Source organism: Bacteroides caecigallinarum (genome assembly GCF_016901995.1).
Lineage (GTDB): Bacteria > Bacteroidota > Bacteroidia > Bacteroidales > Bacteroidaceae > Phocaeicola > Phocaeicola cellulolyticus.
This window is the reverse complement of record NZ_JACJLE010000037.1, coordinates 1-42,563: the sequence shown is the minus strand read 5'-3', so window position 1 is coordinate 42,563 and position 42,563 is coordinate 1. Positions and strand designations below refer to the sequence as shown.

The 42,563-nt window shown below is 42.8% G+C and carries 34 protein-coding genes; 27 read left to right on the top strand and 7 right to left on the bottom strand.

Translation table 11 applies throughout. From position 1 onward, the window contains the following. Window positions 1-183 precede the first annotated feature (183 nt). The 3 genes from H6A61_RS10430 to H6A61_RS10420 all read right to left on the bottom strand — a co-directional run bounded on the left by H6A61_RS10430 (window position 184) and on the right by H6A61_RS10420 (window position 2,639). On the bottom strand, window positions 184-1,365 hold the full coding sequence (locus tag H6A61_RS10430; protein WP_154042661.1) for a class I SAM-dependent rRNA methyltransferase: 1,182 nt from the start codon (window positions 1,363-1,365) through the stop codon (window positions 184-186). 149 nt (window positions 1,366-1,514) lie between these two features. Continuing rightward, entirely contained in the window at window positions 1,515-2,096 is a 582-nt protein-coding gene (locus H6A61_RS10425) for a 3'-5' exonuclease (protein ID WP_154042660.1), read from the bottom strand. A gap of 12 nt (window positions 2,097-2,108) precedes the next feature. Continuing rightward, the gene (locus tag H6A61_RS10420) at window positions 2,109-2,639 is read right to left on the bottom strand and encodes a DUF5063 domain-containing protein (protein ID WP_154042659.1); all 531 of its coding nucleotides are present in this window, start codon (window positions 2,637-2,639) and stop codon (window positions 2,109-2,111) included. A gap of 148 nt (window positions 2,640-2,787) precedes the next feature. On the opposite strand from H6A61_RS10420, the gene H6A61_RS10415 reads away from it, so the two are divergent. The 6 genes from H6A61_RS10415 to H6A61_RS10390 all read left to right on the top strand — a co-directional run bounded on the left by H6A61_RS10415 (window position 2,788) and on the right by H6A61_RS10390 (window position 11,899). Next, entirely contained in the window at window positions 2,788-5,499 is a 2,712-nt protein-coding gene (locus H6A61_RS10415; RefSeq protein WP_204393425.1) for an FtsK/SpoIIIE family DNA translocase, read from the top strand. A gap of 44 nt (window positions 5,500-5,543) precedes the next feature. Beyond that, window positions 5,544-6,149, top strand: a complete 606-nt coding sequence (locus H6A61_RS10410) for a LolA-like putative outer membrane lipoprotein chaperone (RefSeq protein ID WP_204393423.1) — start codon at window positions 5,544-5,546, stop codon at window positions 6,147-6,149. A gap of 36 nt (window positions 6,150-6,185) precedes the next feature. Next, window positions 6,186-7,121 carry a thioredoxin-disulfide reductase gene (gene trxB / locus H6A61_RS10405; RefSeq protein ID WP_204393421.1) on the top strand — a complete coding sequence of 312 codons (936 nt, stop codon included), beginning with the start codon at window positions 6,186-6,188 and terminating at the stop codon, window positions 7,119-7,121. A gap of 130 nt (window positions 7,122-7,251) precedes the next feature. Further along, a complete protein-coding gene (locus H6A61_RS10400; protein ID WP_204393419.1) occupies window positions 7,252-10,062 on the top strand; it encodes a M16 family metallopeptidase in 2,811 nt (936 codons plus the stop codon). Between the two features lie 208 nt (window positions 10,063-10,270). Beyond that, window positions 10,271-10,801 carry a C40 family peptidase gene (locus H6A61_RS10395; protein ID WP_430746805.1) on the top strand — a complete coding sequence of 177 codons (531 nt, stop codon included), beginning with the start codon at window positions 10,271-10,273 and terminating at the stop codon, window positions 10,799-10,801. Between the two features lie 12 nt (window positions 10,802-10,813). Continuing rightward, window positions 10,814-11,899, top strand: coding sequence for a DUF4858 domain-containing protein (locus tag H6A61_RS10390; protein WP_239469185.1), 1,086 nt, complete (start codon window positions 10,814-10,816; stop codon window positions 11,897-11,899). 77 nt (window positions 11,900-11,976) lie between these two features. Here the strand turns inward: H6A61_RS10390 and H6A61_RS10385 are convergent, their stop codons facing one another. Then, a complete protein-coding gene (locus H6A61_RS10385; RefSeq protein ID WP_154042654.1) occupies window positions 11,977-12,348 on the bottom strand; it encodes a DMT family protein in 372 nt (123 codons plus the stop codon). 25 nt (window positions 12,349-12,373) lie between these two features. Then, a complete protein-coding gene (locus H6A61_RS10380) occupies window positions 12,374-13,123 on the bottom strand; it encodes an ATP-binding protein (RefSeq protein WP_204393417.1) in 750 nt (249 codons plus the stop codon). A 363-nt stretch (window positions 13,124-13,486) separates the two neighbouring features. Here H6A61_RS10380 and H6A61_RS10375 point away from each other — a divergent pair, with 363 nt between their 5' ends. The 4 genes from H6A61_RS10375 to mnmE are packed head-to-tail and all read left to right on the top strand — an operon-like array spanning window position 13,487 to window position 17,710. Further along, window positions 13,487-14,917: a CDC27 family protein gene (locus H6A61_RS10375; protein ID WP_430746804.1), complete on the top strand. Its 1,431-nt coding sequence runs from the start codon at window positions 13,487-13,489 to the stop codon at window positions 14,915-14,917. A gap of 6 nt (window positions 14,918-14,923) precedes the next feature. Then, on the top strand, window positions 14,924-15,802 hold the full coding sequence (locus tag H6A61_RS10370; RefSeq protein ID WP_204393413.1) for a nucleoside phosphorylase: 879 nt from the start codon (window positions 14,924-14,926) through the stop codon (window positions 15,800-15,802). Beyond that, complete coding sequence (locus H6A61_RS10365; protein ID WP_204393411.1) at window positions 15,802-16,287, top strand: GAF domain-containing protein; 486 nt, start codon at window positions 15,802-15,804, stop codon at window positions 16,285-16,287. The genes H6A61_RS10370 and H6A61_RS10365 overlap by 1 nt, the downstream gene beginning before the upstream one ends. A gap of 10 nt (window positions 16,288-16,297) precedes the next feature. After that, complete coding sequence (gene mnmE / locus H6A61_RS10360; protein ID WP_204393409.1) at window positions 16,298-17,710, top strand: tRNA uridine-5-carboxymethylaminomethyl(34) synthesis GTPase MnmE; 1,413 nt, start codon at window positions 16,298-16,300, stop codon at window positions 17,708-17,710. A 277-nt stretch (window positions 17,711-17,987) separates the two neighbouring features. Here the strand turns inward: mnmE and H6A61_RS10355 are convergent, their stop codons facing one another. Further along, window positions 17,988-18,896, bottom strand: a complete 909-nt coding sequence (locus tag H6A61_RS10355) for an AEC family transporter (protein ID WP_204393407.1) — start codon at window positions 18,894-18,896, stop codon at window positions 17,988-17,990. A 170-nt stretch (window positions 18,897-19,066) separates the two neighbouring features. Here H6A61_RS10355 and H6A61_RS10350 point away from each other — a divergent pair, with 170 nt between their 5' ends. The 6 genes from H6A61_RS10350 to H6A61_RS10325 all read left to right on the top strand — a co-directional run bounded on the left by H6A61_RS10350 (window position 19,067) and on the right by H6A61_RS10325 (window position 24,169). Beyond that, window positions 19,067-19,801 carry a YczE/YyaS/YitT family protein gene (locus tag H6A61_RS10350; protein WP_204393405.1) on the top strand — a complete coding sequence of 245 codons (735 nt, stop codon included), beginning with the start codon at window positions 19,067-19,069 and terminating at the stop codon, window positions 19,799-19,801. A gap of 63 nt (window positions 19,802-19,864) precedes the next feature. Beyond that, window positions 19,865-20,755, top strand: a complete 891-nt coding sequence (locus H6A61_RS10345) for an EamA family transporter (RefSeq protein ID WP_204393403.1) — start codon at window positions 19,865-19,867, stop codon at window positions 20,753-20,755. Between the two features lie 49 nt (window positions 20,756-20,804). Further along, on the top strand, window positions 20,805-21,317 hold the full coding sequence (locus H6A61_RS10340) for an HD domain-containing protein (protein ID WP_235340244.1): 513 nt from the start codon (window positions 20,805-20,807) through the stop codon (window positions 21,315-21,317). A 47-nt stretch (window positions 21,318-21,364) separates the two neighbouring features. Next, complete coding sequence (locus tag H6A61_RS10335) at window positions 21,365-21,520, top strand: hypothetical protein (RefSeq protein WP_239469183.1); 156 nt, start codon at window positions 21,365-21,367, stop codon at window positions 21,518-21,520. Between the two features lie 247 nt (window positions 21,521-21,767). Continuing rightward, the gene (locus H6A61_RS10330; protein WP_204393399.1) at window positions 21,768-22,430 is read left to right on the top strand and encodes an AlkZ-related protein; all 663 of its coding nucleotides are present in this window, start codon (window positions 21,768-21,770) and stop codon (window positions 22,428-22,430) included. Between the two features lie 656 nt (window positions 22,431-23,086). Next, window positions 23,087-24,169 (top strand): glycerate kinase family protein, encoded by a 1,083-nt coding sequence (locus H6A61_RS10325; RefSeq protein WP_204393397.1) that lies wholly within the window; start codon window positions 23,087-23,089, stop codon window positions 24,167-24,169. Here the strand turns inward: H6A61_RS10325 and H6A61_RS10320 are convergent, their stop codons facing one another. After that, window positions 24,170-25,609 (bottom strand): Na+/H+ antiporter NhaC family protein, encoded by a 1,440-nt coding sequence (locus H6A61_RS10320; RefSeq protein ID WP_204393395.1) that lies wholly within the window; start codon window positions 25,607-25,609, stop codon window positions 24,170-24,172. Between the two features lie 184 nt (window positions 25,610-25,793). Here H6A61_RS10320 and H6A61_RS10315 point away from each other — a divergent pair, with 184 nt between their 5' ends. From H6A61_RS10315 to H6A61_RS10265, 11 genes are all read left to right on the top strand, one after another. Beyond that, window positions 25,794-30,275 carry a translocation/assembly module TamB domain-containing protein gene (locus H6A61_RS10315; protein ID WP_204393393.1) on the top strand — a complete coding sequence of 1,494 codons (4,482 nt, stop codon included), beginning with the start codon at window positions 25,794-25,796 and terminating at the stop codon, window positions 30,273-30,275. Between the two features lie 26 nt (window positions 30,276-30,301). Continuing rightward, on the top strand, window positions 30,302-31,330 hold the full coding sequence (locus H6A61_RS10310; protein ID WP_204393391.1) for an agmatine deiminase family protein: 1,029 nt from the start codon (window positions 30,302-30,304) through the stop codon (window positions 31,328-31,330). 27 nt (window positions 31,331-31,357) lie between these two features. Continuing rightward, complete coding sequence (locus H6A61_RS10305; protein ID WP_154042620.1) at window positions 31,358-32,245, top strand: carbon-nitrogen hydrolase; 888 nt, start codon at window positions 31,358-31,360, stop codon at window positions 32,243-32,245. 15 nt (window positions 32,246-32,260) lie between these two features. Then, entirely contained in the window at window positions 32,261-34,339 is a 2,079-nt protein-coding gene (locus H6A61_RS10300) for a hypothetical protein (protein WP_204393389.1), read from the top strand. Between the two features lie 173 nt (window positions 34,340-34,512). Continuing rightward, window positions 34,513-35,667, top strand: coding sequence for an SPOR domain-containing protein (locus H6A61_RS10295; RefSeq protein ID WP_204393387.1), 1,155 nt, complete (start codon window positions 34,513-34,515; stop codon window positions 35,665-35,667). A 14-nt stretch (window positions 35,668-35,681) separates the two neighbouring features. Beyond that, entirely contained in the window at window positions 35,682-36,218 is a 537-nt protein-coding gene (locus tag H6A61_RS10290) for an FHA domain-containing protein (RefSeq protein WP_204393385.1), read from the top strand. Between the two features lie 41 nt (window positions 36,219-36,259). Then, window positions 36,260-37,738 carry a 4Fe-4S dicluster domain-containing protein gene (locus H6A61_RS10285; protein ID WP_154042616.1) on the top strand — a complete coding sequence of 493 codons (1,479 nt, stop codon included), beginning with the start codon at window positions 36,260-36,262 and terminating at the stop codon, window positions 37,736-37,738. 26 nt (window positions 37,739-37,764) lie between these two features. Next, the gene (hydE, locus tag H6A61_RS10280; RefSeq protein ID WP_204393383.1) at window positions 37,765-38,802 is read left to right on the top strand and encodes a [FeFe] hydrogenase H-cluster radical SAM maturase HydE; all 1,038 of its coding nucleotides are present in this window, start codon (window positions 37,765-37,767) and stop codon (window positions 38,800-38,802) included. Between the two features lie 63 nt (window positions 38,803-38,865). Next, window positions 38,866-40,284 carry a [FeFe] hydrogenase H-cluster radical SAM maturase HydG gene (gene hydG, locus H6A61_RS10275; protein WP_204393381.1) on the top strand — a complete coding sequence of 473 codons (1,419 nt, stop codon included), beginning with the start codon at window positions 38,866-38,868 and terminating at the stop codon, window positions 40,282-40,284. A 33-nt stretch (window positions 40,285-40,317) separates the two neighbouring features. Continuing rightward, window positions 40,318-41,508, top strand: a complete 1,191-nt coding sequence (gene hydF / locus H6A61_RS10270) for a [FeFe] hydrogenase H-cluster maturation GTPase HydF (RefSeq protein ID WP_204393379.1) — start codon at window positions 40,318-40,320, stop codon at window positions 41,506-41,508. Between the two features lie 85 nt (window positions 41,509-41,593). Then, window positions 41,594-42,563 (top strand): AAA family ATPase (locus tag H6A61_RS10265; RefSeq protein ID WP_204393377.1); only part of this gene is annotated, 970 nt, incomplete at its 3' end.

The following is a 42,563-nucleotide window of genomic DNA, read 5'->3' as shown; positions in this document are numbered from 1 at the left end:
TATCAAACTCTGTATTGAGTAATGATGCGGCCCTTTTTTACTCTTTTAGGGTGCTCAAATTTCAAATTATAAGTTCATTTTTTCAAAAAATGAATTTTGACACACCCTCATTTATTTACATACTGTTATTCAAAGTCAATTATTTGACGGATAATTTACCTTACTTGAAATACTTAACTACAATTATTCTACATACAGTACCAGTCCCTTGAGGTATTCGCCTTCAGGATGGTATATATTGACCGGATGATCGGCCGGCTGTGTGAGCTGGTGCATGATGCGTACGCTTCTGCCACTCTGGGCTGCAGCAGTGAAGACTGCATTGCGGAAATCCTGCTTGCTTACTACCTGAGAGCAGGAGAAAGTGAAGAGGATGCCTCCCGGACGGATTTTCTCGAATGCCTTGGCATTGAGCTTGGTGTAGCCGCGAAGGGCATTGCGAAGGGCTCCGCGATGTTTGGCGAATGCCGGCGGGTCGAGGATTATAAGGTCGTACTCCCCTCCCATCCTGTCGAGATACTTGAAGGCATCTTCGGCAAAGGCTTCATGACGCTTGTCGCCAGGGAAGTTAAGCTCTACGTTGGCACGTGTGAGGTCGATGGCCTTGGATGAGCTGTCAACGGAATGGACAAGACGGGCTCCGCCTCGCATGGCGTAGAATGAAAATCCTCCGGTGTAGCAGAACATATTGAGGACGTTGCGGCCGAGCGAATAGTGCTCGAGAAGGGCACGGTTGTCACGCTGATCGACAAAGAAGCCTGTTTTCTGACCTTTGAGCCAATCGACGTGGAAGAGAAGGCCGTTCTCCATTGCCACATTCTCTGTGCTGCCTCCGAGGAGGAATCCGTTCTCTGTAGATTCAAGATCGGCCTTGAAAGGGAGCGTGGTCTCACTCTTATAATATATGTTGCTGACGGTGTCGCCCATCACTTCCTTGAGTGCCTTGGCTATCTCGTGACGATAGACGTGCATTCCGGCAGAGTGTGCCTGCATGACGGCTGTATGGTCGTAGAGGTCGATGATAAGGCCTGGAAGATTGTCGCCTTCGCCGTGTACAAGGCGGCAGGCATTGTTGGTCTCTGTTCCGATAAGACGGAGGGCCTGACGGAGGTTACGCGCAACGGTAAGACGGCGTACCCAGAAATCGTGATTGATCTCTTCTTTCCTGAATGTGAGCACACGTACGGCGATGCTGCCTATCTGATAGTGTCCGGAAGCTATGTACTGCTTGTCGGATGTATATACTTCAACTACCTCTCCTTCTTCCGGATTGCCCTCTACACGGGCTATGGCGCCGGAAAACACCCACGGGTGAAAGCGGAGAAGCGATTCTTCCTTCTTGGGTTTTAAATATACTTTGTTCATGTTATTCAATTAAAAATTAAGAATTAAGAATTAAGAATTAAAAATCAGCGATGCTAACCAATGGTCAACGAAGTTAATTAAGAATTAAAAATTAAAAATTAAGAACTAAAACTGATGACATCCGCCAATTATTAATTATTAATTTTTCATTATTCATTATTCAGCCTCTGATAAATCCTCAGCGTAGCCCATGCATCCGTAGCGGCATACTGTTGCTGTGCTTCGGTCAGGACGTCGGCTTCCCAGTTGGAAAGGCGCTGGCTCTTGGATATTTTCTCGCCGAAGAGTATGGCATATATCTTCTGGAGACTTTTTTCCTGAATGCCGAAACGGGATACATAGTCCTGGAGTTCAATCCAGTTGCCTACCCTCGGGTCCTTGTTGTTCGCACGGCGCAGCATGTTGAAATCGTCGCGGAGAGAGAGTCCTATCTTCAGGACATCGTTCTGCAGAAACTCTTCAAGGAAGTCCGGTATGCCGATACGGTTCAGCCTGAAAAGGAAACATGTGTCGGATGTGGCAACCTGCAGAAGGGCTACACTGTTCACCTTTCCTTTCTTGAACGAGGGACGGGTTTCGGTGTCAACTCCCACTACGCTGCAACGGTTGAGATAGGCTACAGCCTTGCGGGCATCGTCCTCGGTGTAGATGATAATGATACGGCCGGGGAAAACCACTTTAGGCATTTCGGATATGAGTTTCTTGTCTATTGTGGGTTGGTAGTCTGTCATGTCTGTCCGTGTTTAGCATTCTGATTCTTCACCGTGATACTTTACATTGTGAAGGGCACGCATGACATTGACCAATGTACGTCCCCAGTAGGATGCGAACTGCTCGCGGCAACGCCAGAGGGCATCGTTCATAGTTCTGTCGAGACCCAGGCTATATACGCATACGAAATCTTTCAGCGGCTGGTAGATGTCTGCCAGGCCTTCTGAGATGTTCTGCTTGATAGGTGTGTCGCTGAATGCCATGTCATCAAGGAAAACCTCAAGATAGTCATCGTCAGGACCCAACTGTTCCGCTATCAGGCTGCGCAGATGTTCATAGTCGGTTTCTGTAACGAATGTCTCAGGCTCGATGTCGTCGAGAGGTTCGCAATCGGGAAGCAAGGATGCTTTCAGATAAAGCAGCGGAAGGAGCTTGAGACTGCGATCGACAAACTCGGAGGGCTGCATTTCGGGAGTACGTTCCAGAAAACCGCAAAACTCGGCGGCTACGGTAACGAACTCGACTGTGTTTGCATCGAAAATAGGTTGATTTGATGATTTCATTTGATTTAATTTGTCTGCTATTCTTTAAAATATATGTGCAAAGGTAGGAATTTTTTCTGTTTTTATTGTTTTTTGTTTACTGTTTTCATATCGTTTGTATTATCTTTGCATGAGTATTTTGTAAAACGGTAATTAACTGATATATGTTATGAGTACAAAAAAAGACAATAAAAAATCGAATATAAACTCTAAGGACAATAGTAAAAAGAAGATAAAATCGGCACTGAACGGAGAGACAGGACACTTTATAGGAGGACTGATATGTCTGATGTTCGGAGTGTATATGTTCCTGGCATTTACTTCGTTCCTGTCGGCAGGAGGAGCGGATCAGAGTGTGACTGCAGTGAACTCCGTAGGCGAAACGGAGGTGGTGCAGAACCATACGGGACCGGCGGGTGCCAGACTGGCGGAATTTCTGATAAACGACTGTTTCGGTATTCCGGCGTATCTGATAGTGGTGGTGCTGCTTATTGCGGGTACGAAACTTATGAGGGCGTATAACTTTACGGTATGGAAATGGTTCCTGGCGTGTATGAGCATCATGTACTGGCTGTCGGTTACACTGGGATTTGCTTTCGGAAACGTATTCGAGAATTCGTTCATCTATCCGGGAGGTATGCACGGGTATAATGTGTCGCTATGGATAGAATCGTATATCGGAGTGCCGGGACTGATATTGCTGCTGCTGTTCTGCGGTATCATAATAGGTATTGCCATCAGAAGACAGACAATGGAGGTGGTGAGAAAGGTTATACATCCGGATTTCAAGAAGAAAAATGACGACGCAACAGACGGCAACAGCGAGCCTAAGGCTGACGAGGAGACAAGGAATGAGGCGGTAGCAGTGGAAGAGGTGAAGGCTCCTGCCGAGGAAGAGAATGCGGCTGAAGACGAGAACGCTGAGGAAGCCGAAGAAAAAACGGCGGAAGAAAAGCCGAAATGGAGTGCAAGACTGATGCCGGGTGGAATATTGGGAAAACTGTTCGGAAAGAAGCATAAGGCGGATGAAGAAGACGAAAGTGAGGATGATGCTGAAGAAGAGACTGCGGCTGAAGAGGAAAAGGCAGTGGAAGAGGATATCATAAATGTGGACTACGAGAAGAAGTATGCCGAATTCAAGCATGAGAATGAGCCTGAACCTTATGCCGAGGAGGTTTACAGCGACGACGTAAACTATACGGACAACAGCATAGAGCTTCCGCTGGACGATGTTCCGGTGAATGCGAAAAAGATTATTGAGGCAGAGAACATGTCGAAACCGGCAAATGCTGATGACGGGGGACCTGCTTTTGAGATAGAAGAGACTAAGGAAGAGGAAAAGGTAAGAGGCGACCTGAATGTTCCGTATAACCCGAGACTGGATCTGGAGCTGTATAAGTTCCCTACCCTGGATCTGCTGAAGACTTATCCTGACGACGGTCCGAGCATCGACATGGAGGAACAGAATGCCAACAAGAACAGGATTATCCAGGTGTTGAGAAGTTTCGGAATAGAGATTTCGTCGATAAAGGCTAATGTGGGGCCTACGGTGACGCTGTATGAGATTACTCCGGCTGAGGGCGTGAGAATATCGAAAATCAGAAATCTGGAGGATGATATAGCGCTGAGCCTTTCGGCACTGGGAATACGTATAATTGCCCCTATACCGGGAAAAGGTACGATAGGTATAGAAGTGCCTAACGCGAGTCCGAAAATCGTTCCTATGAGCTCTGTGCTGGCAAGCAAGAAGTTTCAGGAGAGTACTTACGAGCTGCCTATAGCGCTGGGTAAGACTATCACCAACGAGGTGTTCATGGTGGATCTGGCAAAGGCTCCGCATATGCTGGTGGCAGGTGCTACAGGACAGGGTAAGTCTGTGGGACTGAACGCCATCGTGACATCACTGCTGTATAAGAAGCATCCGAGCGAACTGAAATTCGTGATTATCGACCCTAAGAAGGTGGAATTCGCCATCTATGCACCGATAGAGAAGCATTTCCTTGCAAAGCTGCCTGATGCGGAGGACGCAATCATCACTGACGTGACAAAGGTGGTGCAGACACTGAACTCGCTGTGTGTGGAGATGGATACGAGATATGACCTGCTGAAGAAGGCGGGATGCAGAAACATAAAGGAATATAACGCGAAATTCATCAACCGACAGCTTAATCCGGCAAACGGACACAAGTTCATGCCTTACATAGTGATAATTATAGATGAGTTCGGCGACCTGATAATGACTGCGGGAAAAGAAGTGGAACTTCCTATATGCCGTATAGCTCAGCTGGCACGTGCGGTGGGAATACATGCGATAATCGCGACTCAGAGACCGACAACGAACATTATCACAGGTACCATCAAGGCAAACTTCCCTGCACGTGTGGCTTTCAGAGTGGCATCTATGATGGACTCAAGAACTATTCTGGACAGACCGGGGGCACAGCAGCTTATCGGTAAGGGTGATATGCTTTATCTGCAGGGAAATGATCCGGTGCGTGTGCAGTGTGCATTTGTGGATACTCCGGAGGTGGAGAAGATTTCGGAATACATAAGCAAACAGCAGGGCTACCCTACCGCTTTCGAGCTGCCTGAATATGTGGATGAGAATGCGGAACCAGGCGGAGCTGCGGATGTGGATATGAACAGACTGGACCCTATGTTTGAGGAAGCTGCAAGACTGATTATTTATCATCAGCAGGGTTCTACTTCGCTTATACAGAGAAAACTGTCGCTGGGATATAACAGGGCGGGACGTATCATGGACCAGCTGGAGAGAGCGGGTATCGTGGGTCCGGCAAACGGCAGCAAGGCGAGAGATGTGCTGTGTATTGACGAGAATGACTTGCAGATGAGACTTAGTCAATTAAGAACTAACAATTAAAAATTAATAATTAAGAGCTGATAATCAAAAATTAGGAGCTGATAATGAATATAAGATATTTAACTGTAATATCATTATTGCTGGCAACGCTGCAATGCTTCGGACAGAAGGATGCGAAGGCAAGGCAGATACTTGACGCAGTGGCGGCAGAATATGACAAGGCGGCGGGTACGGAAATTGTGTTTGACGGCAGCGTGAAGGGGACAATAGCACTGAAAGGTAACAAATTCGTTCTGGACTGCGGAGGCATAAAAAGCTGGTTCGACGGAGAAACTCTATGGAGCTATGTGGAGGATAACGAAGAGGTGAACGTGTCGTCGCCTACGGCAGAGGAGATACAGTCGATTAATCCGTATGCCATGATAGGGATGTACAGGAACGGCTTCAACTACTCGTATGCAGGCACGAAGAGCAGAAGCGGAATGATGTGTAAGGATATAGTGCTGAGACCTGAAAAGAAGCAGGATATAAAGGAGATAACTATATCGGTGAACAACAGGATGCAGCCTGTGTATGTGAAACTGGAAAGCAATTCGGGAGATGTACAGGAATTCACCGTGAAGGAATACAGGACATTGAACCTGGCGGACTCTTTCTTCAAGTTCGACAGGAAGAAATATCCGAATGCAGAGATTATAGATTTGAGATAGTAATATAAACATTAGTAACCAATAATAATTTTCAGTATGGCTACAGAACACGTGAAATGCCTGATCATAGGATCAGGACCGGCAGGATATACTGCCGCAATATATACAGGAAGAGCAAACCTCAATCCTGTACTTTATGAAGGACTCCAGCCTGGAGGACAATTGACAACTACAACTGAAGTGGAAAACTTCCCCGGTTATCCTGAAGGGGTGACAGGTCCGGTGCTTATGGACGACCTGAGAAAGCAGGCTGAGAAATTCGGCGCTGAGATAAGAAACGGTATCGTGACAAAGGCTGACCTGAGCAAGTCTCCATATACTTTCGAGGTAGATGGAGAAAAGGAAATTACAGCCGATGCGGTAATCATCTCGACTGGTGCTACTGCAAAGTATCTGGGACTGGAAGATGAAAAGAAATATGCAGGTATGGGCGTGAGCGCATGTGCCACTTGCGACGGTTTCTTCTACAGAAAGAAGAAAGTGGCTGTAGTGGGCGGCGGTGATACAGCCTGCGAGGAAGCCCTCTATCTGGCAAGTCTGGCAAGCGAGGTGTATCTGGTGGTGAGAAAACCGTTCCTGAGAGCATCGCAGATTATGCAGGAAAGAGTGATGAACCATCCTAAGATTAAGGTGCTGTTCGAACACAATGCAGTGGGACTGTATGGCGACAACGGCGTGGAAGGTATGCACGTGGTGAAGAGAATAGGCGAAGCTGACGAGGAAAGATATGACGTGGCTATCGACGGTTTCTTCCTTGCAATAGGCCATAAGCCTAACTCTGACATCTTCAAGCCATGGGTGAAGACTGACGAGGTGGGTTACATCATCACTGAAGGCAATACACCATGTACCGGAGTTCCGGGTGTGTTTGCAGCAGGTGACGTGGCAGACCCTCATTACCGTCAGGCTATTACAGCTGCAGGAAGCGGATGTAAGGCTGCTATTGAGGCGGAGAGATATTTGAATAAATGAAGAATTAATAATTAAAAATTAAAAACGAGTGCATGTCATCAATTTTAATTTTTAATTTACCTCCAGTTCTAAATTATTAATTGTCAATTGTTTATTGTCTATTATTAATTATTAATTATTAATTACAAACATGAATTTATGGAAACGTTCTGCCGCCATGATAATATTCATAGGCGGTATGGCATCAGGCTTCGCACAGCAGATGCCGCCTATACCTACCGATCCGAATGTACGTATAGGAAAACTGGAAAACGGGCTTACTTATTACATCAGACACAACGAGCTGCCTGAGAACCAAGCCGATTTCTACATTGCACAGAAAGTAGGTTCTATTCTTGAAGAGGACAATCAGAGAGGACTGGCACACTTCCTGGAGCATATGTGTTTCAACGGTACGACAAACTATCCGGGAAACCTGCTGAGAGAGTATCTTGAGACTATCGGTGTGAAATTCGGGGCTAACCTGAATGCATATACATCAATAGACGAGACTGTGTATAACATCTCGAATGTTCCTGTGGCAAGAGAGACTGTGATTGACTCATGTCTGCTGATACTGCACGACTGGGCTAACGACCTGACTCTGGATCATGAGGAAATAGACAAGGAACGCAAGGTGATACACGAAGAATGGAGAACCAGAACAGGTGCCATGATGCGTATGTACGAAAAGGTATTCCCTATAATGTTCAAGGACAGCAAGTATGCTTACCGTCTGCCTATCGGTACAATGGAAGTGGTGGATAACTTCCCTTATCAGGCTCTGAAAGACTATTATGAAAAATGGTACAGACCGGACCAGCAGGGTATCATAGTAGTGGGCGACGTGGACGTGAACAAGGTGGAAGAGAAAATCAAGAAGATGTTCTCCCCTATCGAGATGCCTGCAAACGCTGCTGAAAGAGTATATTTCCCTGTACCTGACAATGACGAACCGCTGATAGCCGTGGCTAAGGACAAGGAACAGCAGGTGCCTATCATATATCTGTTCTACAAGCATGAGGTTGTGCCTGATGAAATGAAGAACAATATGGGATATCTGGCAATGAACTATATGACTTCGATGATAAGCAATATGCTGAATGCACGTCTGTCAGAGCTTACTCAGAAGCCACAGCCTCCATTCATCCAGGCTTTTGCAGATGACGGTATCTATCTGCTGGCAAAGACTAAGGGTGCCTTCATGGGACTGGCTGTAGCCAAGGAAGACGGCATCATGACTTCTACGGAAGCGTTGATGACTGAAATAGAAAGAGTGAGACAGTTCGGATTTACTGCTAGCGAATATGCAAGAGCAAAGGCCGACTATCTGAGAAGTCTGGAATCGGCTTACAACGAAAGGGAGAAGATGAGAAACTCACAGTATGTGAACGAATATGTGAGACACTTCATCGACAACGAACCTATCCCGGGCATAGAGAACGAATATGCGATAATGAACCAGATTGTGCCTAACATTCCTGTAGATGCAATCAACCAGGTGGTAAAACAGATTATCGGAGAAAAGAACATCGTGCTGAGCGTGTTCTGTCCTGAGAAGGAAGGTATGAAATATCCTACAGAAGCTGAGCTGAAGGGAGTTATCGACAAGGTTAAGGCTGCAAAACTTGAAGCATACGTGGATAAGGTTTCAAACGAACCTCTGATGAAGGAACTTCCTGCAGGAGGAAAGGTTGTAAAAGAGGAAGCAGGACCGTTCGACAGCAAGATCCTTACTCTGAGCAACGGTGTGAAGGTGGTTCTGAAGAAGACTGACTTCAAGGCTGACGAAGTGAGAATGCAGGCTTTCAGTACCGGTGGTACTTCAATGTTCGACGACAAGGATGCAATTCAGTTCAAACTGATCAACCAGGTGGTAAGTCTGGGAGGACTAGGTAACTTCAGCGCAGTGGATCTGGACAAGGTGCTTGCAGGAAAGATGGCTTCGGCATCGGCTTACGTAAACAGCCTGACTGAGGGTATAAGCGGTTCTTGCTCGCCTAAGGATATGGAAACAATGCTGCAGCTTACTTATCTGAGATTTACAGCTCCAAGAATGGATCAGGATGCTTTCGCATCGTTTATCAACAGAAACAAGGCTGCCCTGGCTAATGCTGAAGCTGACCCTAACACTGCTTTCGGCGACTCAATAAGCGTGGCTCTGTATAACAGACATCCTAGAGCTATAAGCGTGAAGGCTGAGACTCTTGACAAGATTGACTACAACAAGGTGATGGAACTGTATAAAGACAGATTTGCTGACGCAAGCGACTTTACTTTCATCATGGTGGGCAACATTGACGAGGCTACAGCTACTCCGCTGATAGAGAAATATCTGGGCAGTCTGCCTTCGACAAAACGTAACGAGAAATTCCGCGACGTGAACCCTGACATCAGAAAGGGACTGTATGAAAACAACTTCACAAGAGAGATGGAGACAGCCAAATCGTCAGTTCTTATGGTGGCAAGCGGAAAATGCAAGTATGACCAGAAGAATGTGGTGCTGATGAGCATGATGGGACAACTGCTGAACATTCTATACACACAGACTGTGAGAGAGGATGCTGGAGGTACATACGGTGTGTCATGCAACGGCTCTGTAAGCAAATATCCTGAAGCTGAAGGTGTGTTCCAGATATATTTCGACACTGATCCGCAGCGCAGACCTCAGATGGTGGAACTGATAAACAAAGGTATCAGCGACTTCATCGCACAGGGTCCTAAGACTGAAGACCTGAACAAGGTGAAAGAATATATGCTCAAGACATATCAGCAGAACCAGAAGGAAAACTCTTACTGGATGGGAATTCTGAACACTATGTTGTGGGAAGGTGTAGATATGAACAAAGGATATGAAAACACCGTGAACGGAATTTCAATAGATGACCTGAAGAAATTCGCAAAAGACTTCTTCGGACAGAAGAACATGATTGAAGTGAGCATGAACTCGCCGGTGAAATGAGATTGACGGAATAGCCGAGAGGTGACCGTAAATATATATTGGAGACGATATACTACGAATTATGAGTGTATCGTCTCCATTTTTTTGTAATCAGGGGATATATTGTAAGAATAATGTTAAATTGTAACTAAATTGTGCAAACGGAAATCTTCCGAAAGGGAACTATTGACTACATTTGTATTGCAACACGTAAAAAAAGACATTATAAATGCCAGAAAAGACTCTATACAGAAAAATAATCCATGTAATGGCGGTGTGTATATCGGTACTGCTGCTGTCATCGTGCGGAAGCCACAGGTTTAACTATGACTTCAGAGATCTGGCAGCTGCGGCCATCAGACTGGACATGGATATAGAGATGAACGACAACCACAAGCTGTACATCGAAGCTGCCGACTGGATAGGTACGCCATACAGGTACGGAGGCAAGACGAAGAAAGGTGTGGACTGCTCGGGACTGACATCGGCAATATACAAGACCGTGTATATGAAAAAACTGGGAAGAAGCGCGGAGGAGCAGAGGAATGACGACTGCAGGAAAATCCTGAAAAGAAATCTGCGTGAGGGGGATCTGGTTTTCTTCCACAACGGGAAAAAGAAAAGAAAGGCATCGCACGTAGGGATATATCTGAAAAACGGCAGATTCATACACGCTTCGAGCAGTGTGGGAGTGGTGGTGAGCAGCCTGAACGAACGATATTACGAGAAGCATTGGCTACAGGGCGGAAGAGTGAAATGATATTAGGAAAAGATGGAGAATAACAGTAAGGTACATATTCCGGTCATTATAGCCGGCATGCTGATGATAGGTAACAATATTGCGGCACAGCAGTTGAACACTGACTTCAAGAAGGATTTCAAGAACGAAAAGACGGACAGTGAACTGAAACTGAACGAGGATGCCATAAAGCTGATCAAGTTTGATTTTATGCCTGAAATGAACAACGATGCGACAAAACCTCTTGAGGCACCGTTAAAGAAATCGTGGATGGAGTTCAAGGCCGATTTGGCAGTGCCCAAGAGCCTTACAGACACCACGAAGGTGAGAAAGCCAAAAGGATATATAAGGATGCTTCCCTACTCCATCTGGACCAAGTTCGGCGAAGATCCGGTGTATGATGTAATGGTGTTCGGTAAAAAAGAGAAGGATTATGAGATAACGTGGACATTCAATCCTTTCGGAGATGAAGAAGGCAATTACGGAAGGAGCATAGCTCCTTCGGCAGGTATGATAAGCGACGGGGTGATGATGAAAGGTGCGGGGGTGACTATAGGAAATCTTGACATACTGGGATTTATATATAACAACCTTACTCGAAGGGGAAGGATGCTGCAACATAACAGGAAGCATGCAAATGCATGGAAGACATATCAGACTTATCAGCCGTCGCTGGCTGACAGCCTGAAATTTCCGACATTCTACAACGGGATGACGATGCCTGTGTTCGACTACAGCAAGAACGGGAAAGATACGGCTATGACAGGGGATTTTCCTGTATTGTCGGACTCGGCAAGGGCGGAGATAGAGATGGTGATTGCATTGAGGAAAGACTCGCTGAGGAACGAGTATCTGGAAAAGGCGAACGAGGAAGCGGACAAGGAGAGAAAGCCTGACAGGGTGAGAAGGAACTTCAGATGGAACGTGAAAAAGGCCAAGGCAGCTAAGAAAATAAAGGATGAGGAGGAAAAGGTGAAAGCCATGGAGGAGAAGATGATTGAAGAACTGCCGGGAAGCATGGACAGCATCTATATCTATATGAGGAAAAAGGAAAAACGGAAGGCTGAAGAAAGAGCCGAACAGGAGAAGATAAGAAAGATGAGATACGGACTGGAATAAGCCGCGGGAAAAGAAATATGCCTTGTCGTCAGATAGAGAACGGCAAGGCATATTTTATGATATGTCGGGACATTTTCTTATTTCTTGAATATGAAATAGACTGCCAGGATAAGACAGCAGAATGCTGCAAGGTGGTTCCATTTCAGTTCCATCTTGAAGGCTATGACAGAGAATACGGTGAACACAACTAGCGTGATAACCTCCTGGATGACCTTGAGCTGCATGATATCGAACGGTCCCCCACTCTCGCGGAAGCCAAGACGGTTGGCAGGTACCTGAAGGCAGTATTCGAAAAACGCTATAGCCCAGCTGAAGGCTATCACTCCTATCAGCGGCAATGATTCAAACCAGCTGTATTCGCGCATCTTGAGATGGCCATACCAGGCAAATGTCATGAAAATGTTTGACAAAATCAGTAATAATACTGAGAAAATTCCATGTGATAACATATTGTGAGTTTTTTAAGTTTTCAGTTTACAGTTTCTCTACTACAGGCAGCATGTCTTCCTGGATGTTGTTCATACTGCTCCACAGGCTGTATCTTGCCTCGGGATTCATCTCTTCCAGACGGTGCAGCACTTCCTTCATATCCGAGCGGTGGGAATCCTTCTCATAGGGACAATTCTTTATCTGCTTGCGGTATCCGCGGATACGGGCCATTTCTATCAGGTCCGACTCGTGTATCAGGCACATAGGGCGGATGACGGTCATATCGAACTTGCGCATCACCAGGCGTGGAGGCATGGTACTTATGGCTCCCTGAAACGTCATGTTCATCAGCAGTGTCTCAAGAATGTCGTCCATGTGATGACCGAGGGCAATCTTATTGCATCCATGTTCCTTGGCTACGGTAAACAATGCCTTGCGTCTGTTCCACGAACAGAGGAAGCACGGCGACTTGCGTGTGTCTGTTGTAGGATCGAACGAGGTGGTGTAGGTGACGAACTCAACGCCAAGCGATTCTGCAAACTCGCGCAGGTACGTAGTGTCCGACTTGTATTCGATATTGCTCATCTCCACATGTACCGCCATGACAGAGAAACGCGGCTTAAATATTCTGGAACGCATGGCAAGCAGTTCAAGCAGAGCCATGGAGTCCTTTCCTCCCGACAGTCCGACCAGGATCTTGTCGCCGTCGTTTATAAGTCCGTAATCAACTATTCCTTTCAGGAAACGCTTGTTTATGCGGTAGAGTGTCTTGTCTTCTTCAGTCTGTTTTGCCATAAATCATTTCAAAAAGCGGGTGCAAAGGTACTCATAAAATGTTTTTGTTCAGTCTTGTCCGTTATTTTTTTTACGTATATTCCTTGATTTATCATAAAAATACAGCCATGCTTTCCGGCAGGAACCTGATTACGCAAACATCCGGTATGAGTGGAAATATACTCCGCAATCGCAGATAAAAGCTTATGTCAAGCTGCATCAGCCTACTAAATAATTGAAGATAAATACCTGCTTTCGGATATTTTGATTATTTTTGTAGAAAGTTGATGAGAATATTAGTTTTTAATTCCTGATTGAATAGAATGATTTGACCACCAATCGGTTGATCACAATGATAAAACAAGAAAATATAAAAACAGATATATGATATATATGGATACAAAAATAAAACTGACTGCAATAGCACTATTGATGTTTTCTGCCAGTGCCGGAGCACAGACGCTTAGCCAGGCGCAGAGATGGTTTACGCAAGGTGAATTCGAAAAGGCAAAACCGGTATTCAAGAAACTGGTGAAGCAATCGCCGTCGAACGCCAGCTATAATTTCTGGTACGGAGCATGCTGTTATGAGACGGGAGAGATGATGGAAGGACTGCCTTATCTGGAAAAAAGTGCGGCCAGAAAGGTGATAAACGCTTACCTGTACGTAAGCAAGGCTTATTATGACATGTACAGATATGAAGATGCTATAGAAAATCTGGAACAACATATCTACTGGCTGGAAAAAAAGAAAAGAGATACATCGGAAGCCGAAGAACTGATGACGAAATACAGGAAGGGTGAAAGACTGATAAGAAGCGTAGAGAACATTACGGTGATAGACAGTTTCGTGGTGGATAAACAGAGATTTCTTGACGCATACAAATTGAGCGAACAGGCCGGTACACTAAAAATGACCAATGACGGTAGCGGCAATGATGACGATATGACAGTGGAATTCATCAACGAGATGGGAGACAAAATGTTGCTCTCAGGAAAGGATGAAAACGGAAACAGCAAGCTGTATGCAAGCGTGAAGCTGATTGACAGCTGGAGCAATCCGCAAAAGCTGAAAGGCATAAACGAAGACATGACAGTACTGAACTTCCCATTCCTGGACTCGGACGGTACAACACTTTATTTCTCGGCAAAAGGAGATGACAGTCTGGGAGGATACGATATATTCATTACGCGTGCCGACTCGGAAGAGAACTCATTCTTCAAACCGGACAACATAGGATATCCTTTCAACTCGAGGTTCAACGACTATATGTATGCCATAGACGATTATAACAATCTGGGATGGTTTGCATCGGACAGGTATCAGCCGGAGGGGAAAGTGTGTGTGTATGTGTTCGTGCCAAACGAATCGAAGATTACTTACGACTATGACGCTGTGGGTGAAGATAAAATGATTTCTCTGGCAAAACTTGATAATATAGCTCTTACACAAACGGACAACAACACTGTTGCCAGAGCAAAGCAAAGGCTTGCAAAGGTGATGTATGCCACAGAAAACAAGGCCAAGAAAGCTGATTTCACATTCATTGTGAATGACAACAGGACATATACATCGCTGAACGATTTCAGAAAGGCAAAAGCAAAACAGATGTTTCAGGAGATGACCAAAAAACAGAGTGACCTGAATGCCCTGGAAAAGGAACTGGGACAATTGAGAGAGAAATATTCGAAATCAAACCAGGCAACAAAGACCTCAATGGCACCGGGAATACTGGATAAAGAAAAGAGGGTGAATGATTTAAGAGCCGAAATAGAAAGAATGTCAACTACGATAAGAAACATTGAACTTAAATAAATGCCTATGAAAGAATATTTTGCCCCTTCGGAACTTATTATAAATGAAGACGGATCGGTGTTCCATCTGCATTTGAAACCTGAACATCTGGCAGACAAGGTGATACTGGTGGGAGATCCGGGACGTGTGGCTACTGTGGCATCGCATTTCGACAGCAAAGAATGCGAAGTGGAAAGCCGGGAGTTCAGAACCATAACCGGTACGTACAAAGGTAAGAGAATAACCGTAGTCTCAACAGGCATAGGATGTGACAATATAGATATCGTGATGAATGAACTTGATGCTCTGGCGAATATAGACTTCAACACAAGATATGAAAAGGAAAATCTGAAATCGCTGGAAATAGTCAGGATAGGAACATGCGGAGGATTGCAGCCTTATACTCCTGTGGGAACATTCATATGCTCTGAAATATCAATAGGTTTTGACGGATTGCTTAACTTCTACGAAAGACGAAACGCTGTCTGTGACCTGCCTTTGGAACGTGCGTTGCTGAATCATCTGGGATGGTGTGGAAATATGTGCTCCCCCGCCCCATATGCAATTCATGCCAACAAGGAGATGGTGGAACGCATAGCAGGCAAAGATATGGTGAGAGGTATTACTGTGGCTTGCGGAGGTTTCTTCGGACCACAGGGAAGGAAACTGCGGGTTCCGTTGGCAGATCCGCATCAGAATGAAAAAATAGAGACATTCGAATATGACGGACGAAAAATAACCAATTTCGAGATGGAAAGTTCGGCACTTGCAGGTCTGGCAAGACTACAGGGACACAAAGCTACGACGGTATGTATGGTAATTGCAAACAGAGTGGCAAAGGAAGCCAACACAGGATATAAAAACCAGATAGACGACTTAATAAAAACGGTATTGGAAAGAATATAATGGAAGAGAGTTTCAAGCAGGACAATATAGCCGGAAAGGAAGAAAAATATTTACACTTCCTTGAACAGTACTCGCATCTGATTGAGGGCGAGAAGAACATTATCAGCGTACTGGCAAATACTACTGCCGCACTGAAAGAGGCATTCGGCTTCTTCTGGATAGGTTTTTATCTGATAGAAGAAGGAGAACTGCACTTGGGACCGTTTCAGGGAAGTTTGGCATGTTATCGTATAAAAAAAGGAAGAGGTGTGTGCGGAACAGCATGGGCAGAAGCCAGGACGCAGGTGGTGGCAGACGTGGATCTTTTTCCTGGACACATTGCATGCAGTTCGCTTTCACGATCGGAAATAGTGGTACCGATGATAAGTGGCGGGAATGTTGTCGGAGTTTTGGACATAGACAGTGACAAGCTGAATACTTTTGACGATACAGACCGCATATATCTGGAAAAGGCCGTGGAAATGATAGTAAAAAATTTATACTGATTTTATAAAAATGAATATTCTATACACAGATGATACAATATGTGCCATAGCTACGGCACAGGGAGGTGCAATAGGTACTATAAGAGTTTCGGGAAAGGATGCCATAGCCATAACGGACAAGATTTTCAGTCCGATAAACGGGGTTCCACTAGCCGGACGTAAAGCATACACACTGACATTCGGGCATATCACAGGTAATGAAGGCGAAATAGTGGATGAAGTGCTGGTGAGCCTTTTCCGCGGACCACATTCATATACGGGTGAAGACTCAACGGAAATATCATGCCACGGTTCATCGTATATCCTGCAACAGGTGATGCAACTGCTGATAAAGAACGGATGCCGTGCTGCAGGTCCCGGAGAATTCACTCAAAGAGCTTTCCTGAACGGCAAGATGGACTTAAGCCAGGCAGAGGCTGTGGCAGACCTTATTGCATCCACATCGGCTGCCACACACCGTATGGCAATGAACCAGATGCGTGGGGGATTCAGCAGAGAGCTGTCATCATTAAGAGAAAAGCTGCTCCATCTGACATCTCTTATGGAGCTGGAACTGGATTTCAGCGACCATGAGGAACTGGAATTTGCCGACCGTAGCGAACTTGCACAGATTGCATCGCAGGTGGAAGAAGTGATAAACGGTCTTGTACAGTCGTTCAGCGTGGGAAACGCGATAAAGAACGGTATCCCTGTAGCAATCATAGGTGAAACAAATGCTGGCAAATCTACCCTACTCAACGCCTTGCTGAACGAAGAACGTGCCATAGTGAGCGACATTCACGGTACAACACGTGACGTGATAGAAGACACTATGAACATTGAAGGAGTAACATTCAGATTTATTGATACGGCCGGAATACGTGAGACATCCGACGCCATCGAGACTATAGGTATAGAACGCAGTTTCCAAAAGCTTGATCAGGCCTCAATAGTACTATGGGTGATTGACAGCACTGAAGCAAAAGCCCAGATAGATACATTAAAGGACAAGGTTATTCCACGATGCGAAGGCAAAAAGCTCATACTGGTGATGAACAAATGTGATGTGACTCCCAACCATGATATAGTTGCGAAAGAAAATATATGTCTTGGCGAGGATGACTGCATGGAAACAATATCAATCTCTGCAAAAAACCGCAAGGGAATAGCAGAACTGCAAAAACTTCTTGTAAAAGCAGCAGCATTACCTGAAGTGACACAAAATGATGTTGTGGTAAGCAACGTCCGTCATTACGAAGCCCTCTCCCATGCCCTTGAAGCCATCCACCGCGTACAGGACGGAATGGCCATGGGACTTTCCGGTGACCTGGTAAGTCAGGATTTAAGGGAATGTCTGTTCCATCTGGCAGAAATCGTTGGTGGAGAAATAACTAATGATGAGGTGCTGGGGAATATATTTAGGAATTTTTGCATCGGAAAGTGAAACCTTATTTTGTTACTGAAAACAAATAAGAAAAAGTAATTAATCACACTAATATAAAGGCATAAAAAAGACAGCAAATATTTATTTTTTTATTTGCTGTCTTTTCTTTTGTTTGTATATTGGGTTAATGATTTGTTACTAGCAGTAGAACGAGTAACAAAGTATCAAATAAAATGTTCTAATTTTACATTGACAACCTAAATCTATACATATGGAATTACGGACAAGATAAATTTTGCAGATGAAATATTTTGTATTTGAGAAGTTTAGTTTACACCTACAGAAACATCGTCAGCAGCGGAATACTCAGCACTGAGAGTAAGGTCGTAAGAAATGTGCCTTCGGCCATAATTACTTCCCCTTTCTGATACTGGATACAAAACAAGGTGCCATACGAAGCAACAGGCATAGCTGCAAGCACAACATTTATATTGGCTATGGTTTCGTCTATTCTACATAGACGCGATAAATACAGAATTAGAAGCGGAACAAGCATCAGACGCAGAACAGACATAATGTAAATAGCCGTATTGCCAAACATACGACGGACAGGCACACGCGCAATTGACGAGCCTATAATGAGTAATGCTGCAGGTACAGTCACATTTCCAAGCAGTATGAATGGAGTGCTGATTACACGTGGTGGTACCCAGCCGGTTACCACAATCAGAATAGAAAGATATGATGCAATCATGGCAGGACAATAGAGAGTACGCCAGTCAAAACGCATTTTTCCCTGACCGCCGGATATGAACAATGTCCCGAACACAAATATCAATAGAGTACTTGGAAAATTAAGAATACTTGCATAGAATACCGCACTGGCTCCGAAAATTGAAGCCACAATAGGATATCCTATAAAACCTACATTACCAAATGCCAGCATAAAACTATAAATGCCTCGGTCGGATGATTTGACAGGCAAATAGCGTGGAAGCAGAAAAGCCAGTCCAATGAGAATAACATATGTAGCAAAACCTACCACGAGCAAAGGAAGAATCTTTTCCTTAGCAGGGAGTGTGTCACTCATCACCGACGAAAGTATCAGACTCGGACAAGTCACATTGATAACCAGTCCAGAAAGTTTGCGGTCAAAATCCGCATCCATCATTTTTTTCTTACTCAGATAATAACCGATGATTACCAAAATAAACAGAATAATCATCTGTGTAACGATTGCATCCATTGTTTTCTTCTTACCTTTAAAAGTCGTGCAAAGATACGGATTATCGTATTTGAGTATTCACCGGCAAAGTTTTTTTTCATATCTTTTTATTTGCTGTTTTTATATTCACCATTTATAGGCTTTTAGTACTTTTGCACACGAATTTTTCAAGTAATAAAAATATATTTAAAATGACGAGAAAAGATAAAATTATATCCTTTGTTTGGCAACATGTACTTCTTTTTATAGCCTTGTACATAATGACTCTAGGAATTTCCCTTTGCGTAAAAAGTATGTTAGGAGCCAGTGTTATCAGCGTTCTGCCATATGCATTTTATGATGCCGGAACAGACGGGCTTACTCCGGCACTTACAATCGGACAATATACTTTCATAATGAACGCCCTGCTGGTGGTTGGACAAGTGGGAGTACTCCGAAGACAGTTCGATCCGGTCCAACTGTTTCAGTTGTTGGTAGGATTCGTATTCGGCATGCTGATAGACTTGAACATGCATATTATTTCATGGTTGCAACCAACAGCTTTTTTTGAAAAAGCCATATCACAATTCGCCGGATGCACGATTCTGGCTATAGGTGTCGCACTAGAGGTCAGATGCGGCAGTGTAACCATGCCTGGCGAAGGTTTTCCTGTGGCCATCAGCAAAGTAACCGGTATTGAGTTTCCAAAGATTAAGATAGCGGTAGATATCTCACTAGTTCTTCTCGGCATTATCTTCTGCTATATATTCTTCGGAAAATGGCAATGGCACATCATTGGAGTAGGTACATTATTCGCAATGTACTATGTAGGATGGGCCGTGCGTATTACAAGCCATCATCTGAAATGGTTCGAACGTCTGCTTAGATACCGTCCCGGATTCAGAAGGTACATCTACGGTTTGGCAAAATACATTTACAGAAAATAATTTGTTTACAGATATATGATTGATTAATTTTGCACCCCAATAACAATTACATATAACCAACACATGAAGAAACTAAGCAAAAATGCCATTATAGGCTATCCGGCAGGAATTATTACCGGTATAACCTACGGATTAAATCCATTGTTCGCGGTTCCACTGATGAAAAACGGTACCGCAACAGAATCTATACTTTTCTTCAGATACTTTTTTGCGGTTCTTATTCTAGGTTTATTCCTGATGATACGTAAACAAAGCTTCAAAATTTCATGTAAGCAGATTGGTATATTATTTATTCTCGGACTACTTTACACATCGAGCAGTGTATTCCTCTTCGAGGCATACGAATATATTGCGTCAGGACTGGCTACCACACTTGTATTTCTCTACCCTGTTCTTGTGGCAATCATAATGGTATTCTTGAAGGTAGTTCCGTCATGGCCGGTATGGCTTGCCATTATAGCCACATTTGGAGGAGTAGTCATTATGGCACAAAGTGACGGCACACAGACTATTAACCCTATAGGCATACTGCTTTCTATAGCATCTGCATTGGTTTACGCACTTTTCATCATCATAATCAACCGTAATAAGGCGATTGCAGGAATTTCAAATACATTACTTACATTCTATACTCTTACAGTGGGGGCGATTGTATTCATTGGAAAAATCATATTCTCCGGTATCGCTATAACAGCAGGAATCACTGCATGGACAGACTGGTTCAACCTTATAGGCCTGGCAATTCTGCCGACAATTGTTTCGACTGCTACTTTAGCCATCGCCTCACGCAACATCGGTGCGACAAAGGCATCTGTTCTCGGTGTATTCGAACCTATAACAGCAATCGTAGTTGGCACTTTTATGTTTGATGAGCCGCTTACTACAAACATTATTTTAGGAATATCCATCGCTATCGTAGCTGTAACATTCATGATTACAGTTACAAAACGATAATGACACAGATATCCAATACAGATTATTTATTTCAAAAATTAGTAATATTATGACAGAACAAACTACTTTGGCCCGTCTGATGAGGGCAATGATAAAATATGATTGTGGAGACGTACCACGTATTCAGCATCTGGTAAAAGTACATAATTTCGCACGTACTATAGGTATCGAAGAAGGACTTGGAGCGGATGAACTTTTTGTTCTTGAAGCCGCAGCCATTCTCCATGACATAGGTATTCATGCTGCTGAAGCGAGATTTGGAAACTGCTGCGGAAAACATCAGGAGGAACTTGGTCCGGATGAAGCCAGAAAGATTCTGAAAGAAGTGTCCGGTTTCAATGAAAGTCAAAGAGAAAGAATATGCTGGCTGATAGCCCACCATCACACATACACGGATGTTATATCCATAGACCATCGCATTCTGCTTGAAGCTGATTTTCTGGTCAATTCATTCGAGGACAAGGTTTCAAAAGACGGTATAATCTCTTTCCGTGAGAAAGTGTTCCGTTCACATTCAGCCATCTCAATGCTAAACGACATGTGGGGACTAGACGCATTATGAAGATTGAGGAGGCCATCGTATATATATTGACAAAACGGAAATGTGGTATGACTACCGATCAGGTAGCGGAAGCTATAAACCGTTCAGGATTACATATACGAAAAGACAACCTACCTGTAACTAGCAAACAAGTTTACGCAGTCATCTGCCGCTTTCCGGAAATATTCACCAAGGAGGCAAACAGAATAATGTTAATGATATAAAGACTTATATGAAAAAAGTTTTGTCTTCACTATCTGTGTGCACAATAATCTGAATGGCAAAATACGGCATTTTACGTACTACTACACTATCCATATGCTATTCTTTAGTCGATTGTTCAATATTAGGTGATATCATACAAAAATATGGTATCCATATATTATGTAATTTGCAAAAGCATATTAAAGGTCCGTCTTTTTATATACTTTTGCAATAATCATAAACATTGATTATTAAAGACCTACATATATGAAAAAAGAACTCATACACTCTTGCCCGGAATTGATAGACTATATCAACGAAATAGGATTTCTCCCACTCCTACCGATGGGTATTACAGATTGGTCGGCAGATGAGATTGTGGACGAAGATTGCCAATACAACCGTTTGCCTGATGGAGGATGGGAATGGCCGCTTTGGGAGTGGAAAGGTTCGATTTTGCAGGAAAGCGGTTGCGCATACGGCAAATTTTTCAAAAGCAAGGCTGCATTTATCAGTCGTGAATGGTGGCCGGATTTTTGCAATTATAGAAGGAGTATTTATCCATATCCAGAGGAAGGAAGTATAGAAGATACAATACTGGATATTCTGAGAACAGAAGGCAGCCTCATCACACGCGAACTGCGACATGCATGCGGATTTACCGGTCCGAAAATGCGCAGCAAATTTGATGCCTATATCACCAGACTGGAAATGGGCGGATATATAGTAACAGAGGATTTCATTTATCCTCAGGATAAGCATGGCAGAGAATATGGCTGGGGATGGTCTTTACTCACCACACCTGAAGCTTTGTTTGGAAAGTGCCATCCGGACAAAACACCACAAGAGTCTTATGACAGAATATTGGAACACTTCAGGAATATATTACCGGAAATATCCGAACAGTCACTTAAAGCCCTACTCAAATAGTCCTTTTATCACAATGATAGTAATATAGAGTATTTACAGAACATTATGCAAACAATATTAAAGAATTTATTACTTATAAACACGCAAAATCATTGCATCTGGAATAAAACCTAAAACGGCATGCCGTTTTTAGTTTATTATATCACATATTTACAAGGCAAAAGTGTTAAATTCTAAGCAATAATTAACCTTTCTCTTCTTCAGAATATCTATTATTAACAGGAAAAACGACAGCCCATTCAAGATAAAATGTCTTGTCATTCCAACCGAAAAGACAAAGCGTTTTCACATGAAGAACTGACACTAATAATAATACAAATAATATGCAGTCAAAGTTCTAGTTCGGAGTAGCAATAAACAATATCATAAAATAGAAAACACAAGATTAACAACAACACATCAACACAATTAACCTTAATATTACATCAAAAAGAATGAAATTTTATATTTTCAATAACATTTCACCACTAACACAATAGCTAAAACCTATCGAGATTTTAAAATTCTCAAGCACTCATATATCAATCAGCAATTTTCGCAACTACAGCCGTTCAATTTATCAAAATGTCAAATTGACAAAATAACATTCTGTTTCAATATTGATATTCGGACTTAATTCAATAAATTTGTATCTGAATTGCAATATTTGTACAAACATGAAAATAATCCTCGCCATAGATTCATTCAAAGGTTGTCTCACATCGGAAGAAGTTGAAGACATCGTTTTCTCTTATCTAAAATCAAAAGAAGTTGAGATACATAAAATTCCAATGTCTGACGGAGGAGAAGGTATGCTTGAAGCATTCATATCTGCCATGAACGGTAAGATAGTTGAATCTATTGTTCACGACCCGCTAATGCGCCCAATAACTGCACAGTACGGAATAACACCTGACGGTACGGCTGTAATAGAAACAGCTAAGGCATGCGGACTGACACTTATGTCAAAAGAAGAACGTAATCCGATGATAGCAACCACCTACGGTGTTGGCGAGCTGATAATACATGCCTTACATGCAGGTTGCAGGAATTTCATTATCGGCCTTGGAGGAAGCGGCACCAGCGATGCTGGCAGAGGAATGCTAAAAGCAATTTCAGACAGTTTTCCATACGGAAGAAATGTAAAAGAGATTATAGACAAAGAAATGAGCGACTGCCGCTTCACACTGGCAAGCGACGTACGAAATCCGTTATGCGGAAATAACGGAGCTGCATATATCTTTGCACCACAGAAGGGCGCCACAGAGGAAATGGTAATAGAACTTGACAGAAGAGCGAAGGAGTTTGCTGAGGCATCTGCCAGACTCATCGGAGAAGACAAATCAAACGAGCCAGGAGCAGGTGCTGCAGGAGGATTAGGATATGCTTTCCTGCAATATTTCAATGCCACTTTCAAGTCGGGTGCCGATCTGTTGCTTGAACTTACGGATTTTGACAGCCTCCTAAACGGAGCCGATATGGTTATCACAGGCGAAGGACACGCAGACAGTCAAACCCTGATGGGGAAACTGCCGGAACGGATACTGAGACATTCACAGAAACACAATGTTCCTGTATGGCTGATAGCCGGACGTACTGACGACTGCGAGAAGCTGCTTTCCGAAGGATTTGCCAAGGTATATAGCATTACACCTGACGATATGCCTACAGAAGAGGCGGTGAAACCGGACAATGCCATAGCAAACATAAAAAGGTGGACCGAAGCCCACCTTCTACCACTTATATCAAAAAAAATTTGATTAGTCTTTCTTCACACGGAATATCTTATATCCTATAGCCGAAACAAAAATGCTCATCAACGGACTGATATAATTGAAGAATGCGTATGGCAAATACACCAGCGTAGGCACACCCAAGATTGTGGCCTGAGTCATTCCGCAAGTGTTCCACGGCACAAGTACTGATGTCACCGTAACGGCATCCTCTGTTGTACGGCTAAGCAAACGGCTTTCATAACCGTTATTCTTGTATATATCCCTGAACATATTTCCCACAAGGATGATAGATATATACTGATCGGCAGTAGCCAGATTAAGGAAAATACCCGAACCTACCGTAGAAGCCACCATACCTGTAAGCTTACGTGTGAATTTCACAAACATTCCTGTAATACTTGCCAGCATTCCGCAAGCGGTCATGGCGCCTCCCAGACACATGGCACAGATTATCAGCCAAATAGTATTCATCATGCCGCCCATACCTCTGGTGGCAATAAGTTCTGTAAGCTGCAATGTCTCTGCCTGAAGACTTGATGAAGTGAACAATGTCTGCAATGTTGTCTTGAATATAGATCTCACATCGCTGCTTCCGCCTGCCAGTTCTATCACGTTATCCATCTGGAATATGAGCATAAACACAACTGCCATAGTAGCCGAAATAAACAGCGTGATGATAGACGGAACTTTCTTGGCTATAAGTATTCCGGTCACAACCGGTACCAGCAACAGCCACAATGAAATATTAAACCTGTCGGCCAGACCATTTGCAAAATCTGTCATCTCTGCTGTGCTTCCTACCCCATGATTGAAACCTGCAATCAGGAATATTATAAGTGCTATCGTTATCGAAGGCACCGTAGTTATCATCAGATACCTGATATGAGTGAAAAGCGGAGTATCCGTAACCGACGACGCAAGAATAGTAGTATCGGACAAAGGAGATACCTTGTCACCAAAATAAGCTCCTGAAATAATGGCGCCTGCTATCCAGCCTTCTTCAAAGCCCTGAGCCTTTCCAATTCCCATCAGAGCAATACCTATGGTCGCAATAGTAGTCCACGAGCTTCCCGTCATAACAGACACTATCGCACAAATAACACAACATGATGCCAGGAAAAGACTCGGATGTATAAGTTGCACACCATAATAAATCAATGTAGGCACTACTCCACTGAGCATCCATGCGGCAGACAAAGCTCCAATAATCAACAGTATGATAAGAGCCGAACTCACTCCTGCTATATTATTCACTATGGCATGTTCAATGTCTTTCCATTTTATGCCATAACCTGTCATTCCTATTGCAGCACAAATGGCTGTAGCAATAAGCAGACAAACCTGACTGGCACCTGAAAGAGCATCAGATCCGAAACTTCCGATAGTGAAATACAACAAGACCACCAATATGGCAATTGGCAAAATAGAGAAAAATGGAGAGGGATAAGTTGTCAATTTTTTCATCCTCAAAAACAATCTTAATTTTAAACCTGAATAAAAACCCGTGCAAAGGTCTGAATATTTTCTCTTATTCACATAAAAAAGGCACTGATATTCCGTTTTTTTTGCAAAATTTCTGAAATATCATTAGCTTTTATGGGTGTATTAAGCATGATATTTGTATTTTTGTACTGATTTACACATTATAATGAGAAAGTTCACACTGCTAAAACATACATTCAGAACCATTATCATATCAATGATGGTCATATATTTCGGATTGATAGCTTTGCTTAATATTCCTTTCGTTCAGCAAAGTATCAGTGCTATTGCAGTTCGCGAACTGACAAAAATACTGCATACGGAAGTAAAAATCGGAAATATTGATTTAGGTCTGCTCAACAGAATCATAATAAACGACCTTGAGATATACGATAAAGATTGCAGCAATATTGTCAATATAGCCAGATTTTCAGCCAAATTCGATATACAGGCTATTTTAAGAGGTAAAATCAGCATAAACAGTATCCAACTCTTCGGATCGGACTTTAATCTTGTCAAGAAAGACAAACAGTCCGACTTGAATATCAAATTTATCACCGATTTATTCGCCAGCAAGGATAAGGACAAAGAGAAGAAAATAATTGATTTAAGAATAAATTCAATACTCGTAAGAAGAAGTAGCGTCAATTTCAATATCCTTTCAGAGGATGAAACTGACGTAAAGTTCAACCCTTCGCATGTTTCTGTAAAAAATATATCTGCTAATATTTCATTGAAAGCGTTATCACAGGACTCGCTGAATATTCATGTCAAACGTATAAGTATGGCAGAGAAATCAGGTCTGACACTGAAGAAACTGTCTTTCAAGGCCATAGGGAATAAAAACAACCTGCGTATTGATGATTTCGAGCTTTTACTTCCTAATAGCAACATACGCATAGACAGCCTGAAAGCAGATTTTGACAACATGATGCAAATCAAACAGATTTCAGACATCAACTATATGTGCGACCTGTCGGCAAAAATCGTACCTTCTGACGTAAAACCGCTGATACCGGCACTAAAAAACTTCAATGATACCGTCAACATAAATGCCATGTTGACAAACAAAAATACTATCCATTCTATAAGAAACCTGAACATCTTCTCAAACGACAGATCGGTAAATCTGTTATTGGGAGGCGACCTTGTCCTTGCCAACGACACAGCAAACACCAATTTTGACATTGACATCAAGGAAATTGACGTAAGCGAAAAAGGGGCAAAGTGGATTTTCCATAACATCAACGGGAACAACAATATGCCCGGTATAGTCCAAAGAATCGCATCGGCAAGCGTTTCCGGAAAAATAAAAGGAACACCGGACAAGATAGAAAACAGAATTACCATATACACCCCGCTCGGCAATATACAATCGCAGTTCTTCATGAACAGAGACTCGGTCAATAAAAGAAGGTCATATTCCGGTAAAGTATATTCACAAGAACTGAATTTGGGTAAACTTGTAGAAAAAGACAATCTGCTGGGTAATGCTGCATTCGATTTGACTTTGAATGGACTTACGTATATGGATAACAAGCCGGAATCACATGTAAAAGGGGAAATAAAATACCTGGATGTGAAAGGATATACTTATCATAATATCATACTGAACGGTAGATATACTCCTGGCGGTTTCGACGGACATATTGCCATAAACGATGAAAACATTAAATTAAACATCGACGGTAAATTTTCCACGGCTGAAGAAACTCCTGTATTTAAACTTACGGCAGGATTAAGGGATTTCAGACCTGACAAGCTTAAACTTAGCAAAAAATATGTCAACACCACATATTCCTTAAATCTTTTGGCGGATTTTAATGGTAAATCTCTTGACGATATAGAAGGAAATATCAGTATCGACAGTTTGATGTGTGCTTCGGAAGATGTGGAAAACAATTACTTTCTGCCATATTTCAGACTTATGGCCAATAAAAACCAGAATGGCAAAACTGTCAGGATAGAGTCTGATTTCATGAACGGTGAGATTAATGGTAATTATTCATACAAGACCATTACCTCGAGTGTTGTAAAGGTGGCCCACAGATATATTCCGTCATTCTTCCAGGAAGACAACAAGATTATCAAACAAAAAACTGACAATAACTTTACACTCAAGTTTAATATTGACAACTCAGACTTTCTGCATAAAGTCATGAAGTTGCCTATTGACATGAGTATGCCGGCCACTATCAACGGATATATAGACGACAGCAAGACAAAGGTTTATATAAATGCCAACATTCCGGAAATCATATACAACAACAAGAAATACGAATCGACCACATTACTGTTCGAAAACCCTCAGAAAGACCTTCATTGCCATGTAAGATCCAACTTGCTGATGAACAAAGGTGCTATGGTGAATTTAAGTCTGAATGCTATAGCATACAACGACACGCTTGCCACAAACGTATTTTGGGGAAACAACACCAACGTTACATATAGCGGAAAGGTTTCTGCATATACAATATTCTCGAAGAATGCCAATAACGGCAAACTGCATACGGACATTGAATTGAAACCAAGCCAGATCGTACTTAACGACACTATATGGAACATACACAAGTCGAACATAAGTATCGACAAGGACAGCATAGACATATCAAACTTCCTTTTCGAACATGGCAAACAGTATGTTAAAGTCAACGGCCGTCTGGGTACAACCGAAGCGGATTCCTGTATTGTCGATCTTCAGAACGTAAATCTGCTGTACATAATGGACATGATACAATTCCATGCGGTAAAATTCGAAGGAAACGCAAGCGGTAAAGTATTTGTCTCAAATGTACTGAAGAAACCTTTGCTTGACGCTAACCTCAAAGTAGGTAATTTCTCACTGAACGAGGCGTTATTGGGCGAGGCTGATATAAAAGGCGGTTTTGATAACGACAAAGGCAGAATACTGCTCGATGCGGATATACGTAAATCGGACGGAGTATTTACCGGAGTAAAAGGCTATATATCGCCAAAGGAGAAAGGACTTGACCTGGACATCAATGCCGGAGGTACAGACTTGGCTTTCCTTCAGCATTTTATAAAAGATATTTTCAGCGACATACATGGAAAGGCGTACGGCAATGTACGACTGTTCGGTCCGTTCAAGGGACTTGACCTGGAAGGCAGAGCCAAGGCTGAAATTGGAATGAAAGTAAATGTACTGAACAGCAGATTCGAAGCCAAAGCCGATTCGGTAATAATAAACTCAGGTGAATTCCTGTTCAAGGATATAAAACTGACCGACAGCGAAGGTAATTCAGGTGTAGCAAACGGATATTTAAGACATCAAAAGCTCAAACACCTCAGTTATATGTTCCATTTCGACACAAATAACATGATGGTTTTCAGCTCAGACAGTGAAACTCCGGAATTTCCTTTCTACGGAAATATCTATGCTTCGGGAAGAACTACTATTAGAGGAATTGAGAATACTGGACTTGTGGTTGACGGAAATGTAAGGGCTGAAGACAAGACTTCTTTTGTCTATGTACTAGGAACGGCCACTGAAGCCATAAGCAAGCAGTTCATTACTTTCGTGGATAGAACACCAAAGCGAAGACAGGAAGAAATACATACCGAACTGTATCATTATTTGAACGAACAAAACACTGATGAAGATAATGCAGTTCCACAAGACATAAGAATAAACCTACAGATAGAACCGTCCGCACAGGCCGACATGAAAATTATAATGGATCCGGCTTCAGGTGATTACATCTCTGCAAAGGGTACAGGAAGTTTGAGAATAAACTTCTTCAACAAAGGCAATTTCCAGATATTCGGCAATTACAACATATCGGAAGGTATCTACAAGCTGAGTATGCAGAACATCATAAGGAAAGATTTTGTCCTCAGACAGGGAGGCAGCGTTTCTTTCAATGGAGACCCTAAGGCAGCGAACCTGAACGTACAGGCCGTTTATACTGTCCCTTCAGCATCACTGAACGACCTTATTGCGGACGCAACATCCACCAGGGGCAATATCAGGGTGAACTGTATAGTAAACCTTTCGGGACTGTTGACATCGCCAAATTTAAGTTTCGACATAGAGTTGCCTACAATAAACGAAGAGGACAGACAAGTAGTGAAGAGTCTGACCAGCACACCGGAACAGATGACAACACAGATTATCTATCTGCTTGGAGTTGGCAAATTCTATACATACGATTATGCCGCACAGAGCGGACAGTCCGATGCTACAAGTTCGCTGGCATTCAGCACATTGTCAGGACAGCTTAACAATATGCTCTCGCAGGTTATCGACAGCCAGAACTGGAACCTTGGAACAAACCTTACTACAGGTCAGAACGGTTGGACAGACGTTGAGGCAGAAGCCATACTGAGCGGAAGACTTCTGAACAACAGACTTATTATAAACGGAAACTTCGGATATAAGGAAAATACGCTGAGAAATACTAACTTTGTAGGCGATTTCGAAGCGATCTGGCTGTTGACCAAAAACGGCGACTTCCGATTGAGAGGATATAACCAGACGAACGACAGATACTTCACTAAGTCAACGCTCACCACGCAGGGTATAGGTCTTATCTATAAAAAGGACTTTACCCGTTGGGACGAGCTTATTGACTGGGTAAGCAATTTCCGATTGTACAGAAAGAAGAAAATGTCGGAGAACAAGAAATGAATACACATAAAAACAATATAAGAATAATGAACAGTAATCTTTCGCTCCCGTCAGAATGGGACAAACAGAGTTATATACAGCTGACATGGCCACACATCAATACAGATTGGGCTTATATGTTGGAAGAAGTGGAAAAGTGTTTTGTAAATCTCGCTACAGAGATTGCATCAAGACAACCTCTCCTACTTGTTGCACCGGAATTCCCGGAGGCACTCAAAGATTTTCCATATAAAGAGAATATCACGTTCTTTCAGTGCAAGACTAACGACACTTGGGCAAGAGACCACGCATTCATTACACTGAAAGACAAACATGGCGACCCTCAACTGCTGGATTTCTGTTTCAACGGATGGGGTATGAAATTCGCTGCCGACAAGGATAACCTTATCAACAGCAAGCTTTTCGGCAAGCACATTCTGAACGGTGACTATATAAACAAGCGTGACTTCGTTCTGGAAGGCGGTTCCATTGAAAGCGACGGAAAAGGTACGCTCCTCACCACATCGCTTTGCCTGTTGGCACCAAACAGAAACGATACAATGTCGCGCCATGAGATAGAAGACTATCTGAAAGATGCTTTCAGTCTTCAGCAGATTCTCTGGCTGGACTATGGTTATCTGGCGGGCGACGACACTGACAGCCATGTTGATACCCTTGCAAGACTTTGTCCGGACGACACAATAGCATACGTAAAATGCAGCAATCCCGACGACGAGCATTACAGCGCCCTGCAAGCTATGGAAAAGCAGCTGGAGTCATTTACTACACTCGACGGCAAACCATACAGACTACTTCCTCTGCCTATGCCGGAAGCTATCTATGATGAGGACGGCTACAGACTGCCAGCCACTTACGCGAACTTCCTGATAATGAACGATGCTGTGCTATACCCTACTTACGGTCAGCCTGAAAATGACAAGGAAGCGGCAAGAGTTCTGTCACAGGCTTTCCCGGGAAGAGAAATCGTAGGCATAGACTGTAATGCCCTCATCAAACAGCACGGATCATTGCATTGCGTTACAATGCAATACCCAGAATCAGTATTCAAAGGATAAAAACATCAACATTATAATTTAACAGACATGAGCAGAATAATAAGAGTAGGTATCGTCCAGCAGTCATGCACAGGAGATATCAAATATAACTTGGAAAAACTTCACAGAAATATAGCTTCACTGGCAAAAGCCGGAGCACAACTAGTAGTATTGCAGGAATTGCACAACTCACTTTACTTCTGCCAGACAGAAGACACAAGACTGTTCGACCTTGCAGAACCTATACCAGGCCCTTCAACAGGATTTTATAGCGAAATAGCAGCGGCATACGGTATAGTTCTTGTAACATCACTGTTCGAACGCCGTGCGGCAGGTCTGTATCACAACACAGCCGTAGTGTTCGAAAAGGACGGAAGCATAGCAGGTAAATACCGCAAGATGCATATTCCGGACGATCCTGCTTATTACGAAAAATTCTATTTCACTCCGGGCGATATAGGTTTCGAGCCGATTCAGACTTCAGTAGGAAAGCTCGGTGTACAGGTATGCTGGGACCAATGGTATCCGGAAGGAGCCCGCATGATGGCGCTCAAGGGAGCAGAACTGCTCATCTATCCTACTGCCATAGGCTGGGAAAGCACTGACACCCAGGAAGAGAAACTTCGTCAGCTCGGTGCATGGGTTACAGTGCAGAGAGGTCATGCTGTGGCAAACGGACTGCCTGTAATCGCAGTAAACCGTGTAGGACATGAGCCTGATCCTTCAGGCCAGACCAACGGTATCCAGTTCTGGGGAAACAGCTTCGTGGCAGGTCCGCAGGGAGAGATAATTGCCCAGGCTGACAATATGAAGGAAGAAAATATCATAGTCGATATAGACATGAACCGCAGCGAGAACGTACGTCGCTGGTGGCCGTTCCTTAGAGACCGCAGAATTGACGAATTTGGAGAACTGACAAAACGATTCAGAGATTGATAAATCATACATGACATGGGTAAACTTGCACTTAAAATCTATAAAGCATTATATGGGCTTGACATTAAAGCTCAAAGTACCGAACTTACCAGACTTAGGCTTGAAAACAGAAGACTGTCTGAACTGTTGAGAAGTACATCAAGGGAATATAACGTCCTCAACGACAAGTACAAAAAGAAAAAAGAAAGTCTCAGCAATGAATATGGGGTGGTATCCGACGAGCTTAATGAGCTGAAGGAAAAGTACGAGGCCCTGGTCATGGAGAAAGATAATCTTGAAAACGTCATCAAGGAAAATTCTGAAAAGTTTAAAGAAGAAACAGATAAGGTTTCCCTGGAATCTGAAAAGATGTCCGGGGAGATCGAAAATCTGCAGAAGGTCATAGAAAGATTGAATGCAGAGAAAGATATTCTCGAGAAAGAAAAAGAAACACTCTGTAAGGAAAAGGAAACTCTTGGCACAGAAAAAGAAAATCTTGCTAAAGAACTGGAGACTATCAGCAAAGAAAAGGAGACGCTCAGCAATGAGAATGAGGCAGTCAGCAATGAACTGAAATCAATCAAAGAACGTCATCTTTCTGAAAAAGAAAGCCTCAACAAAGAGCTGGAATCGCTTCATGAACTTCATCAAGCCGAAAAGGAAAATCACAACAGCGAATATGAGTTGGTGGCTGATGAGCTGAAAGCGCTCAAAGAAAAATACGAGACTTTAGTCAAAGAAAAAGAGGAACTGGAGAAATCCGCAAAAGAGAATTCCGAAAAGCATAAGGAAGAGACAAGCAAAATTTCCTTTGAATCAGAAAAGATGAGCGGGGAAATTGAAAATCTGCAAAAGGTTATTGCTGAACTGAATACAGAAAAAGAAGCACTAATCAAAGAGAAAGAAAATCTTTGTAACGAAAAGGAAAGTCTGTTGCAAGAAAAGAATGCTCTCGGCAATGAAAAGAAAAACCTTGACAAAAAGAATGAAGAACTTGGAAAGGAAAATGAGACTCTGAATAAAGAAAAGGAAGTTCTCAGCAAGGAGAAAGAGGCTCTTAACAAGGAAAAAGAAAATCTCAGTAAAGAGCTTGAAACGCTAAGCAAAGAATTGGATTCGCTCAAAGAAAGCCACAAAGCGGAAAAAGAGACTCTGAGCAATGAGCTAAAATCAGCAAATGAACTTCACATTGCAGAGAAAGACAACTTAAACAAAGAAATAGAAAGCCGTGAAAAGGAAATAGCATCACTCAAAGAGTTATATAATAAGGAGAAAGAAGAGAACACTACCCTCTCCGAAAAAGTGAAAACCCTGGAAAGTGAAATAGCAAATATCAGCCTTACAGTTCAAACGCCAGAGGAAGTACCACCTGTTAATGAAGAAGAAAATGAAGTACTTCCGGCTGCTGAAACTTCCATCGATAAGAAATCAGACGATATAACTGATGACGAGGAAGCGATGAAAGAGAAGATGCAAAAGGAAATAGTCTCTTTAACACAGAAATACGATTATATCCGCGTCACAACAACAATAGGAAACCAGTATATCTACCAGTCCAGACATTTCCAACTCAGGACAGGACTGTTTGATTGGGGAATAGAAGGAAAGGAAATCATCACTGACGAAATCCTTTATCTGGAAAATTCAGCGGTAACAAAAATGGAAGGCCTGGACAGTCCTTTCGACGGTGAGGAAATAATATGCAATATGGAAGACGAGGATTCCGCTTCTGCTGTTGCCGATTCTCTACTGATGGCAATCTGTACATATCAGCCAATACAGGTAAATTATCATGACAAGAACGGACGTACAACTCTGAAGAATCTGTATCATGTAACATTCAAACCTTTGGCTAACAAGTTCAGTCTGCCATACAAAAATCTTTTCAGAGATATGCTCGACGAGAAGATTGATGCGGAACAACTCTCTGCATTATGTCCGCACAATCCTGAGCCAAGAAACTTCGCTATTCCGCAAATTCAGACTCTCCGCCGTTTCAATGCTTTCTTCACTACAAAAGAAGGCATAGAAACAATGAAAGAAGGAATTAAACTTGCACAGGATGCAGAACAGACAGAACTGGCAGAAGTGCTGATGAGTAAAATTCAGAGCTGAAAAACCTTTTAGGACACGTTCACCGGGCGTTCAGGAAACGTTCAGTGAACGTAGTCTGAACATGGTTTTGATTTCTTGGCCTAAAAGTTGACTATTTCGAAAATAGTCCGCTTTAAGCACAAATTTATCCTCAAAACGTGTACGGTCTTCTAAAAAAATTATAATTTTGCAGTATGAAAGAGTTAGCAAGACATATAGAAGTACTTTTACTGGAAAATGACTGTGTAATAGTTCCCGGTCTGGGAGGTTTCATTGCACACAATAAAGCTGCAGAGTTCAAGGATTCTGCAAATGTATTTTGCCCGCCGGTAAGGACTATCGGTTTCAATCCGCAGCTTATAATAAACGACGGTTTATTGGCACAGTCATACATGCAAGCCTACGACACTGACTTTCCTGATGCAAGCAGGAAAATTGAGAGTGTAGTATCTCAAATAAAAGATTCATTATATAAAAACGGACAGGCAGAACTTGAAAATATAGGAACGCTATATTATACTATGGCAGGAGTATATGGTTTTGAACCATATCAGAATGCTTTCTTCAGTCCGAGTCTGTATGGTTTGGGCAGTTTCTCAATTTCTCCTCTTTCTGAGTTGAAACCGGTCAAGGAAACCACCGTAGAACCGCGTATAATGATAGAAACAGTATCTTCTTGCGAAGAAGACAGGAAAGAAAAGGCAAAACAGCGCCATATCATTAAGCGTATGGCAGAGCATGCTGTAGGAATTGCCGCTGCTGTTATATTATTCTTTGTACTCTCTGTTCCGGTAGAGAACACTTATCTCGATAATTCAAGTTATGCATCTTTAGGAGCAGAAACCATGCTTGATGCCATCAGAAGCAAGTCAATGGCAACGACATCGCTTGAAACAAAGGATATCAAGCAGAATAATGCGACAAACAGACGAAATAATGTGAACACATTACGTCCTGTTGCTGTTAAAAGTGTAAAGGTGGAAAAAGCCGAGCCTAAAGCTTCTAAAGAAGTAAAGGTATTACCTGCTGTCGCAAAGAAAGAGGTGATCAAGGCTGAGTCAGTCAAGGCGGAAACAAAAAGTACAAAAGAAGTACAGAAAAGCAAATCTTCACAGAATAAGGGTATGTTCATTATCGTAGCGAGTCTGCAAACCATGCAGGATGCGGAAAAAGAGCTTGCCAAGTTCAAGAAACAGGGATATAATGAAGCTACTATTCTGGCATCGGACAACCGTTATCGTATAGCATTATACAGCTATACTGACAAGGCAAAAGCCTACGAAAAGATAAATGAACTGAGAAAAGACGAACAGTTCAAGACAGCGTGGTTACTGAATAAATCCAAATGATTAATTTTTAAGGAATGAAAAGAGTAAGATGTCCTAAATGCGACAATTACATCCAGTTTGATGAAACCAAGTATGAAGAAGGACAGTCATTGGTTTTCATCTGCCCCGAGTGTAAGAAACAGTTCAGCATACGTTTGGGACGTACCAAGCTTAATGCAGCAACACGTCGCGAAGAAATCATAGACGAAAAGGAAGGAACAAAGGATTTTGGCAATGTAGTGGTTATTGAAAACACTTTTGCATACAAACAGGTATTGCCTCTGCATGAAGGCGATAACGTGATAGGACGCAGATGCAAGGGAACAGATGTTGATATAGCCATAGAAACAAACGATCCGAGCATGGACCGCAGACATTGCATAATCAACGTAAAAAGAAATAAACAAGGAAAATTAATATATACATTAAGGGATAACGACAGTATTACAGGAACATTCCACATGAATGAAATCCTGGGGCCTAAAGAAAGAGTTATAATCGAAGAAGGAAGTATTTTCACTTTAGGAGCTACTACTCTTATTCTGCGCGGCGCAGAAGAAAACAAGGAATAACTAACTATATTTTTAACTAACATCACACTACTTTTTTACTTATGGCATTTACCAACAACGTAATGATTGTGAGACACAAACTGCTTGAAAATCTGGTAGCTTTGTGGAAGGAGAAACAGTTAATTGAAAAAATCGACCGTATTCCATTGGAATTCAGTCCAAGACGTTCTCAGCCTGTAGGACGTTGCTGTATCCACAAGGAACGTGCGGTGACAAAATACAAGTCACTCCCTCTGTTGGGATGGGATATGTCCGACGAGACAGACGAACTTACACCGCTGTCTGAATATGCACGCAAGGCACTTGAAAGACACGGAAAAATCAAGGAAAACATTCTTTGCGTGATAGACGAGGCTTGTTCATCATGCGTTCAGGTAAACTATGAAGTAAGTAACCTGTGTAGAGGTTGTGTGGCAAGAAGCTGCTACATGAACTGCCCTAAAGGTGCTGTACATTTCGACAAGAAAACAGGTCAGGCACGTATTGACCACGACACTTGTATAAGCTGCGGTATCTGTCATAAGAGCTGTCCTTATCATGCTATCGTATATATTCCTGTACCATGCGAGGAAGCATGTCCTGTAAAGGCTATCAGCAAGGATGAACACAACATAGAGCATATCGACGAAAGCAAATGTATCTATTGTGGAAAATGTCTTAACGCATGTCCTTTCGGTGCCATATTCGAGATTTCACAGGTGTTCGATGTTCTTGAAGAGATACGTGCAGGAAAACAGGTGATTGCCATCCCTGCCCCATCAATACTCGGACAGTTTGATGCTAAAATAGATGAAGTATATGGAGCATTAAAGCAGATTGGTTTTGCCGATGTTATCGAAGTAGCTGAAGGAGCTATGCAGACCACAAGCAATGAAGCCCACGAACTTCTTGAAAAGATTGCTGAAGGACAGACGTTTATGACTACTTCATGCTGTCCTTCATATATAGAACTTGTAAACAAGCACATACCTGCAATGAAACCATACGTTTCTACTACAGGTTCTCCAATGTACTACGCATCACGCATCGCAAAGAAGAAATATCCTGATGCTAAAGTGGTATTCATAGGTCCATGTATCGCCAAGAGAAAAGAAGCACAGCGCGATGAATGTGTAGATTATGTGATGACTTTCGAGGAAATAAGCTCAGTTATCAAAGGTATGGGAATTGACCTGAAGGAAGTTTCTCCATACAAGGTAGCCAAAGAATCTGTATGCGAGGCTCACGGATTTGCACAGGCCGGAGGTGTGGCAGGAGCTGTAAAAGCTTACCTGGGTGAAAAGGCAAACGGCATTAAGATTATGCAGATTTCGGATTTCAACAAGAAGAATATCGGTGTTCTCAGAGCATACGCCAAGACTGGTAAAGTTGACGCACAGTTCATCGAAATGATGGCCTGCCCTGAAGGATGTATCACTGGTCCAAGTTCATTCAACGATCCTCTTTCAGGCAAAAGACAGCTTAATCAGGATTTGCTGAAACGTCCTCTGAAATACGAGAACTACAAGGAAGAAGAATAAATAAAGATTTTTCATATCACATATATATGAGAAAACTTATAGAGCGACTTCATCGGGAGAAAACACTTTCTTCCGATGAATTTCGTATATTATTGGATGACTGCGATGACGACAGTCTTGAACTGATAAACAGCATTGCACGCTCCGAAACACAGAAAGTGTTCGGCAACAGGATTTTCGTACGCGGACTTATTGAGGTAGGAAACTGTTGTCATAACGACTGTCTGTACTGCGGAATACGCCGTAGCAACAGGAATGTGGAAAGATACAGACTAGACAAGGAAACTATACTGCAATGCTGTGACGAAGGCTACAGGCTGGGGTTCCGTACTTTTGTACTCCAGGGTGGCGAAGACAACTATATGACCGACGAAAGAATAGCAGACGTTGTATCGTCCATACGCCGGGAATATCCGGACGCTGCCATAACCCTTTCTTTGGGAGAAAAATCATACGAAGCATACAAGATGTTCTATGAAGCCGGAGCCAACAGATATCTGCTCCGTCATGAAACTCACAATCCGTATCATTATTCATTGCTGCATCCCGAAACGATGTCACTGCAAAACAGGCTGCAATGCCTTAAGAACCTGAAAGAGATAGGCTATCAGACAGGTACAGGCATTATGGTCGGCAGTCCGGGACAGACCACAGACAATATCATTGAAGATATTCTGTTCATCGGCGAATTCAAGCCACAGATGATAGGAATAGGCCCTTTCATACCGCACCGTGACACTCCATTTGCTGATAAAAGCGCTGGCAGCATACGCACTACCCTACTCCTGTTGTCAATATTCAGACTTATGCATCCACACGCACTCATACCGTCAACCACGGCATTGGCTTCACTCGCCCCCGACGGACGCGAAAGAGGAATACTGGCAGGTGCAAATGTAGTGATGCCAAATCTCTCTCCTCCACAGGAAAGAAGCAAATACTCGCTGTACAACAATAAGGCATCAATGGGTGCCGAAGCAGCAGAAGGTCTGGCTTTTCTTGAACAAAAGCTTAGTGCCATTGGTTATACTATTGACTACGGTCGAGGAGATTATGTTGAATAAGAGAAGTTAATTCTTTAATTTTCATAACTCCTTTAACCCCTATAACTTCTAAAAAATATAATTATGTACAGAGCCGATTCAAAAAAGGCTGAAGAATTTATCAGCCATGATGAAATTCTTGACACATTGAAATATGCGGAAGAGAATGCTGGAAACAGAGAACTCATATCATCCATTATAGAAAAAGCAAGAGCTTGCAAAGGTATCAGTCACCGTGAAGCCGCACTTCTGCTTGAATGTAATGACCCGGAACTACTGGAAGAGATATTCAGCTTGGCAAAGGAAATCAAGCAGAAATTATACGGCAACAGAATAGTGATGTTCGCCCCGCTGTATCTTTCAAACTATTGCGTAAACAGCTGTGTGTATTGCCCTTACCATATCAAAAACAAGACTATAGCCCGCAAAAAGCTCAGTCAGGAAGATATAGAACGCGAAGTCATAGCACTTCAGGATATGGGACACAAACGTCTGGCACTTGAAGCCGGCGAAGACCCGTTGCACAATCCTATAGAATATATCCTTGAATCCATCAAGACAATATACGGAATAAAGCATAAGAACGGAGCCATACGCCGTGTAAACGTAAATATCGCTGCCACAACTGTAGAGAACTACAGAAAGCTTCACGAGGCAGGAATAGGTACATACATTCTTTTCCAGGAAACATATCATAAGGAGAATTATGAGAAACTTCATCCGCGTGGCCCTAAAAGCAATTATGCTTATCACACAGAGGCAATGGACAGAGCGATGGAAGGTGGAATAGACGATGTAGGACTCGGTGTTCTGTTCGGCCTGAATACCTATAAGTACGATTTCACCGGACTGCTGATGCACGCGGAACATCTGGAAGCCATTTATGGAGTTGGCCCTCACACTATTAGCGTACCGCGAATATGTTCTGCCGACGATATAAATGCCGCAGACTTCGAAAATGCTATCTCCGACGAGATATTCCAGAAGATTGTAGCCATCATCCGTATAGCTGTGCCATACACGGGAATGATTATATCTACACGCGAATCGCAGAAATCGCGCGAGAAGGTTCTTGAACTCGGTATCTCACAGATAAGCGGAGGTTCGCGTACAAGCGTAGGCGGATATGCCGTAGAAGAGACACCGGAAGAAAACTCCTCACAGTTCGATATCAGCGACAACCGTACACTGGACGAAATAGTGTCATGGCTGCTGAAACTCGGATATATCCCAAGCTTCTGCACTGCTTGCTATCGCGAAGGACGTACAGGCGACCGCTTCATGTCATTGGTAAAAACAGGACAGATAGCTAACTGCTGCTCGCCAAACGCGCTTATGACTCTGCAGGAATATCTGGAAGACTATGCCTCTCCTGAGACAAAAGCCCTCGGTACGAAGATGATACGTGAGCAGATGGAAAAGATTCCTAATCCTGCAATAAAGAGACGTGCAATAGAAAATCTGAAATACATTGGCGAAGGAAAACGCGACTTCAGATTCTGATAATATAACTACAGCTTAAATAACCATAATAATATGTCATTGCAAGATACTCCAAGATCAAACCGCACACATATAGCACTTTTCGGTAAAAGAAACAGTGGAAAATCATCGTTGATAAATGCCATCACAGGACAGGAAGTTTCAGTAGTTTCGGACGTAGCCGGAACTACTACCGACCCTGTATATAAATCAATGGAAATACACGGCATAGGCCCGTGTGTATTTATAGACACAGCCGGATTCGATGATGAGGGAGAACTTGGAAATCTGAGAGTCAAACAGACATTAAAGGCTACGGAACGCACTGACATAGCTATTATGGTCTGCACAGACGATAATATCGAAGAAGAACTTCGATGGCAGAAAGTACTCACCGCAAAGAATACACCGGTGATATGGGTACTCAACAAGGCAGATATTCTGGACAACAAGACAGAAACAGCTCTTGCTATAGAGAAGAAATGCGGTATCAAACCTGTCATAGCAAGTACGCTGACAAAGGAAGGCATCGACGAGATAAGAAAAGCGCTGATAGAAAACCAGCCTGACAACTCTTCCGACAATAGTATAATAGGAAATCTTGCCGGCGAAAACGATACCGTACTGTTAGTCATGCCACAGGACATTCAGGCTCCGAAAGGCAGACTAATCTTGCCTCAGGTTCAAACCCTGCGTGAACTTCTTGACAAGAAATGCCTTGTAATGAGCTGCACCACAGACAAGCTGGAAGCAATGCTCAAAGCAATGGCAAATCCTCCGAAACTTATTATCACAGACTCACAGGTATTCAAGACCGTTTTCGAACTGAAGCCAAAGGAAAGCATACTGACATCGTTCTCAGTACTCTTTGCCAAGCACAAGGGCGATATAGACTATTTTGTAGAAGGTGCACGCACGATAGGCAAACTGAACAACAATTCAAAAGTCCTTATAGCCGAAGCATGCACCCATGCCCCACTCACAGAGGATATTGGCCGTGAAAAAATCCCAGCCATGCTTCGAAAAAGGTTTGGCAATGACATACATATAGATATTGTATCAGGACACGACTTTCCGGAAAATCTTGATGGCTACGACCTGGTTATCCATTGCGGCGCATGTATGTTCAACAGGAAATTCATGATGAACCGTGTGGCAAAAGCCAAGGAACAGAACATCCCTATGACCAATTATGGAGTGACTATAGCCTATATTCAGGGGATACTTGATTATATTGAGTATTAAAATTGGGAAAAGACCTATTAATTAATGACGTGAAAGTCTGATTTTTTATTTACCTTTGCGTAAAGTACAAAAAAAAAATCAGGTTATGAAATTTCCAATTGGTATCCAGAGTTTTGAACGCATTATTCAAGAAGGTTATATATATGTTGATAAAACTGACATTATTTATGACCTTACACATAATGGAAGCATTTATTTTCTCAGTCGACCAAGACGGTTCGGAAAGAGCCTACTTGTTTCTACTCTGGAAAACTATTATTCAGGACGTAAGGAACTGTTTCGTGGTCTTGCCATAGAAAAGATGGAGACAGAATGGAACGAGTATCCCGTTTTCCATGTGGATTTCAACGCAACTAATTTCACAAACTCAGGAGAACTGGAAAAGAAACTTAACTTTTATCTGGCGGAATGGGAACAGAAATACAATCTGCCTGTAAGAGTAAATGAATTGGGTCTTGGCGACCGCTTTATAAAGATTCTCGAAGCCGCTCATCTTCAGACAGGCCAACGCGCTGTGGTACTTGTAGATGAATACGACAAACCTATGCTTGATGTACTGGATGTGGATACCAGTCTGGAAGACAAACATCGAAACATTCTGAAAGCTTTTTATTCCGTGTTTAAGGGAGCGGATAAGCATTTGCAATTCGTTTTGCTGACAGGTGTAACCAAGTTCTCGCAGGTAAGTGTGTTCAGCGGATTCAACCAGCCGAAAGATATAAGTATGGATGTACGTTATGAAGCTCTGTGCGGTATTACTCAGGAGGAGATTGGAAAATATTTTACTGAACCTGTATCGCAAATGGCTGTTGAGTATCAGTGTACACCGGAAGAAATGTATAAACTGCTGAAGAAACAGTACGATGGATACCACTTCAGCGATAAACTGACAGACATTTATAATCCTTTCAGCTTGTTGAATACTCTTGACGCCAAACGTATCAAAGACTATTGGTTCAGCACAGGAACTCCCACATATCTTATTCGTCTGCTTAACCATTCGCATGAGAGAATGAACGAATTTACCGGAAAATATTACACTCCGGCAGAGTTTA

Excerpts from the sequence above, each read along its gene's own strand:
- H6A61_RS10410 (WP_204393423.1), top strand. The coding sequence starts at position 5,544 with ATGAATATAAGATATTTAACTGTAATATCATTATTGCTGGCAACGCTG.
- H6A61_RS10305 (WP_154042620.1), top strand. The coding sequence starts at position 31,358 with ATGAGCAGAATAATAAGAGTAGGTATCGTCCAGCAGTCATGCACAGGA.
- hydF (WP_204393379.1), top strand. The coding sequence starts at position 40,318 with ATGTCATTGCAAGATACTCCAAGATCAAACCGCACACATATAGCACTT.
- H6A61_RS10395 (WP_430746805.1), top strand. The coding sequence starts at position 10,271 with ATGCCAGAAAAGACTCTATACAGAAAAATAATCCATGTAATGGCGGTG.
- trxB (WP_204393421.1), top strand. The coding sequence starts at position 6,186 with ATGGCTACAGAACACGTGAAATGCCTGATCATAGGATCAGGACCGGCA.
- H6A61_RS10290 (WP_204393385.1), top strand. The coding sequence starts at position 35,682 with ATGAAAAGAGTAAGATGTCCTAAATGCGACAATTACATCCAGTTTGAT.
- H6A61_RS10420 (WP_154042659.1), bottom strand. The coding sequence starts at position 2,639 with ATGAAATCATCAAATCAACCTATTTTCGATGCAAACACAGTCGAGTTC.
- H6A61_RS10300 (WP_204393389.1), top strand. The coding sequence starts at position 32,261 with ATGGGTAAACTTGCACTTAAAATCTATAAAGCATTATATGGGCTTGAC.
- H6A61_RS10325 (WP_204393397.1), top strand. The coding sequence starts at position 23,087 with ATGAAAATAATCCTCGCCATAGATTCATTCAAAGGTTGTCTCACATCG.
- H6A61_RS10345 (WP_204393403.1), top strand. The coding sequence starts at position 19,865 with ATGAAGAAACTAAGCAAAAATGCCATTATAGGCTATCCGGCAGGAATT.
- H6A61_RS10370 (WP_204393413.1), top strand. The coding sequence starts at position 14,924 with ATGAAAGAATATTTTGCCCCTTCGGAACTTATTATAAATGAAGACGGA.
- H6A61_RS10365 (WP_204393411.1), top strand. The coding sequence starts at position 15,802 with ATGGAAGAGAGTTTCAAGCAGGACAATATAGCCGGAAAGGAAGAAAAA.
- H6A61_RS10385 (WP_154042654.1), bottom strand. The coding sequence starts at position 12,348 with ATGTTATCACATGGAATTTTCTCAGTATTATTACTGATTTTGTCAAAC.
- H6A61_RS10415 (WP_204393425.1), top strand. The coding sequence starts at position 2,788 with ATGAGTACAAAAAAAGACAATAAAAAATCGAATATAAACTCTAAGGAC.
- mnmE (WP_204393409.1), top strand. The coding sequence starts at position 16,298 with ATGAATATTCTATACACAGATGATACAATATGTGCCATAGCTACGGCA.
- H6A61_RS10380 (WP_204393417.1), bottom strand. The coding sequence starts at position 13,123 with ATGGCAAAACAGACTGAAGAAGACAAGACACTCTACCGCATAAACAAG.
- H6A61_RS10355 (WP_204393407.1), bottom strand. The coding sequence starts at position 18,896 with ATGGATGCAATCGTTACACAGATGATTATTCTGTTTATTTTGGTAATC.
- H6A61_RS10330 (WP_204393399.1), top strand. The coding sequence starts at position 21,768 with ATGAAAAAAGAACTCATACACTCTTGCCCGGAATTGATAGACTATATC.
- H6A61_RS10315 (WP_204393393.1), top strand. The coding sequence starts at position 25,794 with ATGAGAAAGTTCACACTGCTAAAACATACATTCAGAACCATTATCATA.
- H6A61_RS10295 (WP_204393387.1), top strand. The coding sequence starts at position 34,513 with ATGAAAGAGTTAGCAAGACATATAGAAGTACTTTTACTGGAAAATGAC.
- H6A61_RS10430 (WP_154042661.1), bottom strand. The coding sequence starts at position 1,365 with ATGAACAAAGTATATTTAAAACCCAAGAAGGAAGAATCGCTTCTCCGC.
- hydE (WP_204393383.1), top strand. The coding sequence starts at position 37,765 with ATGAGAAAACTTATAGAGCGACTTCATCGGGAGAAAACACTTTCTTCC.
- H6A61_RS10390 (WP_239469185.1), top strand. The coding sequence starts at position 10,814 with ATGGAGAATAACAGTAAGGTACATATTCCGGTCATTATAGCCGGCATG.
- H6A61_RS10335 (WP_239469183.1), top strand. The coding sequence starts at position 21,365 with ATGACTACCGATCAGGTAGCGGAAGCTATAAACCGTTCAGGATTACAT.
- H6A61_RS10320 (WP_204393395.1), bottom strand. The coding sequence starts at position 25,609 with ATGAAAAAATTGACAACTTATCCCTCTCCATTTTTCTCTATTTTGCCA.
- H6A61_RS10340 (WP_235340244.1), top strand. The coding sequence starts at position 20,805 with ATGACAGAACAAACTACTTTGGCCCGTCTGATGAGGGCAATGATAAAA.
- hydG (WP_204393381.1), top strand. The coding sequence starts at position 38,866 with ATGTACAGAGCCGATTCAAAAAAGGCTGAAGAATTTATCAGCCATGAT.
- H6A61_RS10425 (WP_154042660.1), bottom strand. The coding sequence starts at position 2,096 with ATGACAGACTACCAACCCACAATAGACAAGAAACTCATATCCGAAATG.
- H6A61_RS10310 (WP_204393391.1), top strand. The coding sequence starts at position 30,302 with ATGAACAGTAATCTTTCGCTCCCGTCAGAATGGGACAAACAGAGTTAT.
- H6A61_RS10350 (WP_204393405.1), top strand. The coding sequence starts at position 19,067 with ATGACGAGAAAAGATAAAATTATATCCTTTGTTTGGCAACATGTACTT.
- H6A61_RS10400 (WP_204393419.1), top strand. The coding sequence starts at position 7,252 with ATGAATTTATGGAAACGTTCTGCCGCCATGATAATATTCATAGGCGGT.
- H6A61_RS10285 (WP_154042616.1), top strand. The coding sequence starts at position 36,260 with ATGGCATTTACCAACAACGTAATGATTGTGAGACACAAACTGCTTGAA.
- H6A61_RS10375 (WP_430746804.1), top strand. The coding sequence starts at position 13,487 with ATGATATATATGGATACAAAAATAAAACTGACTGCAATAGCACTATTG.